General features: G+C 38.0%; 50 protein-coding genes and 4 tRNA genes (2 of these 54 only partly in view). 33 read left to right on the forward strand and 21 right to left on the reverse strand.

Annotated features, from left to right (window positions below):
* The 3 genes from lptF to DV417_RS04980 form a co-directional block, all read left to right on the forward strand.
* Window positions 1-215, forward strand: partial view of an LPS export ABC transporter permease LptF gene (gene lptF / locus DV417_RS04970; RefSeq protein WP_118878913.1) — the 3' end only. It extends 880 nt beyond the left edge of the window; 215 of the gene's 1,095 nt are visible here — the last part of the coding sequence; the start codon falls outside the window, past its left edge; the stop codon is at window positions 213-215.
* A gap of 5 nt (window positions 216-220) precedes the next feature.
* The gene (gene lptG, locus DV417_RS04975; RefSeq protein WP_118878915.1) at window positions 221-1,297 is read left to right on the forward strand and encodes an LPS export ABC transporter permease LptG; all 1,077 of its coding nucleotides are present in this window, start codon (window positions 221-223) and stop codon (window positions 1,295-1,297) included.
* A gap of 86 nt (window positions 1,298-1,383) precedes the next feature.
* A complete protein-coding gene (locus DV417_RS04980) occupies window positions 1,384-2,226 on the forward strand; it encodes a patatin-like phospholipase family protein (protein WP_118879072.1) in 843 nt (280 codons plus the stop codon).
* 43 nt (window positions 2,227-2,269) lie between these two features.
* Here the strand turns inward: DV417_RS04980 and DV417_RS04985 are convergent, their stop codons facing one another.
* Window positions 2,270-4,912, reverse strand: coding sequence for a PqiB family protein (locus tag DV417_RS04985; protein ID WP_118878917.1), 2,643 nt, complete (start codon window positions 4,910-4,912; stop codon window positions 2,270-2,272).
* A complete protein-coding gene (locus DV417_RS04990; protein WP_118878919.1) occupies window positions 4,896-6,146 on the reverse strand; it encodes a PqiA/YebS family transporter subunit in 1,251 nt (416 codons plus the stop codon). Before DV417_RS04990 ends, DV417_RS04985 begins: the two co-directional genes overlap by 17 nt.
* A gap of 179 nt (window positions 6,147-6,325) precedes the next feature.
* Between DV417_RS04990 and proQ the strand changes: the two genes are divergently transcribed.
* The 13 genes from proQ to odhB all read left to right on the forward strand — a co-directional run bounded on the left by proQ (window position 6,326) and on the right by odhB (window position 19,740).
* Window positions 6,326-6,964 (forward strand): RNA chaperone ProQ, encoded by a 639-nt coding sequence (proQ, locus tag DV417_RS04995; RefSeq protein ID WP_009500999.1) that lies wholly within the window; start codon window positions 6,326-6,328, stop codon window positions 6,962-6,964.
* A 26-nt stretch (window positions 6,965-6,990) separates the two neighbouring features.
* Window positions 6,991-9,066, forward strand: coding sequence for a carboxy terminal-processing peptidase (prc, locus tag DV417_RS05000; RefSeq protein ID WP_118878922.1), 2,076 nt, complete (start codon window positions 6,991-6,993; stop codon window positions 9,064-9,066).
* Window positions 9,067-9,155: 89 nt separating this feature from the next.
* Window positions 9,156-10,616, forward strand: coding sequence for a L,D-transpeptidase family protein (locus tag DV417_RS05005; protein WP_478292513.1), 1,461 nt, complete (start codon window positions 9,156-9,158; stop codon window positions 10,614-10,616).
* 27 nt (window positions 10,617-10,643) lie between these two features.
* Window positions 10,644-11,204 carry a peptidoglycan L,D-endopeptidase MepK gene (gene mepK, locus DV417_RS05010; RefSeq protein ID WP_118878925.1) on the forward strand — a complete coding sequence of 187 codons (561 nt, stop codon included), beginning with the start codon at window positions 10,644-10,646 and terminating at the stop codon, window positions 11,202-11,204.
* Between the two features lie 52 nt (window positions 11,205-11,256).
* A complete protein-coding gene (locus DV417_RS05015; RefSeq protein WP_118878928.1) occupies window positions 11,257-12,012 on the forward strand; it encodes a TatD family hydrolase in 756 nt (251 codons plus the stop codon).
* A 9-nt stretch (window positions 12,013-12,021) separates the two neighbouring features.
* Entirely contained in the window at window positions 12,022-12,660 is a 639-nt protein-coding gene (locus DV417_RS05020; RefSeq protein WP_118878930.1) for an MBL fold metallo-hydrolase, read from the forward strand.
* A 161-nt stretch (window positions 12,661-12,821) separates the two neighbouring features.
* Entirely contained in the window at window positions 12,822-13,130 is a 309-nt protein-coding gene (locus DV417_RS05025) for a WYL domain-containing protein (RefSeq protein ID WP_239990476.1), read from the forward strand.
* Window positions 13,131-13,282: 152 nt separating this feature from the next.
* Window positions 13,283-13,555, forward strand: a complete 273-nt coding sequence (locus tag DV417_RS05030) for a hypothetical protein (RefSeq protein WP_065249682.1) — start codon at window positions 13,283-13,285, stop codon at window positions 13,553-13,555.
* Window positions 13,556-13,568: 13 nt separating this feature from the next.
* A complete protein-coding gene (locus tag DV417_RS05035; RefSeq protein WP_118878931.1) occupies window positions 13,569-14,411 on the forward strand; it encodes a DUF5358 family protein in 843 nt (280 codons plus the stop codon).
* Between the two features lie 13 nt (window positions 14,412-14,424).
* Complete coding sequence (locus DV417_RS05040; RefSeq protein ID WP_065249680.1) at window positions 14,425-14,844, forward strand: hypothetical protein; 420 nt, start codon at window positions 14,425-14,427, stop codon at window positions 14,842-14,844.
* 13 nt (window positions 14,845-14,857) lie between these two features.
* Window positions 14,858-15,358, forward strand: coding sequence for a tetratricopeptide repeat protein (locus DV417_RS05045; protein WP_118878933.1), 501 nt, complete (start codon window positions 14,858-14,860; stop codon window positions 15,356-15,358).
* 223 nt (window positions 15,359-15,581) lie between these two features.
* A complete protein-coding gene (sucA, locus tag DV417_RS05050) occupies window positions 15,582-18,389 on the forward strand; it encodes a 2-oxoglutarate dehydrogenase E1 component (protein ID WP_118878935.1) in 2,808 nt (935 codons plus the stop codon).
* Window positions 18,390-18,510: 121 nt separating this feature from the next.
* Window positions 18,511-19,740 carry a 2-oxoglutarate dehydrogenase complex dihydrolipoyllysine-residue succinyltransferase gene (gene odhB, locus DV417_RS05055; protein WP_118878937.1) on the forward strand — a complete coding sequence of 410 codons (1,230 nt, stop codon included), beginning with the start codon at window positions 18,511-18,513 and terminating at the stop codon, window positions 19,738-19,740.
* Window positions 19,741-19,855: 115 nt separating this feature from the next.
* Here odhB and nrdB read toward each other — a convergent pair whose 3' ends face one another.
* From nrdB to DV417_RS05085, 6 genes are all read right to left on the reverse strand, one after another.
* Window positions 19,856-20,986: a class Ia ribonucleoside-diphosphate reductase subunit beta gene (gene nrdB, locus DV417_RS05060; protein ID WP_118878939.1), complete on the reverse strand. Its 1,131-nt coding sequence runs from the start codon at window positions 20,984-20,986 to the stop codon at window positions 19,856-19,858.
* Between the two features lie 97 nt (window positions 20,987-21,083).
* The gene (gene nrdA, locus DV417_RS05065; RefSeq protein WP_118878941.1) at window positions 21,084-23,354 is read right to left on the reverse strand and encodes a class 1a ribonucleoside-diphosphate reductase subunit alpha; all 2,271 of its coding nucleotides are present in this window, start codon (window positions 23,352-23,354) and stop codon (window positions 21,084-21,086) included.
* Between the two features lie 245 nt (window positions 23,355-23,599).
* Entirely contained in the window at window positions 23,600-24,181 is a 582-nt protein-coding gene (gene dolP, locus DV417_RS05070) for a division/outer membrane stress-associated lipid-binding lipoprotein (RefSeq protein WP_118878943.1), read from the reverse strand.
* Window positions 24,182-24,237: 56 nt separating this feature from the next.
* Window positions 24,238-24,822, reverse strand: a complete 585-nt coding sequence (locus DV417_RS05075) for a D-sedoheptulose-7-phosphate isomerase (protein WP_046939212.1) — start codon at window positions 24,820-24,822, stop codon at window positions 24,238-24,240.
* Between the two features lie 12 nt (window positions 24,823-24,834).
* Entirely contained in the window at window positions 24,835-25,194 is a 360-nt protein-coding gene (locus DV417_RS05080) for a YraN family protein (RefSeq protein ID WP_046939213.1), read from the reverse strand.
* Entirely contained in the window at window positions 25,194-26,921 is a 1,728-nt protein-coding gene (locus DV417_RS05085) for a penicillin-binding protein activator (RefSeq protein WP_118878945.1), read from the reverse strand. Before DV417_RS05085 ends, DV417_RS05080 begins: the two co-directional genes overlap by 1 nt.
* A 71-nt stretch (window positions 26,922-26,992) precedes the next feature.
* On the opposite strand from DV417_RS05085, the gene rsmI reads away from it, so the two are divergent.
* The 3 genes from rsmI to DV417_RS05100 all read left to right on the forward strand — a co-directional run bounded on the left by rsmI (window position 26,993) and on the right by DV417_RS05100 (window position 30,068).
* The gene (rsmI, locus tag DV417_RS05090; RefSeq protein ID WP_118878947.1) at window positions 26,993-27,844 is read left to right on the forward strand and encodes a 16S rRNA (cytidine(1402)-2'-O)-methyltransferase; all 852 of its coding nucleotides are present in this window, start codon (window positions 26,993-26,995) and stop codon (window positions 27,842-27,844) included.
* Between the two features lie 102 nt (window positions 27,845-27,946).
* Window positions 27,947-29,395 (forward strand): metalloprotease TldD, encoded by a 1,449-nt coding sequence (gene tldD, locus DV417_RS05095; RefSeq protein WP_114891807.1) that lies wholly within the window; start codon window positions 27,947-27,949, stop codon window positions 29,393-29,395.
* Window positions 29,396-29,516: 121 nt separating this feature from the next.
* Window positions 29,517-30,068 carry an NlpC/P60 family protein gene (locus tag DV417_RS05100; RefSeq protein ID WP_065246734.1) on the forward strand — a complete coding sequence of 184 codons (552 nt, stop codon included), beginning with the start codon at window positions 29,517-29,519 and terminating at the stop codon, window positions 30,066-30,068.
* 83 nt (window positions 30,069-30,151) lie between these two features.
* Here the strand turns inward: DV417_RS05100 and fbp are convergent, their stop codons facing one another.
* Window positions 30,152-31,156 carry a class 1 fructose-bisphosphatase gene (gene fbp, locus DV417_RS05105; protein ID WP_118878949.1) on the reverse strand — a complete coding sequence of 335 codons (1,005 nt, stop codon included), beginning with the start codon at window positions 31,154-31,156 and terminating at the stop codon, window positions 30,152-30,154.
* A gap of 234 nt (window positions 31,157-31,390) precedes the next feature.
* On the opposite strand from fbp, the gene truA reads away from it, so the two are divergent.
* Window positions 31,391-32,200 (forward strand): tRNA pseudouridine(38-40) synthase TruA, encoded by an 810-nt coding sequence (truA, locus tag DV417_RS05110; RefSeq protein ID WP_118878951.1) that lies wholly within the window; start codon window positions 31,391-31,393, stop codon window positions 32,198-32,200.
* Between the two features lie 92 nt (window positions 32,201-32,292).
* Here truA and DV417_RS05115 read toward each other — a convergent pair whose 3' ends face one another.
* The 6 genes from DV417_RS05115 to DV417_RS05140 are packed head-to-tail and all read right to left on the reverse strand — an operon-like array spanning window position 32,293 to window position 38,719.
* Window positions 32,293-33,309 (reverse strand): YeiH family protein, encoded by a 1,017-nt coding sequence (locus DV417_RS05115; RefSeq protein WP_118878953.1) that lies wholly within the window; start codon window positions 33,307-33,309, stop codon window positions 32,293-32,295.
* A gap of 11 nt (window positions 33,310-33,320) precedes the next feature.
* Window positions 33,321-34,130, reverse strand: a complete 810-nt coding sequence (locus DV417_RS05120) for a peptide ABC transporter ATP-binding protein (protein WP_118808421.1) — start codon at window positions 34,128-34,130, stop codon at window positions 33,321-33,323.
* The gene (locus DV417_RS05125) at window positions 34,130-35,179 is read right to left on the reverse strand and encodes a peptide ABC transporter ATP-binding protein (RefSeq protein WP_118878955.1); all 1,050 of its coding nucleotides are present in this window, start codon (window positions 35,177-35,179) and stop codon (window positions 34,130-34,132) included. The genes DV417_RS05120 and DV417_RS05125 overlap by 1 nt, the downstream gene beginning before the upstream one ends.
* A 3-nt stretch (window positions 35,180-35,182) precedes the next feature.
* Window positions 35,183-36,070 carry an ABC transporter permease subunit gene (locus tag DV417_RS05130; RefSeq protein ID WP_118808423.1) on the reverse strand — a complete coding sequence of 296 codons (888 nt, stop codon included), beginning with the start codon at window positions 36,068-36,070 and terminating at the stop codon, window positions 35,183-35,185.
* Entirely contained in the window at window positions 36,060-37,025 is a 966-nt protein-coding gene (locus DV417_RS05135) for an ABC transporter permease (protein ID WP_005637081.1), read from the reverse strand. The genes DV417_RS05130 and DV417_RS05135 overlap by 11 nt, the downstream gene beginning before the upstream one ends.
* Entirely contained in the window at window positions 37,025-38,719 is a 1,695-nt protein-coding gene (locus DV417_RS05140; protein WP_118878957.1) for an ABC transporter substrate-binding protein, read from the reverse strand. Before DV417_RS05140 ends, DV417_RS05135 begins: the two co-directional genes overlap by 1 nt.
* A 69-nt stretch (window positions 38,720-38,788) precedes the next feature.
* Here DV417_RS05140 and DV417_RS05145 point away from each other — a divergent pair, with 69 nt between their 5' ends.
* Window positions 38,789-40,201, forward strand: a complete 1,413-nt coding sequence (locus tag DV417_RS05145) for a YcjX family GTP-binding protein (RefSeq protein WP_118878959.1) — start codon at window positions 38,789-38,791, stop codon at window positions 40,199-40,201.
* 37 nt (window positions 40,202-40,238) lie between these two features.
* Here DV417_RS05145 and ppc read toward each other — a convergent pair whose 3' ends face one another.
* Complete coding sequence (gene ppc, locus DV417_RS05150; protein ID WP_118878961.1) at window positions 40,239-42,878, reverse strand: phosphoenolpyruvate carboxylase; 2,640 nt, start codon at window positions 42,876-42,878, stop codon at window positions 40,239-40,241.
* Between the two features lie 183 nt (window positions 42,879-43,061).
* Entirely contained in the window at window positions 43,062-44,072 is a 1,011-nt protein-coding gene (gene purR / locus DV417_RS05155; RefSeq protein ID WP_118878963.1) for an HTH-type transcriptional repressor PurR, read from the reverse strand.
* Window positions 44,073-44,425: 353 nt separating this feature from the next.
* On the opposite strand from purR, the gene dapD reads away from it, so the two are divergent.
* The gene (gene dapD / locus DV417_RS05160; RefSeq protein WP_118878965.1) at window positions 44,426-45,253 is read left to right on the forward strand and encodes a 2,3,4,5-tetrahydropyridine-2,6-dicarboxylate N-succinyltransferase; all 828 of its coding nucleotides are present in this window, start codon (window positions 44,426-44,428) and stop codon (window positions 45,251-45,253) included.
* Between the two features lie 57 nt (window positions 45,254-45,310).
* Here dapD and purA read toward each other — a convergent pair whose 3' ends face one another.
* Both purA and lysC read right to left on the reverse strand, forming a co-directional pair.
* Window positions 45,311-46,609, reverse strand: a complete 1,299-nt coding sequence (purA, locus tag DV417_RS05165) for an adenylosuccinate synthase (protein WP_118878967.1) — start codon at window positions 46,607-46,609, stop codon at window positions 45,311-45,313.
* Between the two features lie 129 nt (window positions 46,610-46,738).
* Window positions 46,739-48,091 carry a lysine-sensitive aspartokinase 3 gene (gene lysC, locus DV417_RS05170; RefSeq protein WP_118878969.1) on the reverse strand — a complete coding sequence of 451 codons (1,353 nt, stop codon included), beginning with the start codon at window positions 48,089-48,091 and terminating at the stop codon, window positions 46,739-46,741.
* 303 nt (window positions 48,092-48,394) lie between these two features.
* On the opposite strand from lysC, the gene DV417_RS05175 reads away from it, so the two are divergent.
* From DV417_RS05175 to DV417_RS05195, 5 genes are all read left to right on the forward strand, one after another.
* Window positions 48,395-48,471 (forward strand) — tRNA-Met (locus tag DV417_RS05175).
* A 5-nt stretch (window positions 48,472-48,476) separates the two neighbouring features.
* Window positions 48,477-48,561, forward strand: a tRNA-Leu gene (locus DV417_RS05180).
* Window positions 48,562-48,589: 28 nt separating this feature from the next.
* Window positions 48,590-48,664: transfer RNA gene (locus DV417_RS05185), tRNA-Gln, on the forward strand.
* Window positions 48,665-48,710: 46 nt separating this feature from the next.
* Window positions 48,711-48,785, forward strand: a tRNA-Gln gene (locus DV417_RS05190).
* Between the two features lie 151 nt (window positions 48,786-48,936).
* Window positions 48,937-49,509, forward strand: a complete 573-nt coding sequence (locus DV417_RS05195) for a DUF2726 domain-containing protein (protein WP_118878971.1) — start codon at window positions 48,937-48,939, stop codon at window positions 49,507-49,509.
* A 93-nt stretch (window positions 49,510-49,602) separates the two neighbouring features.
* On the opposite strand, the gene rplY is transcribed toward DV417_RS05195, so the two are convergent.
* Window positions 49,603-49,890 carry a 50S ribosomal protein L25 gene (rplY, locus tag DV417_RS05200; RefSeq protein ID WP_005633680.1) on the reverse strand — a complete coding sequence of 96 codons (288 nt, stop codon included), beginning with the start codon at window positions 49,888-49,890 and terminating at the stop codon, window positions 49,603-49,605.
* Between the two features lie 223 nt (window positions 49,891-50,113).
* Between rplY and DV417_RS05205 the strand changes: the two genes are divergently transcribed.
* Complete coding sequence (locus tag DV417_RS05205; RefSeq protein ID WP_046943171.1) at window positions 50,114-50,710, forward strand: DedA family protein; 597 nt, start codon at window positions 50,114-50,116, stop codon at window positions 50,708-50,710.
* A 70-nt stretch (window positions 50,711-50,780) separates the two neighbouring features.
* On the opposite strand, the gene DV417_RS05210 is transcribed toward DV417_RS05205, so the two are convergent.
* The gene (locus tag DV417_RS05210) at window positions 50,781-51,395 is read right to left on the reverse strand and encodes a riboflavin synthase subunit alpha (protein WP_118878973.1); all 615 of its coding nucleotides are present in this window, start codon (window positions 51,393-51,395) and stop codon (window positions 50,781-50,783) included.
* Between the two features lie 42 nt (window positions 51,396-51,437).
* Here DV417_RS05210 and hmrM point away from each other — a divergent pair, with 42 nt between their 5' ends.
* The 5 genes from hmrM to DV417_RS05235 all read left to right on the forward strand — a co-directional run.
* A complete protein-coding gene (hmrM, locus tag DV417_RS05215; protein ID WP_118878975.1) occupies window positions 51,438-52,832 on the forward strand; it encodes a sodium-coupled multidrug efflux MATE transporter HmrM in 1,395 nt (464 codons plus the stop codon).
* A gap of 8 nt (window positions 52,833-52,840) precedes the next feature.
* Complete coding sequence (gene sfsA, locus DV417_RS05220) at window positions 52,841-53,557, forward strand: DNA/RNA nuclease SfsA (protein ID WP_118878976.1); 717 nt, start codon at window positions 52,841-52,843, stop codon at window positions 53,555-53,557.
* A gap of 199 nt (window positions 53,558-53,756) precedes the next feature.
* Entirely contained in the window at window positions 53,757-54,944 is a 1,188-nt protein-coding gene (gene tyrS, locus DV417_RS05225) for a tyrosine--tRNA ligase (protein ID WP_005668340.1), read from the forward strand.
* 511 nt (window positions 54,945-55,455) lie between these two features.
* Window positions 55,456-55,698, forward strand: coding sequence for a hypothetical protein (locus DV417_RS05230; RefSeq protein WP_118878977.1), 243 nt, complete (start codon window positions 55,456-55,458; stop codon window positions 55,696-55,698).
* 257 nt (window positions 55,699-55,955) lie between these two features.
* On the forward strand, window positions 55,956-57,671 hold the 5' portion of the coding sequence (locus DV417_RS05235; RefSeq protein WP_118878978.1) for an autotransporter outer membrane beta-barrel domain-containing protein. The gene runs 1,011 nt beyond the window's last position; only the first 1,716 of its 2,727 coding nucleotides appear in the window; it begins with the start codon at window positions 55,956-55,958; the stop codon falls past the right edge of the window.

The raw sequence follows: 57,671 nt of genomic DNA on the forward strand, positions 1-57,671 counted from the left end.
GTAGATTTGCCAAAATTTTACCCGCACTTTTACTCTATTTAATTTATTTTTTATTACAAAGTTCCTTTAAATCTGCGGGGGCAGCAGGAAAATTAGATGCTGCTATTTTTATGCCTCTTGTTAATATTGGCTTTTTGTTGCTTGGTATCGTGTTAAACGGCTGGGATAGCGCTGCGATGTATAAATTCCGCCATTTATTCAGTAGAAAAGGATAAGCAAAATGATGAATACCCTCGATCGTTATATTGGAAAAAGTATTCTTGGCTCAATTTTTGCCACTTTGCTTACATTGGTTGGGCTCTCTGCCATTATTAAATTTGTGGAACAATTTCGTAGCGTAGGTAAAGGTACTTATGATATTTGGCAAGCGGTGGCTTTTACTGGCTTAACCATTCCAAAAGATATTGAAACTTTCTTTCCTATGGCAGCATTGCTTGGTGCGCTAATGGCTTTGGGCAACCTTGCGAGTCGAAGCGAACTCGTTGTGATGCAAGCCGCCGGATTTTCTCGTTTTAAAATCGGTATGGCAGTGATGAAAACCGCATTACCGTTAGTTTTACTAACGATGGCGATTGGAGAGTGGGGGATTCCGCAAACTGAACAGTTCGCACGTGATATGCGTGCTCGAGCGCTTTCTGGTGGTTCAATGCTTTCCATGAAAAATGGGGTTTGGGCAAAAGATGGTAATAATTTTGTGTTTGTTCGACGTGTTACTGATGACGCAAAATTAAACGATATTTATATTTATACCTTTGATCAGAATCGTAATTTGACGGAGTTGAAACATGCTAACCAAGCAAGTTATTCGCAAGATGAAAGTAAATGGACTTTACGTCAAGTGAACCATTCTATGATTAGCAAAGATGAAATCACGACAAGTAATCGCTTATCGGAAAAATGGGAAACAAATTTAACGCCAGATAAATTAGGCGCTGTTTCTTTACGACCAACATCACTGTCTATTTCAGGTTTGTATAATTACATTTCATTTTTACGTGAAACAGGTCAGGATGTTAGTCGCTTTGAGCTCACATTCTGGCGGAAAGTTTTTCAACCAGTGTCTGTTGGCGTAATGATGTTATTGGCGTTATCGTTTATTTTTGGATCGCTACGCAGTGTGACCGCGGGAGCTAGAATTGTAACGGGCATCTGTTTTGGCTTTTTGTTCTATGTAGTAAATGAAATCTTCGGGCAAATGAGCGTTGTTTATAACATGCCTGCTGTTTTCGGTGCGCTAATGCCAAGTTTGCTATTTATTGTGATGATTTGGTGTCTGCTGAGTCGGAAACGGGATTAATCCAGATTGTTTAAATAATTGCGTGTTCAGAAATGGCACGCAATATTTTTATGTGTAGTTTTTAAATGGAAGAAGTTAAAAAATCAATGAAAATTGGCTTAGTATTAGAAGGTGGGGCGATGCGAGGCATGTACACGGCGGGTGTACTAGATACCTTCTTAGATAAAGATTTTTGGGTTGATGGTATCATTTCTGTTTCTGCAGGTGCATTGTTTGGGGTTAATTATCCTTCTCGGCAAAAAGGGCGGGCAATTCGTTATAACAAGAAATTTATATCAGATAATCGTTATATCAGTTTTAAAAGTTTGGTGAGTACGGGCAATATCGTGAATAAAGATTTTGCTTTTTATGAAGTACCTTTCAAATATGATGTGTTTGATAATAAAACGTTTAAAGAATCAGATATCGATTTTTATGTGGCTGTGACTAATTTACAAACCGCCCAAGCGGAATATGTCAAATTAATAGATCCTTTGGCGCAAATGGAGGTGCTGCGAGCCACTTCCGCTATGCCTTATGTTTCTCGTCCGGTTGAGATAGATGGTATTCCTTATTTGGATGGTGCCATTGCGGATTCTATTCCTGTCGAACAAATGCAGAAGTTAGGGTACGATAAAATCATTGTCATTCTTACCCGCACTTTAGATTATAGAAAATCTAAGCCAATGACTTGGGTTGCTAAATGGTTTTATCGACGTTATCCACATTTTGCAGATGCCGTAAATCAGCGTTATGCCATGTATAATCGACAAGTTGAAAATGTGATTAAGCTAGCAGAAAAAGGCGATATTTTCGTTATTCGACCTTCTGTTGATTTGAAGATTAAGCGCATTGAAAAAGATCCGAATAAATTGCAGGCAATGTATGAACTTGGTATGAAAGATATGCAATTACAGTGGAAAAATTTATTGGATTATTTAAATCGATAATAAAAAATGGATTAAACCTTTTACCGTTTAATCCATTTTTTATTTATTGTGGTAACGCGCCGCTTCCCCAAGTTTTTACTTCTTCAGGGCGTTTTATTTGAAGTAAGAAACGTTTGTTTGGCTGCGCCTGTGGTTGAATTTCTTTTTCTGCTGGTGTAGAGAAAGAAATACCACCTTTTAGCAACTGTTGAACACTTCCTGTATTAAATGCCGCACCTTTCCAGCCTAAAGTAAAGTCATAGCCTGATGCAATCCAAAACTCTGTATTTTGTCGAACAAGATGACTATATTTCGGCATGATTGCGATATGAACTAAGACGCGATCACCAAGACTGTTAAGCTCAAATTTTTTCACGGTACCCACTTCTACGCCTCGATAAAGAATTGGTGATCCTTCACTTAAATTCATTGCATCGCGTGTTTCTAAAATAAATGGCGTACCATTACTAAATTTATTACGTTGTGGAGCTGTTTGAGCTAAATTGAATTGTGTTTTTGGTTTACCATTCCCAACTTCAATATCGATATAAGGCTGTAATAAGCTATCAAGGTTATCTATTCCACTGGCTGAAATTTGTGGTGAGATAATCGTAAAGTTAGAACCTTCTTTTGCAATCATATTCATATAATTCGGGTTTATTAATGCTTTTGCAGTGATGCGTTTAGATTTTGCATCAAGCTGAATACTGTCAATCTGCCCCATATCTAACCCCAAATAGCGCAGACTCATCCCTTTGCTCAGATTGGTTGCATCATCTGCCGTTAAGGTGATTGCAAGTCCGATGGATTTGGCATAACTTTCATTTGCGTAAAGTGTTCGATTATTGCCCGAACCACTATTATCAAAGCTAATCGCACCTTTTAACGAACGCGCAAGTGGCGTTGCTTGAATGCTAATTCCTTTAGGTGTGATATCAATTTTTGCCGCACTTTCTACCCAAAAACGGCTTTTATCGGTCAACAAATGTTGATAGGAGGGATAAATATAAACCTCTACATCAAAGCTATTAGTTTTAGGTTTGATATTTAAAATTTTTCCCACTTCAAATTGGCGATATAGTACGAGAGAACCTTTATCAATGCTTGGTAACGTTTGGGTGTGTAAGGTTATCGTTGGCGTAAGAATATTTCCTATAATCCCATGTTCAGCATTGCTAATATTTTGATAAAGCGGATAGCTATCTTTAGCTTTTCCTTGACCTTGTTTCGTTAATACCCGTACGCCACCTTGCAACCATTTTTCTGGTGTTGCTGATTCAAAACGCAATCCGTCTAGTCCAACGCTGATATCAAAGTTGGTTGCTGCGACAAATTGTGTATTTTCGTGAATTAAATTGCGATATTCGGATGCAATTGCTGCCTTAAATTGCACACCATTTACGTCGACTTTTTGTGAAACAATTTGTCCGATTGGCATGTTGTTATAAAACACATTTTGACCTTCACTTACACCGTAATTTTCTGGTGCGGTGAGTGTTAAAACTAATGTATTAGGTGCATTGAGTAATAATTCATTTTCTTTAATGACATCAAATTGGTGCTTAGTTTCACCATCTCCAGCAATGACATCAAAATATTCGCCACGAAAGAATTTTTTTGGATCTGCTAAATTACCAAGATCCGTTTTTTTATTGCGAAGTACGATTTTGCTATTCGCTTTAAATAAAGAGGCTTGGTTTGGATCTATCAATAAACTGCCTTCTAAAATTTCATCGTTATTTTCAACCGCACTTATTTTAGAAAGAATCCCGATAGGATTATCTTGAGAATAAACTTCGGTCTGTCCCGCAACGAGACCAGCAGATGCGGGGATATTTACATTGACTTCAATCCCACGTTTTGCGGCTTTTAAATTGGTATAGAGCGTGAAATGACTATTTTCATCTGCCTTTGGGCTGTCAGCTGGAGAGTCAAAAGAAACGGCACCTTGTACAACCGCATTTAAACTTTCTACATTTAGATTTAGGCCCGACGGACTAATGTTAGCGTTAATGCCACTGATGTTCCAAAAACGTGAATCTTTTTTCACAAACTGTGCATAGGCTTTATCAATCACAACATCTATTTGCACTTTATTGTCTTTATTAATGCGATAATCGTAAATTTTTCCTACAGGTAGTTTTTTAAAATAGACGGACGCACCGATAGAAATTGAGCCTAAATCATCAGAAATTAAGTGAATCAATAAATCTCCAGGCGAAACTTGGGCAATGGGGCCTTGTTCTTCCGCAATAAATTCATCTTCGCGATCGCCATCACCCGGTTGAAGAGTGATGTAATTGCCTGATACGAGAGAATCTAAACCTGAAATTCCTGCAAGTGAAACATTTGGTTGAACAAGCCAGAATTTTGTATTTTCACGCAAAATACTTGATGCTTCAGGATTGATATTGGCAACAACTTCCACTTTTTGCATGTTATCTGTGAAATTTACTTTTTTCACCACACCAATTTGTAATCCTTGGTAGCGAACTTGTGTTTTATCTGCAACGATACCAGAACCATTGGTAAAGGTAATCGTGATGCTTGTGCCACGTTCCTTAACAATTTGGAAGAATAAAATTGCCCCAATACATAATGCAATAAAGGGAAGTAACCAAAATGGAGAAATACGACGAGTTTTTCGTACTGCCGCTGTCATTTCTGTATGTTGATCTTTCATTGAAGAACTATTTTTCTCTGTCATAAATTTTCCAAATTAATCGACTATCAAATTGTGAGGTTGAAATCATGCTGCAAAATACGGCAGCGCCGAAGTAAAATGCGCCAGGACCAACGGTAAAATTAATAATTTCACCGCGAGTTACGAGCGACATCATTAAGGCTAACACAAATAAATCGAGCATCGACCAGCGCCCAACGAAATGCACAATATGCAATAAACGTATTTGCCATTTTATAGAATGTCGCCATTTAAAATGAACACAACTTAGTAAATAAAGTAAAATTACAGCTTTACTGATTGGGACAAAAATACTCGCAAAGAATACCACGAAAGCAACAAAATAACTGCCCATGTTAACAAAAGAAATCACACCAGATATTAATGTATCTTCAGAGAGCGAACCTGTTAAATAAATGCCTGATATGGGTAATAAATTTGCTGGGAAGAGCATAATAATCCCTGCAATTAAACTTGCCCAAGTGCGTTGTAACTTAATATTATCTGAAATATGAACAGGCGATAAACAGCGCGGACATCGTGGGTTGTTCTTCTTATCGTAATGAATCCCATTTTTTGAAAATGTATAGTTACAAGCATCACATAATTCAATATTGTTTGCATCATAAGCTGCTTCATTTTCTGGATAAAACTCTTTCCACAATGCTTTAAGGTTTAATTTGATAAAAAGTAAGGTTGTCAAAAGTGCAGTGAAAATAAAGGGAATTAAATAAACATTAATTTCCAGTGTTGCATATTCACGCACTTTGAACATCGTCACGCCTAGCGCAATTAAATAAACATCAAACATCACCCAAGGTTTTATATAACCTAAAAAAAGCAAAACACTGCGAGGTTTAATATGCAAAATTTTTGCAATCCAGAGCATGATGACTAAAATTGCAAAGGTAATTGGCATCACAACGGCACAGATAAACACCATAAAGGCAGTGTATTCATAGCCAGCTACTGACATTTTCCAAATACCTTCCCAAATAGATGCGTCAATTTTGACACCTAATAGATGAAGACTTAATAGGGGATACCCCAAGGCAAATGGCATCAAAATAAGGATCGATAAAGCGACCATTGCACAACGATGAACAGACCAACGCCCACCTGTCGCTAAATGATGATGGCAACGTGGACATTCAGCTTGTTCATCTTTATTTAATATTAAAGGTGTTTCTACGCTAGCATCACATTCTTCGCATTTTATAATTTGAAATGATTTTGGTGTGAGGTTTGATTCTTGCACGAAAGATTATCTTTTATTCGGTTGTTAAAAACGGGCCATTTTAGCCTTGTTTAAGTATATATGGGAAGTGAGCTTGACTATTTTTGTGTAAAATTTATTCACAATGTTTTGATTCATTGTAAATTTTGTAAAAAGTGCGATAAACTAGGTCGGTTTATATTTACCCTAGGATAACTAACATGACTGATTCTCAATCTGGCGTTCAGACCACTGATGCGCAAGTAAATTCACAAAAACTAACCAATACAAAAGATATTATTGCGTATTTGGCTGAAAAATTTCCTCTTTGCTTTATTTTAGAAGGCGAAGCAAAACCATTAAAAATTGGTCTGTTCCAAGATTTAGCGGAAGCATTACAAGATGATGAGCGTGTAAGCAAAACTCAGTTGCGTCAGGCTCTTCGTCAATACACATCAAATTGGCGTTATTTACATGGTTGTCGCGAAGGCGCGGTGCGCGTAGATTTACAAGGTAATCCAGCCGGAGTATTAGAAGCGGAACATGTAACTCATGCAGCTCAACAGCTTGCAGATGCTAAAGCGCGTGTTGCTGAAAAACGTAAAGCCGAAGCTGCAGCGAAAAAAGCACAACAAAAACAACGCCCACGTAAACCTGCAAATAAAAATGCTAAACACTTCAATAAGCCGTCACTAAGTGCGGTTGATTTTTCACAAATTTCTGTTGGTTCTGTGGTGAAAGTGAAAGCTGGTGATCATGCGAAAAAAGCAACAGTAGTGGAAGTGCTAAAAGATTCTGCACGTGTTGAACTTGAAAACGGTTTGGTTATGAGCGTAGCTGCAGATCGTTTATTTGCATAATGATTTAATTCTACTCGGGAAAGGTTATGAGATCTAATATTTCAAAAAATGTGATTACTAGCGCATTGTTATCGGCATTGTTAATCGGCTCTATGCCTGCTTTGGCTGTGCAGCCTAAATTAAAACTGAGCGATATTACTATTCCAACAGCAAGCGAAGAGAATCAGTTGGCGACTAAGCGTGCAACGACTCGATTAACCCAATCGCATTATCGAAAGATCTCATTAGATGATGCTTTTTCTGAGAAGATTTTTGATCGTTATATTAAAAATATTGATTTTAGCCATAACACCTTTTTGCAATCTGATGTAGATGAACTTCGTCAAAAATATGGCGCTAAGTTGGATGACCAGTTAAATCAAGGTGATCTTTCTGCTGCTTTTGATATTTATGATGTAATGATGAAGCGTCGTTATGAACGTTATGCTTATGCGTTGTCTTTATTAGATAAAGAGCCTAATTTGAATGGTCAGGATCAAATTGAAATTGATCGTGAAAAAGCGGCATTTCCGAAAAACGAAGAGGAAGCCAACAAACTTTGGGAAGAACGAGTAAAAAATGACATTATCAATCTTAAATTAAAAGATAAAAAATGGTCAGAAATTAAAACAAAACTCACCAAACGTTATAATTTGGCAATTCGTCGTTTAACTCAAACTAAGGCAGATGACATTCTTCAAACTTATTTAAATGCATTTGCTCGCGAAATTGATCCGCATACAAGCTATCTTGCACCAAGAACAGCGAAAAGTTTTAACGAAAGCATGAATCTTTCTCTTGAGGGGATTGGGGCAACTTTACAATCAGAAGATGATGAAACAAGCATCAAGTCACTTGTTCCTGGCGCACCAGCTGAAAAAAGTAAAAAATTGCACCCAGGAGATAAGATTATTGGTGTGGGTCAAGCAACAGGTGAAATTGAAGATATCGTAGGCTGGCGTTTAGAAGATATTGTTGAGAAAATCAAAGGTAAAAAAGGCACAAAAGTGCGGTTAGAAATTGAACCGTCTAAAGGTGGAAAATCCCGCATTATTACTTTAGTTCGAGATAAAGTTCGTATTGAAGATCAAGCCGCAAAATTAACCATGGATAAAGCAGATGGTAAAAATATTGCGGTAATCAAAGTGCCAAGTTTCTATATTGGTTTAACTGATGATGTTAAAAAATTATTGGTTAAAGCAGAGAAACAAAAAGCCGATGCGTTAATTATTGATTTGCGTGAGAACGGTGGTGGCGCATTAACAGAAGCGGTTGCTTTAAGTGGTTTGTTTATTACTAATGGTCCTGTTGTGCAAGTACGTGATGCTTACCAACGAATTCGTGTACATGAAGATGATGATGCCGAGCAACAATATAAAGGCCCTTTGTTTGTCATGATTAACCGTTATAGTGCTTCGGCATCAGAGATTTTTGCAGCAGCAATGCAAGATTATAATCGCGGTATTGTTATTGGTCAAAATACTTATGGTAAAGGTACCGTTCAGCAAAGTCGTCCTTTAAATTTTGTGTATGATTTGGATCAGACGCCGTTAGGTTTATTGCAATATACTATCCAAAAATTCTATCGAATTAATGGTGGATCAACTCAGTTAAAAGGTGTGGCGGCAGATATTAATTTCCCTGAAATTATCGATACTAAAGAGTATGGCGAAGATAAAGAAGATAATGCATTACCGTGGGATAAAATTCCATCTGCAACTTATAAAGAAGTTGGCAATGCGCGTAAAGATGTTGATGTATTAAATAAAAAACATCTTGAGCGTATTGCCAAAGATCCTGAATTTGTTGCATTGAATGAAGATCTAAAAATTCGTAATGAGCGCCGTGATCGCAAATTCTTATCGTTGAATTATCAAACACGTAAAGCTGAAAACGATAAAGATGATGCAAGACGTTTAAAAGATATTAATGAGCGTTTTAAACGAGAAGGTAAAAAAGCATTAAATGATATTGATGATTTACCGAAAGATTATGAAGCGCCAGATTTCTTCTTAAAAGAAGCAGAAAAAATGGCTGCGGATTTTGTCATGTTGAATTCAAGTGCGCAAGATGTTGGTAAAGAAGCTCAGAAACCAACAGAAAAAGTAGAAGAGAAAAAGTAGAAGAGAAAAAATAAAATTATTTTAACCGAACTTTGTTTTAGAACTTAGATAAAGTGTGGTTGTTTTTAGGAAATGTTTAAGGAATGGCTATGTTTAAAAGCACTGCAAAGCTCTCAGTATTTGTGTTGTCATTGTCAATGATGACATCAGGATGCGCTTTAGCAGATTTTGCAAACAATGGGAAGTCTGCGCAAATTCATGGAATTGATGTTTCTCATTTATCTCCAGAAGAAAAACAAAAGCTCGAAGAAGAAATTAAATTAGATCAAGCGCGCTTATCACAGGAAAAGCAATCGATTTTAGAGATGTCGCTAACCCATGAAATAGGCGAGCATGCTTTACAGTTTAAGCCTTTGTTAGCTCGTTTATATGCAGAACGTAAATATGCACCATTATGGAAAGATAATACTGCGGCTCGCCAATTATTACAGGATTACGCAGCAATGGTGGCTAGCGGTATTTCTAAACGTTCAGCAAAATCCTTAGAATCCTTTGAATTGATCGAGCAACAAGGCGGGTTAGCTTATGATGTTTTATTGAGCGATATATTGCTAGATTATTTGTATTATACTCAAAATGTAGGCGTACAAGCTCAACGCTGGCTTTATTCATCTAGCACTTATCAAGTTCAACAACCTGCAGATGAGCATATTCAACGTTGGTTAAGTGCGGTAGAAAATGGCCAACTTTTAGGTTTTGTACAAAGTTTATCGGGCGATAATCACTTATATCATCAAACTGTTAAAGCGTTATCATCAATGGTATCTGCATCAGGCTTATCAGAGATTGGGCAGAAACTTGCAATTAATGCACAGCGTTTGCGAGTAATTCCTGATTTTCATAATGGTATCTTTGTAAATATTCCAAGTTATAAATTACAGTATTATCGGGATGGTGAGCTGATTTTAGAATCTCGGGTGATTGTTGGAAAAAATTCGCGCAGAACACCAGTAATGTATAGTAAATTAAGCAATGTAGTAGTTAATCCCCCTTGGAATGCGCCAACTCGTTTAATCAATGAAGATTTATTGCCAAAAATGAAAGCGGATCCAAATTATATTGCGGAGCATAATTATTCAATTTTAGATAGTCAGGGAAATGTCGTTGATCCAGCTTCTATTGATTGGGAATCTATTAGTAATAAATTCCCTTATCGTGTTCGACAAGCCGCTGGCGATAGTGCATTGGGTAATTATAAATTTAATATGCCAAGCTCAGATGCGATTTATTTACATGACACACCAAATCATGGGCTGTTTAGTCGTAAAGATCGCGCATTAAGTTCTGGTTGCGTGCGTGTGGAAAAGTCCGATCAACTTGCTAGTATTTTATTGAAAGAAGCAGGGTGGTCTGATGAACGTAAAAAGAATGTTTTAGAAAGTAAAAAAACGGTTTCTGCCCCAATTCGTTCAGAAAACCCAGTATTTATATACTATGTGACATCTTGGGTTGAGAATGGAAATATTCAGGCATTGCCAGATATTTATAAATATGATGGATTGATGAATTTCAGTGGAATTAACTGGAATGTCGTCAAAAAATATCTCTAATAATCCATCAAAAAATAGAAAGGAGAGATGATGAAGGTTGATAAACAGAAACGTAAATGGCTGTCGCTCGGTGGCATTGTTTTAGGCGCATCAGTTTTACCAAATTCTGTATTAGCAATGGTTTCAACACCTAAGCCTCGTATTTTGACTTTCCGTAACATTAATACGGGAGAGCGATTAAGTGGTGAATTTTCTGCACACAAAGGTTTCTCGAGCGCAATATTAAAGAGATTGGACCATTTTATGCGCGATAAACGAACAAACCAAGTTCATAGAATGGATCCAAATTTATTCCACAAGTTTTATAACATTCAAAGAAATTTAGGGTTACGCAATGCTGAAATTGAAGTAATTTGTGGGTATCGTTCTGCTGCAACTAATGCAATGCGTCATCGTCAAAGTAGCGGAGTAGCAAGTAATAGTTATCATATTAAAGGAAAGGCCATTGATTTCCGTATTGCTGGCATACCTTTGACTAAAGTAAAAGCTGTTGCAGAAAATTTGAGTAATGGTGGAGTAGGATATTATCCGACAAGTAATTTTATTCATGTGGATACTGGCCCTGTTAGAACCTGGAAAGGGGTATAAAATAAATTTAAAATTGACCGCACTTTTGTGCGGTTTTTCATTGGAAAATACTATGCTATTTGACAGTCATCTTCATTTGGATCAACTCTCTGATGAGAATATTCAGAAAACACTTGGTGATTCAAAGATTACAGGTATGCTTGCAGTAAGTACGAATCTAAAAAGTGCTAAAAAACTATTGAATTTAAAACAGGCTTATCCCAAGAAACTTTATATTGCAGTTGGTTTTCATCCTGAACAGCCCTTGCTGAATTTAGAAGAGCAAGATGAATTATTTCAATGGATTGATGAACATCATTCATCGATTTCTGCGATTGGCGAGGTGGGGTTGCCACATTATTCTAAACGTGAAAATGCAAATTTGGATTACGCACCTTACATTGAATTACTGGAACGATTTATTCTGATAGCGAAAAAATGGGATTTGTCGTTAAATTTACATATTGTGCACAATGATGTGGATATTGCGCTTGAATTACTGCAAAAACATAATATCCAACGAGCCCATTTTCATTGGTTTAAGACAGATGAAAAATCTTTTCAGAAATTTTTATCTACACCATATTTCGCTAGTCTCACGCCTGATATCTCATGGAATCCTAAAACGCAATATGTTGCTCAACATTTATCGTTGAACCGTTTGATGATTGAAACAGATAGCCCTTGGCCACACGAAGGATTGGAAAGTGCGGTAATTTCCGAGCAATTATTCGCAGTAGTGAAGAAAGTAGCTGAATTAAGATCTTTGCCATTACATTATGTTCAAGAGCAAATACTTTTGAATACTCAACAATTTTATCGATTATAAGGAGAAAACATGAATATCGAAATTATCCCAGTCACCGCATTTCAACAAAACTGTTCTTTGATTTGGGATGACGACAAAAATGCAGCAATTATTGACCCAGGTGGCGAAGCTGAACGCCTAATTCAACGTATTGAAGAACTGGATTTAAATCTTAAAGTGATTTTGCTTACCCATGGTCATTTAGATCATGTTGGTGCAGCGATGCAATTAAAACAACATTTTGGTGTTGAAATTTGGGGTTCTCATGAAGAAGATAAATTTTTATTTGAGAGTTTGCCAGAACAAGCCCAACGCTTTGGTTTACCAAATATTGAAGCCTTTTTACCTGACCGTTGGTTTAATCAAGAAGGCGAAATCTTAAAATTAGATAGCTTTAATTTCGAGATTTTACATTTACCAGGGCATACACCAGGGCATATTGGTTTTATTGAACATGAGAAAAAAGTAGCATTTACAGGCGATGTATTATTTCAAGGTGGCATTGGTCGCACCGATTTTCCTCGTGGCGACTATGAAACATTGATATCTTCAATTCGAACAAAATTATTACCGCTGAACGAAGATATTATTATTATCGCTGGGCATGGACCTTATACAACCATTGGCCGAGAAAAACAGACAAACCCATTTTTAAATTCTAAATCCTAAGTTTTAATACAAGTAAAAATAACCGCACTTTGTTTAAGAGATGAAGTACGGTTTTTTATTGATTTTATGCGAAAAAGGGCGAGATTATGTCACAACCTCATTCTACTATTCAGTTACTTCTCGAAATCTTGCGTTTCATTACTAAAAAAGGGTAATCCCTGTTGAGCAAATATCGCTTTCTCAATGCTACTGCAACCACGTTCACTTTTGAACGCTCAAAATTCAACCTAAAACATTATCTCGCTGAACAACATTTTGGCTTTGGTAACGGCAAGAAAATCCGTCTGACTTTTCGCATTGGTAAGCCTTATGGTTTCCATTTAACCGAAACGCCGTTGTCCACAGATCAAGAAATCACAGACGAAGGCGAAACTTATTTAGTTCGTGCGACGGTGGTGGAAAGTGAGATACTGAATTGGTGGATGCGAAGTTTGGAGAGGAGATTGAGGAGGTTGGGCGAGAATATATAAATAGAATAATTTTTAATCCCTTTCATTGAAAAATGAAAGGGATTTTTTGTGTGTTTTTTCATCGATTTCTCAATGAGTATACTCATTGTTGTTTTAGCTTTACAGCTAAAACAAACAAATCTGATTAAACATTTATTTATAGGAGATCTATTATGAAAAAGAATGTTCGTATTGGCGTATATATCTCTTTTTCATCTGAAACCCCAAAATCTGATATTGAGAATATTTTTAGAAATTTGGGATATGAGTTTGTTCAAGGAATTTTTCTTTCTGAAAGGGAATGTAATTTTATTAAAGATATTGAAATAGATATAGATAAAGTAAATTCTGAATTGAAAGCTTTAGAATTGAGAGCAAGAAATACTCTTGAAAAATGTGGGGTCAAAGCGATTCAATTAAAATTTTTTGGTGAATATAGTAATTAGTATAGGGTGAGTTATGTTTAAAAAAACGTTGTCAGTTTTTTCGATTTTTGTTTTAACCGCATGTGGTAGTAGTTATCAATTTATTCCACAACAACCAAAATATAAAATATCAGATGAGGATATGAAGGAAGTTGTGTCTGTTATTAATAAATTAGAACATTGTATCCACCCTGAATTAAAAGGTCTAACATTGGAGGATGCGGATAGAAAGGTCTATAGAAAATATTCTCAAGAAGAAAGAATTCTTTGGAATAATGCTCAGCTGAACACCATTGTTAAAGTAATAGGAGAACGAGATTCAAGAATAATAGCAAACGATCCTGCTTCACAAGCTTATTTTTCTGAACAGCATAAAAAATTTAATAACAATATAGCAAATGTTGACGTAAATGAATGTAAGGCATTCAAAAGAGACTATAACAATGCAATTTCAGAATTAAGAAAACAAATTCAAGAACAGAAAAAACAAGCTATTGCTAAACAAAAAGCAGCAGAGCAGCAGCGTAAAGCTCAGCAAATTCAAGCCGAAAAAGAGCGTAAAGCCCGCGAAGCATATTTAAAAACACCACAAGGTCAAGCCGAATTAGCTCGTCAGCAGCAAGCTGAATATCAGCGCCAAATGTTAGCTCAGCAACGTGAATATCAACAGCAAATGTTAGAGATGCAAAGACAAGCTGCTCAGCAAGCTGCATTTCAAGAATTCTCTAACTCTATTAGTTCAGGATTTCGAAATATGAATCAGCAAATCCAACAGGGCACACAATTTATGAATCAAATGAATCAGAATATGCGTTCTTCCTGTCAATCTATTGGAAATGGTTGGGGAACTGGCGGTTGGACAAATGTTTGTAATTAAGGAGAAATCTTAAATGAAATTTAAAATAGCATTAATTCTATTATCTGCTTTTTCATTAACGGGTTGCATTACAGCATATATGATTTCTGATGAAGAAGCATTTAAAATAGGAAAAGAAGAGAAAATGACAATGGAATGTTTGTCTCGATATAGTAATATATCTGACTTGAAAAATATATCGAATTTACCTGATGTAGGAATTGGTGAAAGATTAAAATTTGCAGCCAAAGAAACTATAGGTAGTACAGTTTTTGGACAAGGTAGATATAATTTTATAAAAAGAGATTATATATTCCATAAGTCAGTTGAAAATCATATGGATATTATTAATAAGGCACGTAGTATAAATATTCAACCTAATTTTCAAGAGTGTAAATTATATGTTGATCACTATGAAAATATTTATCGCACTTTAAAATATCAAGGGTTTTAATAAGCAAATAAATATGAAACATTCAATTAAAATTTTAGCAATACCATTTTTAGTGTCAGCTTTTTCACAATCAGTATCAGCTAATTTGCCTGCAAATATTTCTCGTACACAGCTGATTCAAAAAGCAGAGCAAGGCAATGAAGACGCACAATTAATGTTGGCAGCTCGTTATGGTAAGGGCTATAGCGATGTGCCAAAAGATTGTTCTCAATCTATTTATTGGTTTACTAGAGCGGCAGAACAAGGAAGTGCATTAGGACAATTTTCTTTAGCTATGGCATACGAGCAGGGAGATTGTGTGCAGCAAAGCCATAATCAAGCTGTTAAATGGTTTAAGACTGCGGCACAACAAAATATTCCTATTGCTCAAGCGATGCTTGCACAGAAATATTATCGTGGTCAAGGCGTAAGACAGAATCGAGCTGAAGCAAAAGAATGGACTGGAAGAGCTTGTGATAATGGTATAGAAGATGCCTGCCATAATTATCGGCTGATGAATGAAGGTAAGTATTAATAAAAATCAATGATTCTTACCAAGATTCGTTTTCTTTTTTAAAATCCCTTTCACCATCAGATGAAAGGGATTTTTTATTGTTTGAAATTCAAAGAGTTTGAACTAGATCACAAATTTGTAACAATTTCTGATAAGAGACTTATTTCCTTTTCAATCCCATGTATAATGGATAAAAAATGGAGCGAAAAATATCGTTCCAAATAATCATAATTAAGAGGTAATTATGCAGCAAAACAAGGCATTTGATGATTGGTTAGCTAGCACAGCATTAGGCGGTGCAAATCAATCTTATATAGAAGAACTTTATGAAAGCTATTTGAGTGATCCGCAGTCGGTGGAGGAAAGCTGGCGAGCCACTTTTGATTCTTTACCAAAAATGACGGCACTTGAACAGCCTCATACACCAGTGCGAGATTATTTTCGTCGTTTGGCGCGAGAAAATCATAATGAAGCGGTGACAGTGATAGATCCTGCTGCTGGTGCAAAATTGGTGAAAGTTCTACAATTTATCAATGCCTATCGTTTTCGTGGCCATTTAGAGGCTAATCTCGATCCCCTCAATTATTATCGTTGGAAAGTATCTTCCGTCCCTGAATTAGATTATCGTCATCACGGTTTTACTGAACAAGATCTCAACGAAACCTTCAATATTAATCATTACGTTTACAAACGCGATACCATTAAGCTTGGTGAGTTAGCTCAAATGTTGAAAGAGACATATTGTGGCTCAATTGGCTTAGAGTTTATGCATGTGCAAGATATGGCACAGAAAACTTGGCTTCAGAGCAAAATGGAAAGTGTGTTAGATAAACCGCTTTTTACATCTGAAGAACGTGTTAATTTTCTTCGTGAACTGACGGCAGCAGACGGTTTAGAACGTTATCTCGGTGCAAAATTCCCAGGGGCGAAACGCTTTTCCTTAGAAGGAAGTGATGCGTTTATTCCATTGATGAAAGAAATTATTCGTCATGCTAGTCGCCAAGGTGTAAATGATGTGGTAATGGGAATGGCACACCGTGGGCGTTTGAATATGCTCGTGAATGTATTAGGTAAAAAGCCTGAGGATTTATTTGATGAATTTGCAGGTAAACATTCGAGTGAACGTACGGGAGATGTGAAATATCATCAAGGTTTTTCTTCTGATTTTGCAGTGGATGATAAGCGAGTTCACTTAACGTTGGCATTCAATCCATCTCATTTGGAAATTGTAAGCCCAGTAGTGGTGGGTTCTGTACGTTCAAGACAGACCCGTATTAATGATACAACGCGTAGTCAAGTTTTAGCGATTACAGTACATGGTGATTCCGCAGTAGCAGGGCAAGGCGTTGTTCAAGAAACATTGAATATGTCAAATGCTCGCGGTTACAGTGTGGGCGGCACGATTCGTATTGTTATTAATAATCAAATTGGTTTTACGACATCTAATCCGAATGATACTCGTTCTACAGAGTATTGCACCGATATAGCGAAAATGATTCAAGCGCCGATTATTCACGTTAATGGTGATGATCCTGAAGCGGTTGCTTTTGCTGCGCGTATGGCGGTGGAATATCGTAATTTATTCAAACGAGATATCTTTATCGATTTAATTTCTTATCGCCGTCATGGTCATAATGAAGCCGATGAGCCATTAGCTACTCAACCAATGATGTATAGCATCATTAAAAAACATCCTACCCCTCGTAAAGTTTATGCAGATCGCTTAGTTTCAGAAGGCGTGATGAGTGAAGAACAAGTCACCGAGATGGCGAATGATTATCGCGATGCGCTAGATAATGGTGATCGTGTCGTATCAGAATGGCGAGAAATGGATACGGCAAAAATGGATTGGTTGCAATATCTTAACTATGATTGGACTGCGCCGTATGAAAGCAAATTTTCACAGGAACGTTTTTTAACTCTTGCTAAACGTGTATGTGAATATCCAGAAAGTTTACGTGCTCATCCTCGTGTAGAAAAAATCTATAATGATCGTAAAGCAATGTATCAAGGCGAGAAATTGCTCGACTGGGGTATGGCTGAAACCATGGCTTATGCAACCTTACTTGATGAAGGTGTTAATGTCCGTTTATCAGGTGAAGATGCGGGGCGGGGAACCTTTTTCCATCGTCATGCCGTGGTGCATAATCAAAATGATGGTACGGGGTATGTACCATTAACACATTTGCATGCTAACCAAGGTCGTTTTGAAGTATGGGATTCTGTACTTTCAGAAGAGTCTGTACTTGCTTTTGAATATGGTTATGCAACAACAGATCCAAAAACTTTAACCATTTGGGAAGCGCAATTTGGTGATTTTGCTAATGGTGCACAAATTGTTATCGACCAATTTATTAGCTCTGGTGAACAAAAATGGGGCAGAATGTGTGGTTTAGTTATGCTATTGCCTCATGGCTATGAGGGACAAGGTCCAGAACATTCTTCTGCTCGCCTTGAACGTTATTTGCAACTTTGTGCTGAACAAAATATGCAGGTCTGCGTGCCGTCAACGCCAGCACAGGTGTATCACATGTTGCGCCGTCAGTCGTTACGTAAAATGCGCCGTCCATTGATTGCCATTTCTCCAAAATCTTTGTTACGCCATCCATTGGCTGTATCCAGTTTAGATGAGTTGATTAATGGAGCTTTCCAAACTGTAATTGGAGAAATTGATGAGCTTGATCCTAAAGATGTAAAACGTGTGGTCATGTGTTCAGGTAAAGTTTATTACGATTTACTTGAACAACGCCGTGCGAATAACCAGAAAAATGTAGCGATTATCCGCATTGAGCAGCTTTATCCATTCCCGCATGAGGATGTGAAGAAAGCGCTTGAGCCTTATGCACATATCAGGGATTATGTGTGGTGCCAAGAAGAACCACTTAACCAAGGAGCTTGGTATTGCAGTAAACATAATTTTGAATCAGCAATTCCAGAATCCGTTAAACTTAAATATGCAGGGCGTCCAGCTTCAGCTTCGCCTGCTGTGGGTTATATGTCGCTTCACACTAAACAACAAAAACAATTAGTGGAAGATGCGTTAACCCTATAAAGTGCGGTTGAAAATTAAGATATTTTTATAAATTTACAGGTGTACTTGTTGCATCCTGGATAAAAAGTAAAAGAGTAATTTAGTGCAATAAGTTGCACTTTAAGAGATAAGGAAAAATAAAATGACCATTGAAATTCTTGTTCCAGACCTACCTGAATCAGTTGCGGATGCAATCGTTGTTACTTGGCATAAAAAAGTAGGTGATACTGTTAAACGTGATGAAGTTATTGTAGAAATTGAAACGGATAAAGTTGTGCTAGAAGTACCAGCACTTTCTGATGGCGTACTGGCAGAAGTTGTTCAAGCTGAGGGCGAAACTGTGGTGAGTAAACAGTTGCTAGGAAAAATTTCTACGGCTCAAGAGGGGGATGTCAGTTCTGCAACGTTAAAAGTAACGAATGAACCTACACCATCTGATCGTCAACATGCAGCGATTGAAAATAGTCATAATCATAATGCGGATCAAGGCCCTGCGATTCGTCGTTTATTAGCAGAACATGATTTACAAGCAGATCAAATTCAAGGTTCGGGCGTGGGCGGCCGTTTAACACGTGAAGATATTGAACGTGAAATCGCAAAACGACAAGCACTGCAAGCGAAACAAGACGTTGCCACTGAGCAAAATACAATTAGTACGGTAGCTTATAGTGCACGTTCTGAAAAACGTGTGCCAATGACCCGTTTGCGTAAACGTATTGCTGAACGTTTACTGGAAGCCAAAAATAGTACAGCAATGCTTACTACTTTCAATGAAGTGGATATGCAGCCGATAATGACTTTGCGCAAAACCTACGGCGAAAAATTTGAAAAACAGCATGGTGTCCGTTTAGGCTTTATGTCTTTTTATATCAAAGCGGTGGTGGAAGCATTAAAACGTTATCCTGAAGTGAATGCTTCTATCGATGGGGATGATGTTGTTTATCATAACTATTTTGATATTAGTATTGCGGTTTCGACTCCTCGTGGATTAGTCACACCAGTGCTTCGAGATTGCGATAAGCTCAGTATGGCAGAGATCGAAAAACAAATTAAAGCATTAGCTGAAAAAGGTCGTGATGGTAAATTGACAGTAAAAGAACTTACTGGTGGCAATTTTACTATTACAAATGGCGGAGTATTTGGTTCTCTTATGTCTACTCCAATTATCAATCCGCCACAAAGTGCAATTTTAGGGATGCATGCCATTAAAGAACGCCCGATTGCGCTTAATGGTCAAGTTGTGATTCGTCCAATGATGTATCTTGCCTTATCTTACGATCATCGCCTAATTGATGGCCGTGAATCTGTTGGTTTCTTGGTAACGATTAAAGAATTATTGGAAGACCCAACAAGATTATTATTGGAAATCTAAGAAATAAAAGGCTTTCTGTGTTAGAAAGCCTTTTAAAATAAACAAAAAATTAACCGCACTTTAAATATTTAAAAAGAATATTCAAAAGTGCGGTTATTTTATTGTGTGTTTTTAATTAGAGATCGAAATCCCCAAAATCATTCGTATCAACTTTTGAGTCAATTTGACCTACAAGGTAAGAACTCACTTCCACTTCTTGTGGTGCCACTTGTACGTTGTCAGAAACAAGCCATGCGTTAATCCATGGAATTGGGTTAGAACGTGCACCAAATGGCAATGGAAGACCAACGGCTTGCATACGGATATTGGTGATGTATTCCACGTATTGCACCAAAATATCTTTGTTTAAACCAATCATTGAACCGTCTTTAAACAAATAATCTGCCCAGTCTTTTTCTTGTTCCGCAGCGGCTAAGAATAGATCATAGGCTTCTTGTTTACATTCTTCTGCAATTTCTGCCATTTCTGGGTCATCTTGACCTGCAGCCATGATGTTTAAAATATGCTGCGTACCAGTTAAGTGTAAGGCTTCATCACGAGCGATAAATTTAATAATTTTAGCATTACCTTCCATTAATTGACGTTCAGCAAAGGCAAAGGAACAAGCGAAAGATACGTAGAAACGAATTGCTTCAAGCGCATTCACACTCATCAAGCAAAGGTAAAGTTGTTTTTTCAAATTACGTAATGTCACAACACATTCTTTACCATCTATCGTGTAAGTACCTTCACCGTACAGGCTGTAAAGTTGGCTATCGCGAATTAAATCGTCGTAATAAGAAGAAATATCACGAGCACGTTTGATGATTTCTTCGTTCGTCACGATGTCGTCAAACACGATAGACGGATCGTTCACAATGTTACGAATAATGTGGGTGTAAGAACGAGAGTGGATGGTTTCGGAGAATGTCCAGGTTTCAATCCAAGTTTCTAATTCAGGAATAGACACTAAAGGCAATAGTGCTACGTTTGGGCTACGACCTTGAATAGAATCTAGTAAGGTTTGATATTTTAAGTTACTGATGAAAATGTGTTTTTCATGTTCAGGTAACGCGGCATAGTCGATACGGTCTTGCGACACATCCACTTCTTCTGGACGCCAGAAGAAAGAAAGTTGTTTTTCAATGAGCTTTTCAAAAGTCTCATACTTTTGTTGATCGTAACGTGCAACATTAACGTTTTGACCAAAGAACATCGGTTCTTTTAATTGGTCGTTTTTGTTTTGTGAGAAAGTAGTGTATGCCATATATTATTCCCCGTTTTGGCAACCTTAATTTTGCCAATAGTAATTAATAGGTTACAAGTAGCGGGCTAAAGCCCGCTTATAATTTGAAAGTAAATAGTTAGATTTTACAAGCTCCACCAGCACAGCCATCATCAAGATCTTCTTGAGCATCTTCAGCGCCGTCGCGAGTGTTTTGATAGTAAAGGGTTTTTAAACCATATTTATAAGCGGTTAAAAGATCTTTTAACAACACTTTCATTGGTACTTTACCGTCTTCAAAACGTTTTGGATCATAGTTGGTGTTGGCCGAGATCGCTTGGTCTACGAATTTTTGCATAATACCGACTAAATGTAAGTAGCCGTCATTGCTTGGAATATCCCAAAGTAATTCGTAGTTGTCGCTTAAGTTTTCGTACTCAGGTACAACTTGTTTTAGGATGCCATCTTTTGAGGCTTTAATACTTACATGACCACGCGGTGGCTCGATACCATTAGTCGCATTGGAAATTTGCGATGATGTTTCCGATGGCATTAAGGCGGTTAGTGTTGAGTTACGTAAACCAAATTCTTGAATATCTTTACGCAAACTTTCCCAATCATAATGTAATGGCTCTTGTGTTAAGGCATCTAAATCTTTCTTATAGGTATCAATAGGTAAAATGCCTTTTGCATAAGTGGTTTCATTGAAGTATTCGCAAGCACCTTGCTCTTTTGCTAAGTTCATAGAGGCTTTCAATAAATAATATTGAATGGCTTCAAAAGTGCGGTGAGTTAAATCATTAGCTGAACCATCAGAATAACGAACACCATTTTTCGCAAGGTAATAAGCATAGTTAATGACACCGATACCTAATGCACGACGAGCAAGTGAACTACGTTTTGCCGCTACAACAGGGTAATCTTGATAATCTAATAATGCATCAAGCGAGCGCACAGCAAGATCGGCAAGTTCTTCCAATTCATCTAAGTTTTCAATCTTACCTAAGTTAAATGCGGAAAGGGTACAAAGTGCGATTTCTCCATTTTCATCATTAATGTGCTGAAGTGGTTTCGTTGGTAACGCGATTTCTAAACATAAGTTAGATTGGCGAACTGGTGCCACTTGTGGATCAAACGGAGAGTGAGTATTACAGTGGTCTACGTTTTGAATGTAGATTCGGCCTGTTGATGCACGTTCTTGCATTAATAAAGAGAAAATCTCAACGGCTTTGACGGTGCGTTTACGGATAGTTGGATCTTGTTCGTATTTTACGTAAAGTTCTTCAAATTTGTCTTGATCCGCAAAGAATGCTTCATAAAGTCCAGGTACATCTGATGGACTGAATAAAGTAATCTCGCCACCTTTAATTAAGCGTTGATACATTAATTTGTTTAATTGGACGCCATAATCCATATGACGAACGCGGTTGTCTTCTACACCACGGTTATTTTTTAATACAAGTAAGCTTTCTGCTTCTAAGTGCCAAATTGGGTAATAAAGTGTCGCAGCACCGCCACGAACGCCACCTTGTGAGCAAGATTTTACCGCGGTTTGGAAATATTTATAGAATGGAATACAACCCGTATGGAATGCTTCACCGCCACGAATCTCACTACCTAATGCACGAATTGCACCAGCATTGATACCAATCCCTGCACGTTGTGAAACATATTTCACAATAGCTGATGCAGTTGCATTGATTGAATCTAAGCTGTCATCACATTCAATTAATACGCAAGAGCTGAACTGACGAGTCGGTGTGCGCACCCCCGCCATAATTGGCGTTGGTAAGGAGATTTTGAAGGTAGATGTTGCATCGTAGAAACGTTTCACATAGTCCAAACGTGTTTCTTTTGGATATTTAGAGAATAAACTTGCGGCAACAAGTAAATAGAGGAATTGTGCTGATTCGTAGATTTCTCCCGTCACACGGTTTTGTACTAAATACTTACCTTCTAATTGTTTTACGGCAGCATAAGAGAATGTCATATCACGCCAATGGTCGATGAAATTGTCCATTTCATCCCATTCTTCGCGGGTATAATCATCCAATAAGGCATGATCGTATTTTCCCATGCGCACTAATTTTTTGACGTGATCGTATAAACGAGGGGGATCAAAATGACCGTAGGCTTTTTTACGTAAATGGAAAATCGCTAAGCGAGCAGCTAAAAATTGATAATCAGGCGTATCTTTGCTGATTAAATCTGCGGCTGCTTTAATAATGGTTTCGTGAATGTCTGAAGTGCGAATGCCTTCATAAAATTGAATGTGTGAGCGAAGCTCAACTTGGGAAACAGACACATTGTCCAGACCTTCTGCTGCCCATGTAATAACACGGTGGATTTTATCAAGATTGATTTGTTCCTGCGTGCCATCACGCTTGGTTACCATTAAGCTTTTATTCATTGTACGACCCTTGTTATTATGGCGATGTTAAACACAAGATATAGTGTTTATAATAAAATTACGCACAAGGTAATGTGTTTTTTGCTTGAGATCAAGCAATAAATTTTTTGCTTGAATTATTGACAATAGGTAACTTATTTAAAAATAAATGTTTTTTTCGAAAGAGCAAAAAAATCAAATTTTTTACTTGTAAAAATGAGAAAAGTGCGGTTGAAATTCGTTGAATTTTGACCGCACTTTGAAGATTAGTTGAGATATTTGAAAACTTTAATTACTTTTTGCACGCCACTGATTTTGCTCGCAATATCTGCAGCTGCATCAGCTTGAGCGTGAGTCACTGTACCGAGTAGGAAAACTTCTCCATTTTCGCTAATAACTTTTACATCTGTCGCTTTAACTCGACCATCGACTAACATTTTTGATTTGACCTGAGTGGTAATCCAACTGTCTTTGCTAATTTGTGCAAAAGAGATTTTCGGGCCAATAGTCAGTTCGTTATAAATATCATTGACACCTTCAACGCCTTTTGCAAGATCTGCGGCTGTTTCTCTTACGCCACTATTGGGAACTTGACCGATTAAAAGTACTCGACCATTGTAAGACACTGCATTTACACGACCTTCAGTTTTGATTTGAGCATCTTTTTCAACGGCATTTTCGACTTTGAATTCGAGTGTTTCGTCATCAACTTGTGTGCCAGCTGTTCGAGGATCGGTACCAACTTTAGCTGCTGCGGCGCCACCACCAAGAGCGGCAACGATACAGCCTTGCAAAAAGAATGTTGTGCTAAGCACGATAGCCAGTTTTTTTAACGGGGATAATGTCATAATTAACTCCTTTTGAGATTAAATTACCGCTAGTTTGAAATTGATTTATTTTGCTGTCAAGCACTTGGGAACAAGGTGTGGTCAACTAATTCACAAAGGGCATTGATAACAAAAAGATGGTTTTCTAAGACTCGACTTTCTTTCGTTGCTGGAATCGATATTTCTAAATCACTATCGGCTAAAATTCCTTGAATTGCATCGTTACTAGAGCCAGTTAGTGCAATGACATTAACTTCTTTATTTACTGCATGAGAAATAATGTTTAGTACGATCTTCTCTGTTCCCAAAGGCGCAAAAGCGATAAGTAAGTCACCTGGTTTGGCAACGGCATTAAATTGGTGACAATACAATTCCTCAGGCGAGTGTTCAAAAACAAGAGAAGAACCCACCGCACTTTCTAAACTTAAGAGCACAGAGGGAAAACTCGGTCTTGCTAAATCATATCGATTAAGCAAGTTAGATACGAGAAACTGTGCATTGGCATAAGAACGCGAGACGCCACAAGCGATCACTTTATTGCCGCCTAGCAAACATTGCATCACCATTTGGGTAGCGTTAGCAATATTTTCCGAAAGCATGCTAGACGCAGCAATTTGAATTTGAATACTTTCGCTATAAATATCTTTTACTTTTTGTAACATCATAAAAAGCCATTAATCGAGAAAATTAGGAATCCATTGAATATCTTGGGGCGTTTTGCCAAAGGCGATTAAATCAAAACGACAATCGGCATCTTCTAAACTCATATTTTGTTTCATTAGCCATAAATTTGCAGCATCCAACCATTTTTGTTGTTTTTGCCAATCTACACTTTCTATTGCCGAGCCAAAGGCATGATTAGAACGTTGGCGAACTTCAACAAAAACGATGGTTCCTTTGTCACTCATAATAAGATCAAGTTCACCACATTTGAAATTTTGATTAGCCGCAATAAATTTTAAGCCTTTTGATTCTAAAAAAAGGCGAGCTTGATGCTCAAAGCTCGCCCCTTGTTGACGTTTTAAAGAAAACATTAGTTTGCGACCGGTACAATTGCACCATCTTGATATTGATACCAAGTCATATCACGTTCAACATTACAATTTGTACCTGCACTTAAAACACCAGTTAAACCACTTAAGCGATATCCTGGCACTTGGCGCAATTCATTAAATTGATTGATGAGTAACCAAGCATCCGCACCCATTGCGTATAAACGCATTAATTGATATTCACCGCCAGTTGTTTTGGCGAGTTTTTGATATTGTGGTGAATTGGTTTCTTTAAAAAATGGAATATCACTAAATTGAACACCATTCATTTGAGCGACAAACTCAGGGTTGTTGCTTGCAGCATTGGAGCTTGAGCGTGAGCTTGCATAAATACGTAAATTTGGTGCGCTATTCGTTAAATAGCCTTTCATTTCAACTAACTCATCTGGATTGGCGACCACGTAAAGTGCGGTTGAATTTGAACCATTTTCTTGAAGGAAATAAGTGACATCCGCCGGTAAATTATAGTAACGAATATTCGCATCTGTGCCCGCTAATTGTTGCCAACGTACATTAAAGGCATTACCTACGCGTTGCCCTAAATCATTTTGCGGCATGGCAACCAGTGGACTACGAATTCCATCGTTCCACATTTTATTGGCTGCTGACTCTGCTTCATCTTCTGGTGAAAGTCCATAATAGCAAAGTTGACCAATTGCACGAGAATTTGGTGTGGAATTTAATGTAAGCACATCCATACCTTGAATTTGTGCAGGATCCGCTAAAATCACATCAAGATTTTGTTTTAGTAATGGACCCACTAAGGTTTTAATCCCCGCTTGTTTTGCTTGTGCAATGATATCTTGTACAGAATTCATTGAGGTATCAAATACTTGCACTGGAATGGTTGAGTTACCTTTCGCGTCGTTGAAACCCGATTGAATGGTTGTACCAAGAATTTGTCCGTCACCACTTAATGGCAATAGTAAACCAATTTGTGACACATTCGTTTGTTGGAAATTAAGCAATGTAAGCAATTCTTTTGGGAATAACGTTGCGGCTGCATGATTTGGGTAAGCATTTTTCCAACTTTGCAATGCTTGGCTTAATTGAACGGGTTGACGAATATAATCATTGTAGGTTTTGATTAAGTTTAACCAACCGCCTAAAGCCGCGTTGCCTTCATCTGAAGCATTATTGATTACACCAGTATTTGCTGAACGTAACAATGCCCAAGTTTTATCAACATTATCTTGGCGACGTTGTACATCCGTTAAATTCTCATCAATTTTTACCCGCGCTTTTACGGCTTCAATGATGTCTTTACGGTTTTCAGCAACAATAGCTAAGGTTTCGTAATAACGAGATTTTTGTGACGGACTTAATTTATTTAAATCCAATGTACGTAATTGATTTTGCGCGACGTCATTGGCATTTTTTGCAGCAGAAATTCTCGCTTCAATTAATGCACGATCTAATTTTTGCGCATCATTTAATTCACCTAACTCACTTAATAACGCTTCTGATTGTTCAACTTTATTTTCACTGATTAACACGCGAGCTGCGAGCAATTTATAGGTTTGTTGATCTTCAAGTTCTTGTGCTTGTCCTAATTTATTCATATAAAATTCAGAACTTGCATTCGCATCTTGTTGTAAAGTTTGCGTAAAACTGCTGCCAAGTAGGTTTGAACAGCCAGCTAAGGCCATTGACAATAAAATTGGCATTAAACGTTTTTTAAAACGTCCGCCTTGTAATAGAATAGACATTCTTGCTCCATCATAAACAGACAATAGTTGTGGCAGATCTTACTTATCTCATAACTTAAAAGCAAACAAAAATGACTGATTTAACCGGAATTTTATACATTGTTGCCACACCGATTGGCAATTTACAGGATATTACCCAGCGTGCTTTAGATACTTTTGCTCAAGTGGATTTAATTGCAGCAGAAGATACCCGTCATAGTGGCCTTTTATTAAGCCATTACGGTATCAAAAAGCCCTTTTTTGCTTTGCATGATCACAATGAACAAGAAAAAGCCCATATTTTGGTGGAAAAACTCAAGCAAGGTAGCCATATTGCTTTGATTTCTGATGCGGGGACGCCATTAATTAGTGATCCTGGTTTTCATTTAGTGCGCCAATGCCGTGAGGCAAACATTCGTGTTGTTCCTTTACCAGGAGCCTGTGCGGCAATTACCGCACTTTGCGCATCGGGGATTGCTTCTGATAGATTTTGTTTTGAAGGCTTTTTACCTGCGAAAAGTAAAGCGCGCAAAGATAAATTAGAAAATATCGCAGAAGAAGACCGCACTTTGATTTTTTATGAATCCACTCACCGTATTTTAGATACGCTAGAAGATATGCAATCGGTGTTAGGGGAAGAACGATATATTGTGTTAGCCCGTGAAATTACTAAAACTTGGGAAACGATTACGGGTAATACGATTAAAAATTTACGAGAATGGCTTTTAGAAGATCCCAATCGTACAAAAGGCGAGATGGTTTTGATTGTTGAAGGCAAACCAAAGTCTGACAATAACGATGAAATTTCTCCACAAGCGGTGAAAGCGCTTGAATTAATTGCAGAGGAATTACCGCTAAAAAAAGCGGCTGCTATTGTTGCTGAGTTGTATGGTTATAAGAAGAATGCTTTGTATCAATTTGGATTAGCGCATTTGGAAAAATAACCTTAAAATTAACCGCACTTTATTCATCCAATTTTAATCTGTGCTGTTGCACCAAACGGACACAAGTTCTTACAAGATATTTACTTTTAGACTGGAAAAAATATGTTAAACCAAGTTTCAAATACACTACTGACACCAAGTAATCTTTCAACTAAAGCATTGCTCAATATTTTCGACATGATGTCGCATCGCAATATTGACTATGCTGATTTGTATTTTCAACTTAGCCAAGATGAAAGTTGGGTATTGGAAGATGGCATTATAAAAGAAGGCGGTTTTCATATTGATCGTGGTGTTGGCGTGCGGGCAGTTTCTGGTGAGAAAACAGGCTTTGCTTATGCCGATCAAATTAATCTTGCTTCTTTGCAGCAATGTGCGGAGGCGGTAAAGGGAATTGCGCAAGTAAAACAGGGGAATTTGATTTCGCCATCCGCTTTTAATGTTGTAAATCCTATTGCTCGTTATGCAGCGATTAATCCTTTGGAAAGTTTGACTAAAGAGAAAAAAATTGAGCTATTACATTTAGTTGATCGTACAGCACGAGCGGAAGACCATCGCGTAACCCGCGTATCAGCAAGTCTTAGTTCTGTTTATGAAGAAGTATTAGTCATGGCGACGGATGGTACGCTAGCCGCAGATATTCGTCCTTTAGTTCGCTTATCTATTTCTGTGTTAGTAGAGGAAAATGGCAAACGTGAACGAGGCAGTTGTGGTTCTGGTGGGCGTTTCGGTTTAGATTGGTTCTTTGAAGTGATTGATGGCGATATTAGAGCAGTACTTTTTGCTAAAGAAGCGGTTCGTCAAGCCTTAGTAAACCTTAGTGCAGTTGCAGCACCAGCAGGATTAATGCCAGTGGTATTAGGCGCAGGTTGGCCAGGCGTGTTGTTACACGAGGCGGTAGGGCATGGTTTAGAAGGGGATTTTAACCGTAAAGAAAGTTCGCTTTTCACAGGCAAGATTGGCGAGCAAGTGACTTCACCGTTATGTACGATTGTGGATGATGGCACGATTGAGAATCGTCGAGGTTCATTAACTATTGATGATGAAGGTGTGCCAAGCCAGTGCAATGTACTCATCAAAGAAGGGATTTTGCAAGGTTACATGCAAGATAAAATGAATGCCCGTTTGATGGGTGTGGCTCCAACGGGAAATGGACGACGTGAGTCTTATGCCCATTTACCAATGCCTAGAATGACTAACACCTATATGCTTGCAGGACAAAGTCAGTTTGATGATTTGATTGCTTCTGTAGAACAGGGGATTTATGCACCGCACTTTGGTGGTGGTCAAGTGGATATTACGTCTGGTAAATTTGTATTTTCCACTTCAGAAGCTTATTTAATTGAAAAAGGAAAAATTACGAAACCAGTTAAGGGCGCAACTTTAATTGGCAGTGGCATTGAAGTGATGCAAAAGATTTCTATGGTTGCAGATAAATCAGAACTTGATTTAGGTATCGGGGTTTGTGGCAAAGAGGGGCAAAGTGTGCCAGTCGGCGTTGGACAGCCCGCACTAAAAATTGATGAAATTACTGTTGGTGGTACAAATTAAACCAAAATTGTGCAAAAGATCACAAAAATCCCATTAAAATTGGATTTTTACTGGCAATCTTATTCAAATTTTGATAGTCTCAGGCAGGACTTTATTTTATATCTTTTAATTATTTTAAATTATGTTAAAAAGAATTTTAGTTATTATTGGTTTAGCGACACTCGCAACCGCTTGTTCTAATGGCCCACGAACGGCAAATCATCAGGCTATTTCTGAAAGTGATGATGCTCAATTAACGGGTTTGATTAGTAGTTTAGAAAAAGGTAATCGTTCAGGGATTTTCCATAAAGTGAGAACAAACCGTTCATCAGCTTTAATGGGGGATAAGGCTTTAGCTGGTGTGTATAATGAATGGGTGGGAACCGCTTATCGTATGGGCGGTACAACCAAACGTGGTATTGATTGTTCTGCATTTATGCAAACGACTTTTTCTGAAGCATTTGGCATTGAGTTGCCGCGTTCTACTGCTGAACAACGTTATTTAGGTAAACAAATTAGTAAATCAGAGTTGAAAAAAGGCGATTTAGTATTCTTCCGTAAAAATAACCATGTTGGTGTTTATATTGGTAACAACCAATTTATGCATGCAAGTACAGGGCAAGGTGTGACGATAAGTTCCCTTGATGAAGAATACTGGGCTAGAACTTACACTCAATCGCGCCGTATCATGTAATGAAAAAGAAAACCGAACATTAAGTTCGGTTTTTTTGATCAGCTTATGATAAAAATCTCCTCTTTTAATCGAGGAGATTTTTATTATTCTTCTTTAAATTCTTCCATCATTTCTTGTGCTTTTTTCACCATATCCTCTGAACCAACAAATAGTGGAACACGTTCATGAAGTGCGGTTGGTTCGATATCTAAAATTCGACGATAACCATCTGTTGCGACACCGCCCGCTTGCTCCGCTAAAAATGCAATTGGATTGCCTTCATATAATAAACGAAGTTTTCCATTTGGATAGTTGGTTGCACTTGGGTAAATATAAATGCCGCCTTTTAATAAGTTGCGGTGGAAGTCTGCTACAAGTGAACCAATATAGCGAGAGGCGTAAGGACGATGAGTCGCGTTATCTTCTTCTTGGCAATATTTAATATATTTTTTCACCCCTTGTGGGAATTTGAGGTATTGTCCTTCATTGATGGAATAAATGCGGCCAGTTTTTGGCATTTGCATATTTTCGTGTGATAGACAGAATGTACCGATTGATGGATCATAAGTAAATCCATTAACCCCATTACCAGTGGTATATACCAACATAGTTGATGAACCGTAAACAATATAACCTGCGGCAACTTGTTTATTCCCTGGTTGTAAGAAATCTTCTAAGGTGACAGGTGTGCCAATTGGAGATACGCGACGGTAAATGGAGAAAATTGTACCGACGGATACGTTTACATCAATATTTGAAGAACCATCAAGGGGATCCGTTAAAATAATGTATTTTGCATTGCGTCCACGTTCTGTATCAAATGCGATAAAACTTTCTTCTTCTTCAGATGCAAAACCAGCCACTTCTTCACGCGCCATTAATGCCGCTTTCATCGTGTTATGGGCGAATAAATCAAGTTTCATCTGACTTTCGCCTTGTACGTTTTCAACACCTGATTGACCGAGAATATTTGTTAATCCCGCTTTATTAATATCTCGGTGAATAATTTTCGCTAAAAGACGAATTGATGACAAAATACCACTCAATTCCCCTTTTGCATTTGGGTATTCTGCTTGGCGTTCAACGATAAATTCACTCAATGTTTTCATAATTTTCCTTTTAGTTTTTCATAATACGTTGATTAATTATAGGGAATTTGGAGTGTAAACTCTAATGATAGATTATCAGAATGAGATCTTTATCACAAAAATGTCACATTTATTGCTGTAATTTTTGGAAGCTATCACTTATTTGTTAACAAATTCTGGAGCGATTTTGTGAATTTGCGCTCCAAATAAACTTGAGCTACCATAACCGCACTTTATTAAGCCAAAAGGTAAAAAATGAAAATCGCATTAGGCATTGAGTATAACGGACAAAATTATTATGGTTGGCAGAGACAAGAAAAAGTCCGTAGTGTACAAGAAGAATTAGAAAAGGCGCTTTCTTGTATTGCGAATGAAAAAATTGAAATATTTTGTGCTGGCAGAACGGATTCTGGTGTGAGTGGAACGGGGCAGGTTGTTCATTTTGAAACGAATTCGGTTCGTCCAGAGAAGGCTTGGGCTTTTGGTACGAATGCTCATTTACCTGATGACATTGCAGTGAGTTGGGCAAAACAAGTCGATGATGAATTCCATGCGAGATTTTCCGCAACAGCACGCCGTTACCGCTATATTCTTTATTGTAATAAATTACGCTCTGCGATTTTAGCGGGAGGAATGACCCATTGTCATTTAGATTTAGATGCCGAAAAAATGCATCAGGCTGGGCAATGTTTATTAGGGGAGCATGATTTTTCCTCTTTCCGCGCTGCACAATGTCAATCTCATACGCCTTGGCGTAATGTGCATCATTTGAATGTGTCTCGTATCGGAAAATATATTATTGTTGATATTCAGGCAAATGCTTTTGTGCATCATATGGTTCGCAATATTGTGGGAAGTTTGATTGAGGTCGGTGCGGGAAATCAGCCGATTGAATGGATGCAATGGCTACTTGAGCAGAAAAATCGTCAGCTTGCCGCACCAACAGCAAAACCCGATGGATTGTATTTGGTGGATGTGATTTATCCACAAAAGTTTGATATTCCTAAATGCCCAATTGGTCCTTTATTTTTAGAGGATGGTTTATTAAATCGTACATTGAAATAAAGCGTAATTTCATGTTTTAAATCACCATATCTGAAAATATTCTTCATAAAAAAAGACCGCACTTTAAAAGTGCGGTCAATCTTAAGTGAATTTTATATTAATTTTGATATTCCATAATTTACTAAAAATCCACCAACCACTAGCCATAAATAAATCAGTATCCCTAAAATCAGCGGTTCTACTCCCGCTTTCTTGATTGAGCTTGCTTGCGTAGTTAAGCCAAGCGCAGCCATCGCTGAAATTAATAAGAAAGAATCGATTTCAACTAATAATTTCACGAGTTCTTTTGGTAATAAATCAAAAGAATTAAAAATGGCAACGCCAATAAAAAGTACAGCAAACCAAGGAATTGTAATTTTGTGTGATGTATTTTCTGATACTCCATTACTACGTGTTAATAACCAAGAAAGCATTAATAAAAATGGTGCAAGCATCATCACTCGGATCATTTTTGTAATGACGGCGGTATTCGCCACGATAGGATCAATATTTCCCCCAATCGCATAAACTTGAGCCACTTCATGCACGCTAGAACCAACATAAATACCGAATTGATGAGCATTAATTAAATCTTGTGACCAAGTGTAGAAAAATGGATAAGTAAAAATAGAAAGCGTCCCGAAAATGACCACTACGGCAATCGCCACTGAAACTTTATGAGATTCTGCTTTGGTAACAGGCTCTGCCGCCATAACCGCTGCCGCACCACAAATACTACATCCAGCCCCAGTGAGATAAACCAAGTGTTTATCCATTTTTAGATAACGAATGCCCAAAAGTGCGGTAAGAAAAAAGGTTGAAATCAGCATGATTGCATCAGTGACAACAGCATTTAAGCCAACATCGGCGATATCGCCAAAGGTGAGGCGAAAACCATACAGCACAATGCCAGTGCGAAGAAGAGGACCTTTCGCAAATAACACACCGTTTTCCACTTGTGTAGAAAATTGAGGATAAATGGTATTGCCGATTGCCATTCCCAGCAAAATGGCAATAATTAAGGCACTGATATGATAGTGATGAGAAAAGTCGGTACTCCCTAAGTAGCTAGCAAGTACAGCGATAATCGCGATAAATATAAGTCCGAAATAAAAGGGACGAGTATTCATTTTTTATTTCCTTAGTTAGTATGAGTTTCCTTTACCCAGGCACTTTCATCCAAAATTTTTCCAAAATAACTTTCCACTAAACGGCCAGTTACATCTGTTTGTGGATCGGTAAATAGCATTTTAGGCGTACCGCTCTTTATCATTTTCCCTTTATCCATCACGATTACGGTGTCTGCAATATGTTTAATCACACCGAGGTCTTGGCCTACATAAATGTAAGAGATACCTAAACGTTGCTGCAAATCAAGGGTTAAATTGAGTAGTTGAATGCGCACTGAAGCATCCAGATTGCCAAGTGCATCATCTATAATAATTATTTCAGGTTCTAAAATCAGCGCGCGTGCCAAAGCGACACGCTGTTTTTGGCTGATAGAAAGATTTTTGATTTTTAGATTAGTGTAATCAGGGTAAAGCCCTACAAGTAACAGTGTTTCAAAGATTTTCTGATTGCGACGTTCTTCATCCCAATCTGTTGCTAAACGTAGCGGAGCATCTAATGCCTCACCGATATTTAAGCGAGGATTAAACGCTGAATTCGCATCTTGGAACACCATTCGAATATGTTGCGCGCGGTATTGAAAATCCTCGAATTGCAATTCATGATCGTTAAATAAAATTCTGCCAGAAGTGGGCTGAGTAATGCCCGCGATCATTTTTACTAACGTTGATTTCCCCGAACCATTTTTGCCGATAATTGCTAAGGTTTGTTGGCGCTCAAGAGAAAAACTTACATTTTCTACCGCATTAAAGTCACTCGTACCAAATAAACGCTTGCGGCCTTTGAAGGTTTTAGTCAAATCTTCTACTTGTAATAACGGCATTATTCATTTCCTTTGCTTGCAAGTGTTAATGGCGCACTCATTGCTTTTTCTTTGAAGGTTTTCTCGCGTAAATTAATTGGATAATGGCAAGAAAATTCATGTTGTTTTATTTTGAATCGAGTTGGTTTTTCAATACATTTTTTCTGTGCAAAAGGACAACGAGGGCCAAGACGGCAACCAATAGGCATTTGTTCTAAAATTGGCACGGTACCTTCTAAGGTACTTAGTTTAGTTTTAAATCCCAAAGGCTGCGTAAAATCAGGCATGGCATTAATTAATGCTTGCGTGTAAGGATGATGAGGACTTTCAAGCAATATTTGCGTTGGGCCTGATTCCGTATTTTGCCCGCAATAGAGTACAGAAATCTGATCGCACCATTCACTAATACTTCTGATGTCATTACTAGCCAATAAAACGGTTGTGCCTTGGTTTTGGTTCATACTAGAAAGTAATCGAAATACCTGTAATGCTGTTGTTGCTTCTAGTGCATTAGTCGGCTCATCGGCAATCAGCAAGCGGGGCTGATTTGCCACTGCGATAGCAATCATGACTTTTTGTCCTTCGCCTTCCGTTAATTCATTAGGATAGCTTGCCATGATATCTTTGTGTTCTTTTATCCCTACACGATGCAATAATTCAATGGCACGGCGTTTTTTCCAACCAAACCATTGCCACCATTTTCCTTTAAATGTCCAATTCGGGATATTTTGGATTAATTGTTTACCAATTTTCCGACTTGGATCAAGACAAGAAAGGGGATCTTGGAAAATCATGGATATTTCTTTGCCGACCAGTTTTCGGCGTTTATTGGGACTGAGTTTTAGTAACTCTACATCATGAAAGCGAAAGCGATCTGCGGTAATAATCCAGTTTTCTTTGATGGCATTACAAATTACTTTGGCGATTAAACTTTTACCAGAACCTGATTCGCCAACAAGCCCACAAATTTCCCCTTCATTGATCGATAAGTTTACACCGTCCACAATCTTAACGAGGCCGTTTGAGGTTTGTATTTCGATATTTAGGTTACGGATGTCTAGTAGTGCCATAAATTATTCGTAATATTGGTTGATAGCTTTAGTTAAGCCATTGCTAAAAATAATGCTTAATAAAATGGTAAAAATAATTGCAAAGCCTGGGAGTAATACCGTCCAAGGTGCAAGATAGAGTAGTTCTAAAGAATCTCGAATCATAGCGCCCCATTCTGGGGTTGGTCGTTGTGCGCCAAGGGAAATAAAACTCAAGGCGCTAATATCCAATATGGCGACAACAAATGCTCGTGCAATTTCTTGAACATAGATTACGGTGATATTAGGCAAAATGGTACTTTTTAATAATTTCCAGTTAGAAATGCCCTCAAGTTTTAACATGAGGACGTAATCTTTTTTCAATTCTTGTTGAATTGCTCGATAAATTGCATGGATGAAATAGGGCAATATCGCTAAAAGTGTTGCGAACATTGCATTCAATAAACTCGGTTCCATCAGTGTGGAAATCACGATAGCAATGAGCAAAATAGGGAGCGATAAAAAGGCATCAAAAATATGGCCGACAAAACGCGCTTTTAAGCCCTTCAACATACCAGCAACAATGCCAAGGGTTCCACCAATTAAGGCAACTGCAAGTACGACTAGCAATGATGACCCAATAGTGTAACTTGTGCCCATAATTAGTCGGCTTAGCACATCACGGCCTAAATCATCAGTACCAAAGAAAAAAGCAATTTGCCCTTTTTCTACCCAAGATGGCGGCATTAATTCTTGCCCAACAAACTGCATATTATGAGCATAAGGTGCGATCCAACTGCTGAAAAGTGCGGTTAGAATTAACAACGTTAATAAATAAAAGCTGAATAACGCAATGGTATTTTTGCGAAATAGTAGCCATATTTGGAATATTGAGGTATTTTCTCGAAATTCTTCAGGTTCTTTATCTTGCATACCAACCTTTCTTTTTAAATGGATCGAGCACGAAAGTAAGCGCTTTAATGAATGTGTCGATCAAAATAATGCAAACGCCAATGACAACTACACCCGCTGAAATACTATTGTAATCTTGTTGCGTTACGGCATCGATCAGCCAGCGACCAATTCCAGGCCAACCTAAAGCCGTTTCTACCAACATACATTGAGTTAATACTAGGGTAAACACGCGCGGTACTTGTGGAATAAGCAAAGGAAACGTATTACGGAATACATATTGATGGAGAATTTTCCATTTTGACCACCCCCGTGTTGTGGCAACTTTGGCAAAATTTTGGTTCAAAACATATTCTGCGCGTTGTTGAATAATTCGGATAATTTCCATTGTTGGCAAAATGCAAAGTACCAGTGTCGGTAAGGCTAAATGTTGCAAAACATTTTGTACAATTTTGGTACGATAAGGCACATCTATAAACCAAACATCAATGACTGGGAAACCAGTAATCGGTTTTATTTCATAGAGTAAATTGTATTGCCCAATAGATGCAATTTCCCAATGATTTACCGCTGCGACATAAAGCAAAATCGGCGCGAGCCAAAATATTGGGATCGACAAACCAACATAAGATAAACTTTTTAAGCTCTTTGCAAAAATATGTTGAGAATTTACCGCACTTATAATGCCAAGTGGCACGCCGAGAATGAATGCCAATAAAAGTGCGGTAAAACAAAGCTCTAATGTGGGTGGAAGTACCGTTAGAATTAGATCTATCAGAGATTTTCCACCGTTATAAGTAATCCCAAAATCACCATGTAATAAGGTGCTTAAATAATTAAAATAACTGGTGTAAATATTGTGCGTGACGAGATCAGCATTAAGCGGATCTCGTAATAAAATCACGAAACTTAGCAAAGATAACACGAGCAGGAGCAACGTTACCCAAAGGGTATGGCGAATAACAGACCACAACATTAGGGTTTCTCCTTGTGTAAGCGTAAGTCAGAAAAGTTAAGACTACCAAAAGGTGTCATTTCCACGCCTTTTACTTGGCTATTTGCCACCAAAATGCGTTTTACATTCGCGATAGGGATAATTGGCAATTCCTGTAGAATTAGTTCTTGAGCATCATTATAAGCACGCGCCCGTTCAGATAAATTAGATGTGGCAATCGCGCGATCCATTAAATTATTAAATTCTTCGTTACACCAGTTAGATAAATTTGTGATTTCATTTTGCGTATTACAGCTCAATATAGGGCGCATAAATCCGTCAGGATCAAGATTTCCTGCTAACCATCCCGCTAAAATTAAATCGTAATTTTCTGATTTATTGCGAAGTTGCTCACTCAAAAATGTGCGTGTTACTGTCCGCACTTTCACTTTCACGCCCACTTGCTCCAAATCGGATTTAATCATTTCCGCCATTTTAAAAGGGGCTGGGTTATACATTTGTTCTTCATTAATCACCCATAAATTGAGCGAAAGATGTTTATTTTCTAATTTTTTCTCCGCGACTTTTGGACTGTAATCAAAGTCAAATTCTGGCGTGTTTACGCTAGAAGCCCAAGATACTTCAGGAATAATGTTATTCGCCACTGTCGCAGTATTGTGATAGATGTTGTGAATAATGCGTGCGCGGTTCAAACTTTGTGAAATGGCTTCTCGAATACTACGATCCTGCATCAATGGTTTTTCAAAATTGAAAGCAAGATATGCCAAATTCATTCCGTCAGTGGATTGCATATAGTAGTGCTTATCATCGCTCTTTAATAAGCCAATTTGGCTCACTTCAGGATAAGAGGCTATTTGACATTCATTATTGAAAAATTTGACGAGTCGCCCATTTCTATCGGTAGATAAATCTACGATAATATTTTCAATTTTTGCTTCTTTTTTCCAATAGTTTTCATTACGCACTAAGCGAACATATTGGTTATACACATAATCCTTTACTTGATAAGGCCCAGTGCCCACGGGGTGAGTATCTAATTGAGTGAGATTATCGTCAGCACTTAATTGATAGGCATATTCTTGTGAAAAAATAATGGCATATTGGCTGGCAAGATGCGACAAGATCGATGAATCTGGTTCAAACAATTCAATTTTCACTTGGTAAGGCGAAAGTGCGGTCACTGATTTAATTTTTTCATTAAGCTTAATGCTATCAAAATAAGGAAAGCGAACTTTTCTTGCTTGCTCGTGAAACACTTTATATTGTGGGTTTTTATAGGTAATTGCTGTTTCTGCTAAGGTTGGCAAGTAAGTATCATGACCCAACACACGATTAATTGAAAACACCACATCTTCCGCATTAAAATCGCGTGTTGGGGTAAACCATGGCGTTTGGTGAAATTTAACACCACGACGCAAATTGATTAATATTTCTTTTCCATCAGGTGAAATAGTATAAGACTGAGCAAGAACAGGCGTAACATTCGCGCTATGGTTTTTTATTTCAAAAAGTTTGTTATAAATTTGCTCTGTTACGACATTCATACTTGTGCCAGCGTCAGCAGTTTGAGGATTAAAAGAAAATCCAGAGGCATTAGTACAATAAGTTAGTCCGTTTTCTGTTAGGTGTTCTGGTACGCGTGGAGCCGCTTGAAGTTGGGTGTTCAAGCCAATACCAAATAGAAAACAGAAAAACGTAAGATTTTTGCGTAACATAACAAATGCATTGTGATAAATTATGTGCCAAATTGTAAGGCATATTAGTAAAAATGGCTAGGATATTGAATGTTTAATAGGGTTCAAAACGAAATCAATCAAATCATTAATCGTGGTTTTGACCGCACTTTGCGCTTGGCGGTGACGGGGTTAAGTCGGAGTGGAAAAACGGCGTTTATTACAAGTTTAATCAATCAACTTCTCTCCATTAATCAAAATTCATCACAGCATTTGCCATTATTTGAAGCGGCTAGAAATGGTGCGATCTTGGCGGTGAAACGAGTATCTCAACAAGATCTTAGCGTGCCACGTTTTGATTATGAAAGTAATTTAAATGATTTGTCACAAAATCCGCCTCAATGGTTTCAGTCTACTCGTGGTGTGAGTGAAACACGTTTAGCAATTCGTTTTCAACGTCAATCTGGCTTGCTACGCCATTTAAAAGAACGCGGCACGCTTTATCTGGATATTTTTGATTATCCGGGTGAATGGCTGCTTGATTTGCCGCTGTTAAATCTAGATTTTCAACAATGGTCACAAGAGCAAATCAAGGTTACCACTGGCATTCGAGAAGAATTGGCGCAGAATTGGCTTTCCGTGTTGCTGAATTTGGATTTAAGTGCGGTCGCAAATGAAGATGTTTTAGCTAAGATAGCGAAAAGTTATACGGATTATTTACACCAATGTAAGTCGCAAGGCATGCAATTTATTCAGCCTGGGCGATTTGTATTGCCAAGTGATTTAGAGGGGGCGCCCGCATTACAATTTTTTCCATTAATTCATCTTTCGGAAGAGCAGTGGCAAACCTTGAAAAAAACTGCCAAATCGAATAGCTATTTTGCCGTGCTGACAAAACGTTATGATTATTATCGCAATAAAATTGTGAAAGGTTTTTACGAAAATTATTTTTCTACCTTTGATCGTCAAGTTATTTTGGTGGATTGTTTAACTCCTTTAAATCACAGTCAGCAAGCCTTTTTAGATATGAAAATGGGGTTAAACCAGTTATTTAATAATTTCCATTATGGCAGCAGAAATTTTCTTCATCGTTTGTTTTCTCCACGAATTGATCGATTAATGTTTGTTGCGACCAAGGCGGATCATATTACTCGGGATCAAATTCCTAATTTAGTGAGTTTAATGCGCCAAATTGTGCAAGAGGGGGGGCGACATGTGGAATTTGAAGGAATCGATACGGAATACACTGCCATTGCGGCTGTTCGTACCACAAAGCAAGTGATTGTGAATCAGCAAGGAAAAGAAATGAAAGCAATTCAAGGGATTCGCTCTATTGATAAACAACCGATTACGCTTTATCCAGGAACGGTGCCAAGTAAATTACCAAGAACAGAATTTTGGCAAAAACAACCGCACTTTGATTTCGATAGTTTTGAACCTCAGCCTTTAGAACAAGGGGAGAGTATTCCTCATTTGAGGATGGATGCAGTTTTACAATTTTTATTAAGTGATCGATTTGAATAAAAAAGTGCGGAAAATTTTCCGCACTTTTTTCATCTTTCTAGCCCGTATTGCGCATCCCAGCCGCGATACCTGTAATGGTAATCATCAATGCTTGTTCCACATCGGGATTGACTTGCTCTGGATTTTCACGGAAACGGTGAAGCAATTCCACTTGCAGTAGATTGAGTGGATCCGTGTAGATATTACGCAATGCAATTGAATCTGCAATCCAAGGTAAATCAGACATCAGTTCACTTTGGTGAGAAAGTGAAAGCACAGTTTGAATATCATCTTTAAGTTGCTTACGTAAATTTTCGCCTAAATACCAAAGTTCTTTTTTCACTAATCGTTGATCATATTGTTGGGAAAGCCAGGTATCTGATTTACTAAAGACCATTTCCAACATACCAATTCGAGTTGAAAAGAATGGCCAGTTTTCGCACATTTCATGAATGATATCGCCTTTGCCTTGTTCAATAATCTGACGGATAGAGGCACCTGCACCTAACCAAGCGGGTAGCATTAAGCGATTTTGCATCCACGCAAAAATCCAAGGAATGGCACGTAAACTTTCCACGCCGCCATTTGGGTTGCGTTTTGCAGGGCGAGAACCAAGTGGCAATTTGGAGAGTTCCTGTTCTGGCGTCGCACTGCGGAAATAAGGAACGAAATCTTTATCACCACGAACCACGCCACGATAAATGTCGCAAGAGATAGTGGAAAGCTCGTCCATTATAGTGCGCCATTCTGGTTTCGGTTCTGGTGGCGGTAAAAGATTTGCTTCTAAAATGGCGCTGGCGTAGAGATCAAAGGTTTCTACCGCTACAGCTGGTAAACCCAGTTTAAAACGAATCATTTCGCCTTGTTCTGTCACACGTAAACCATTTTTTAGTGAACGAGGCGGTTGAGAAAGTAATGCCGCATGTGCTGGCGCACCCCCACGACCAATGGTGCCACCACGTCCGTGGAATAAAGTGAGTTCAATGCCAAGTTTTTCTGTTAAATTCACTAAGGCTTCTTGTGCACGGTATTGCGCCCAAGAGGCAGCCATCATTCCAGCATCTTTTGCCGAATCCGAATAGCCAATCATCACCATTTGACGATTATTGATAACACCACGATACCAACCCACATTGAAAAGTTGAGTCATCACTTTTTCAGCTGCATCTAAATCGTCTAAGGTTTCAAATAGCGGCACAACAGGAATATGATATGGCACGCCTGCTTCTTTTAAGAGCAAATGAACGGCTAAAACATCAGAGGCACTGCGTGCCATCGAAATAACATAACACGCAATGACACCTTGTTTTTGTTGAGCAATGACTTTGCAAGTATCTAAAATTTCTTTGGTTTCAGGCGATGGCGTCCAGTTTTGCGGAATTAATGGACGGCGTGAGCTTAATTCGCGAATTAAGAAAGCCTGTTTATCGTCTTCTGTCCATTGAGAGTAATCGCCTAAACCAATATAGCGCGTGATTTCAGCAATGGCATCGGTGTGACGTGTGCTTTCTTGGCGAATATCCATTTGAGAAAGCGTTACGCCAAAACAACTAATACGGTGCAAAATATTCAACAATGAACCATTGGCAATAATGCGCATACCGCATTGGATTAAAGATTGATAACAATCGTAAAGCGGCTCCCAAAGTTGATTATCTTCTAAAATAATCTCGCTTTCGGATACGCGCGGTGTGCGATCTGATAGATGATCATCAAAATAAGCTAATGTTGCCGTAAGCTGATTGCGTAAATTTTTCACCACGAAGCGATAGGGTTCTAAATGCTCGCCGTATTTAGCACGAAATTCATCACTACATTTCACCATTGAAAGTTCATCGGCTAATTTACTGATGTCTTGTAAGAATAAATCCGCCGCTTTCCAACGGGCAAAATAAAGCACTTTTTTGGTGATTTGTGCGGTGACAAATGGGTTTCCATCACGGTCGCCACCCATCCAAGAGGAAATACGCACTGGTTTTAATCCCACCGGCAAATCGTAACCTAAAAATTCACGGGCGGTTTCGTTGAGTTGGCGTAAAAATTCTGGCACAGCTTGCCATAAGCTGTTTTCTAACATCGCAAAGCCCCATTTAGCCTCATCAAATGGTGTTGGACGAACAGTACGAATTTCGTTGGTATGCCATGCTTCTGCGATTAAGCGAAGCAATAGACGCTCGATAATATTACGTTCTTTTTCAGTTAAATCATGATGTTCTAGCTTGCTTAAACATTTATTGATTTCAATGTGTTTATGAATGAGTGAACGACGTGTTGTTTCTGTTGGATGTGCGGTCAAAACAAGCTCAATTAATAATTTTTCGACGGTTTTATGCACGTCTTCCACTGAGGCATTTTGTTCTTTTAAGCGTTTGAAAAGTTCGCTTAAGGATTGAGAAGAACTTTGTGCTAGAGAATGTTCACGCGAAATTGTTTGATATTGTTCAGCTATATTAGTGAGGTTTAAAAATTGGCTGAAAGCACGTGCGACAGGAATAATATTTTCATTAGAAATACTACCGAGTGTATCGAGCAATTCTTGTCTTGCTTTATCATCACCAGCACGAGAATTACGAGAAAGTTTACGAATGTTTTCGATTAACTCAAGAATATCGGCGCCTTGGGCATCATTGATTGTTTCTCCGAGAAAACGCCCTAACATACTAATGCTATTGCGCAGAGTGCGGTACTCTTGTGTCATATGAACTCCTAAAAGTAAAAAATAAAATTCGTAAGTTGGCGATAGATATAGCTAAAAACGGAAGATTGGGCAAATGCTATTCATAGAAACATTGAAAATAATCAAGAAAAGCTAAAAAATAGATAAAAAAGAACCGCACTTTTTATGGATTGTCTAAAAAGTGCGGTTTATTTTTAATAAGTTTTATAAAATTGATTTAACAGATTTTCGAATAATAAGCTCAGGGCCAATGTCAATACGGCTATATTGCTGAACGCCTTGATCTTTTTGACTGATTCGTTCTAATAAAATATTCACAGCCTGTCTGCCTAATCGTAGCTTCGATTGGTGAATGGTGGTTAATGGTGGTGCATAGAAACGTGAAGCATGGATATCATCATAGCCGATAATAGACATATCATCTGGCACGCGTAACCCTTTTTCTGTCAGTGCAGAAATTGCACCAAGCGCCATCACATCGTTACAACAGAATAGGGCGGTTGGTAATTCCTCTTGAGCCAGTAAACGATTCATACATTCATAACCATCTTCAGGCTCAAATGCACCTTCCAGTACCCAAGATGGATTGATTGTTAATTTAGCTTCTTCCATTGCTTTTACAAAGCCTTCATAACGAGTTCTTGCAGTAGTTTTATTGAGTTCACCGCAGATAATACCGATTTTTTTATGACCGCAATCAATGAGGTGTTTGGTTGCTAAATAACCCCCATCAAAACTATGATCATAAATAATATCTGTATTGGCATTTGGGCCCCAATCCATCACAACCATTGGAATACTGGAAAATGACGAAAGCAAATCCAATGAGTCTTGCGTATATTCAGAACACATCACCAGCAAACCATCTACACGTTTTTTTGTTAGCATTTCTAGATGGTTTTTTACTTTTTCAGAATCATTTTGTGTATTACATAAGAAAAGAGAATAACCTTGACGATAACAATGTTCTTCGACGGAATGAATGATTTCAGCAAAGTAGGGGGCTTCACTAGTGGTGACAATCATGCCGATCGATTTGGTTGTATTCACTTTTAAACTTCTTGCAACAGCACTTGGTGAATAATTTAATTGTTTAATTGCAAGTAATACAGATTCTTCTGTTTCTTTTGCAACAAAACGCGTTTTATTTATTACATGTGATACTGTCGTGGTAGATACGCCAGCCATTTTTGCGACATCTTTAATTGTTGCCATACATTGACCCCTAGAAAATTTTTCCTATTATAAAGGTTTATAGAATATTTCGTTACTTTTATTATAATTTTTTTGTAAAAGAGATGATTTTTTCTAATAAATATTGCTAGAATGTACGCAAATTTTTTATTTAGGAGAAAAAGATGAGTGATTTTGGTTACGCCATGATAATGGTTGTTTTTAGTATGACTGTTGTTGTAGGGCTAGCACTATCAATTTTTTAATTGTGTTTATTTTATGAATTACCGCGCTTTGTTAGAAAACAAAGGGCGGTATTTTTTTAGGTTTTTGCTTGAGACACAAAAGTATGGTAAAAATAATAACGTTTTATTCATTAACTAATAGGAATTATCATGTCAAATTTACAACAAATTATTGAAGTTGCATTTGAGAAACGTGCAGAAATTACACCAAAAACCGTTGATGCAGAAACGCATGCGGCAATTGAGGAAGTGATCGAAGGATTAGATTCGGGTAAATACCGTGTTGCAGAAAAAATTGATGGCGAGTGGGTAACACATCAATGGTTAAAAAAAGCTGTTTTACTTTCATTCCGTATTAATGACAACCAAATCATTGACGGCGCAGAAACAAAATATTACGACAAAGTGGCATTAAAATTTGCGGATTACACCGAAGAACGTTTTGCTCAAGAAGGTTTCCGTGTTGTGCCTTCTGCAACGGTGCGTAAAGGTGCATACATTTCTAAAAACTGCGTATTAATGCCATCTTATGTAAATATTGGTGCTTACGTTGGCGAAGGCACCATGGTAGATACTTGGGCAACGGTAGGTTCATGTGCACAAATTGGTAAAAACGTTCACTTATCTGGTGGTGTAGGCATCGGCGGCGTATTAGAACCATTACAAGCTAACCCAACTATTATCGGCGATAACTGCTTTATCGGTGCACGTTCAGAAGTGGTAGAAGGCGTTATTGTAGAAGATGGCTGTGTTATTTCAATGGGCGTATTCATCGGTCAATCAACCAAAATTTATGATCGTGAAACCGGTGAAATTCACTACGGCCGTGTACCAGCAGGTTCTGTAGTGGTATCTGGTAGCCTTCCGTCAAAATGTGGAAAATACAGCCTATATTGCGCCGTAATCGTGAAAAAAGTGGATGCAAAAACTTTAGGTAAAGTCGGCATCAACGAATTATTACGTTCTATTGAAGAATAGTAAAAAAATCATAAAAAAGACCGCACTTTTAAAGTGCGGTCTGAAAATCAAAAGAAATTAAGCTGCGAACGGATCACATAAAATCATGGTTTCTACACGATCAGGGCCTGTTGAAAGAATATCAATTGGTACGCCAGTTACTTCTTCAATACGTTTAATATAGTTAATGCAGTTTTGTGGTAATTTATTTACATCTGTGACGCGGAAAGTATTTTCTTTCCAACCAGGCAATGTTTCATAAATTGGTTCTACACCTTCCCAGTCTTTCGCTGCTAATGGTGCATATTCAACGATTTCGCCATTTGGCATTTTGTATGCGACACAGATTTTTACTTCATCAAAACCATCTAATACGTCTAATTTGGTCATGCAGAAGCCAGAAATAGAGTTAAGTTGGATTGCACGACGAATGGCGACGGCATCGAACCAACCACAACGACGTGGACGGCCTGTTACTGCGCCAAATTCATTACCTTTACGCGCAATTTCAGCACCCACATCATCAAATAATTCCGTTGTGAATGGGCCTCCACCTACACGAGTACAGTAAGCTTTGATGATACCAAGTACATAATCAAGATTACGCGGGCCAAAACCAGAACCTGTTGCAACACCACCAGCCGTTGTGTTTGAGCTGGTTACATACGGATAAGTACCGTGGTCGATATCTAACATGGTACCTTGCGCACCTTCAAATAAAATGTGCTCACCATTTTTGCGCGCTGTATCAAGAATTGTAGTGATATCTGCCACCATGCCCGTGATCACATCGGCAATTGCCATTACATCATCTAAGATTTTTTGATAATCGACAGGTTCAACTTTGTAGTAGTTCACCAATTGGAAATTATAGTATTCAAGGATATTTTTGAGTTTTTCGGCAAAGGCTTCTTTATTGAATAAATCGCCTACGCGTAAACCACGACGAGCCACTTTATCTTCATAAGCTGGGCCAATACCACGACCCGTTGTGCCAATAGCTTTTTTGCCGAGAGTTGCTTCACGGGCGTGATCCATCGCCACATGATAAGGCAAGATTAAAGGACAAGCTTCAGAAATTAATAAACGTTCACGAACTTTAATACCTCGGCTTTCAAGTTCGCCCATTTCTTTCATTAATGCTTCAGGTGAAACCACAACGCCATTACCAATTAAGCAAGTTACGTTTGGATGTAACATACCAGATGGAATTAAACGTAATACGGTTTTTTCTCCATTGATGATAAGTGTATGGCCTGCGTTGTGACCGCCTTGGTAACGAACTACGTATTTTACGCGATCCGTTAGAAGATCGACGATTTTCCCTTTACCTTCATCGCCCCATTGAGCGCCTAAGATAACAACACTTTTTCCCATAATTTCCGCCTTTTATTCGGTTAAATTAGTCAAATAAACAGTCGCTTACTTTACTCTTTTTCAGCTTTAATCTCAATGATATAAAAGAAAAAGTGCGGTGATTTTTCACCGCACTTTAGGCTTTCTACTTTATTCAAATAAAGATTTGTGTAATGAACGAACGACTTCGTCAGCATGTTCACTTTGCACGAGCATACAAATATTGTTGGTGCTTGCGCCATAACTAATCATGCGCACGTTGTAAGATTGAAGCGTATCAAAAATACGTTTTGCGACACCAGAAGCGATATGTAAGTCGTTACCGATTAATGCAACTAATGACAATCCAGTATCTACTTTTACTGAACAATATTGACGGAGTTCATCTAATAATTCAGCTGAAAGTAATTCCGCCCCTGAAGATGCAGAGCCTGTTTTATCTAAGGTTAGTGCAACGCTCACTTCTGATGTGGTGATAGTATCCACTGAAATTTTGTATTTAGCCAAAATATTAAATACATTCGCTAAGAAACCTTGCGCATGTAGCATACTTAAGCTAGAAAGAGTAAGTAAAGTTTGATCTCGGCGTAATGCAATTGCACGGAAAGTTGGACGAGGTTGAGGATCGCGAGTAACCCAAGTTCCGCCCGCTTCAGGTGCTTTACTTGAACCCACATAAACGGGGATATTGCTGCGAACTGCGGGGAGTAATGTGGCTGGGTGTAGCACTTTTGCGCCAAAGGTTGCCATTTCAGCGGCTTCAGCAAAGCTCATTGTATCGATGCGTTGTGCAGCAGGAACAATGCGTGGATCGGTTGTGTAAATACCGGCGACATCAGTCCAAATTAAAACGTCTTTTGCATTTAATACTTCGGCTAACAAAGCAGCAGAGTAGTCGCTACCGCCACGGCCTAATGTGGTTGTTTTACCGCTTGGTTCACGACCGATAAAACCTTGTGTAATGACTAATTCGCCTCGGTCTATTAATGGTTTTAAAATGCTATCGCTGTTTAATTGGGTTTGTTCATCATTCGGTGCGGCTTTACCAAAATGGTTATTGGTTGCAACAATTGTACGTACATCAACCCAAGTGCCCGATGCGTTTTGTTCACGTAAAATCTCAATAAAGATTTGAGTTGACATCATTTCACCGTGGCTGATGAGTTCATCGGTTAATGCGGGAGAGGTTGCAAGACTAGCTGCTTCAGAAAGTGCGGTAATATTTTCAAGATATTTTTCAATAATTGGACGAACATGGCTGTCGTCTTTTAATTCATTCAAAATATTCTCTTGAATTTGACGGATTTCACCGATTAATTTTTCACGTTCTGTCGCTTCTACACCATTTGCTAAAGCGACTAATAAATTCGTCACCCCAGCTGATGCAGAAAGCACGACTACGCGTGTATTGGGATCGGCTATCACAATTTTTGCACAAGCCGTCATCGCTGCATGATTGGCTACAGATGTTCCGCCAAATTTGGCGACAGAGAGATGGGACATAAGGTACTCCTTGATGTTGTGTTTTTAGAATAATGAACATTAGAAATAACGATTTAGGCATTTTTTGTCAAATAAATTTTAATTAAAAATAAATAGATGAGCGAGTAAAAGAGAAATAGCGATTAAAGTGCTAAAAAAGCCAATATGATATTGTAGAAATGTATAAAAAATAATTGATGTGTTTTATTAATAATCAAATGAAAGGGAAAATCCAAATATTTTAAAAAAAGTATTTGACGAGTATCACCAAAATCAGCATAATACGCCCCGCAAAGCCGATATGGTTAGGCAAATTAAGGTAATGGCTACATAGCTCAGTTGGTTAGAGCACAACACTCATAATGTTGGGGTCGCAAGTTCGAATCTCGCTGTAGCCACCAAATTTGCGGGACTGGCGAAATTGGTAGACGCACCAGATTTAGGTTCTGGCGCCGAGAGGTGTGTGGGTTCAAGTCCCTCGTCCCGCACCATTTATCGCTTTGTAAGTCAAATAGTAGTTGGGGTATCGCCAAGCGGTAAGGCACCGGGTTTTGATCTCGGCATCCCTAGGTTCGAATCCTAGTACCCCAGCCATACTATCAAATAAATCTTCTTTATATCTAATCAAAGATTTCTCTGTTGGGGTATCGCCAAGCGGTAAGGCACCGGGTTTTGATCTCGGCATCCCTAGGTTCGAATCCTAGTACCCCAGCCATATTTTTTAAATTCTCATAGTTCTAATAAAAGCTAGTTTTTTTGCCTTATTTAAGGTTTTTTGCAATCCATATCCCAAACACGTTTATTTGTAATATAAAGTAATATTCTATTAATGCTATCTTGTTTTCCTGTTCATTTAGGAGAGCAATATGGAATTTTCTTTGCAATACATCATTATTTTCATTTTTGTTATTTTATTTGTAATTGGCTTATTTTCATCTAAATCAAGATCAACTCGTCGTAATGCAAAGAAGAGTCGTCTTTATCTTTCGACAGAAAACAAAATTAATATTGTGAATAAAAATGATCATCTTGGTGTCGTTATATTGAGTAAGTATAAAAGAAAAGCCTTGATGAATAAGAGTGAATATCAACTTTTTCTTCGTTTAGAAAAGTTGTTATCTAAAGGTTATCAAGAGTTCCGTTTATTTACTCAGGTTTCAATGGGAGAGTTTTTAGAATCAATAGATAAAGAAGCCCATTTTGCGATAAATAGTAAACGAGTAGATTTTTTGATTGTAGATAAGAAAGGCTATGCAGTAATAGTAATTGAATATCAAGGGCAGGGACATTATCAGGATAGTGCGGCGAAGCGTGATGCAGTGAAACGGGAGGCTTGTCGAAAGGCTGGGGTGATTTTTTTAGAATTTCAGCCAAACTATGGAAAAGCAGAATTAGAATTTGTTGTTGAAAATTTAAAACGTTATTTGATAAAAAATTAAAGTTTAGGTATTTATTAAGAAATAATTAAAATACTCAGAACAAAAAAGCTAAGACTGATATCTTAGCTTTTTTACTTTGTTCAAACTTGTAAATTACGCGCGTTTGAAGTCAATGTGAACCAATTTTGGCTTGAATGGGTGACGTTGCATTGCTTGTACTTTAACTGCAACTTCTTTGCCACCGATCACTAAAGTAATAACTTCAGAATAGAAAGATTCATGTGCTTGCGCGTTGTTTAATTCATCATGGTTTAAGATGATTGAAACTGGCTCTTCGCTGCCACCATAAACGATTGCAGGAATTTGACCATTGTGACGCAGGCGGCGGCTCGCACCCTTACCTTGCGCTGTACGAACTTCAGCGTTAAATTTAAATGCCATTTTAATGTTCTCTTTAAATTAATGTTAAAAGAAAGAAAATTGCAGGCGACCCAGCAATTTCCAAATATTGTTCTCAAAGACAAGCACTGGACACGCTTTGAGAGGGCGAATTATAGAATATCCCTCTTTTCAAAGCAAACTTTTTCTAGGTTTTTTACCCTGAAAAGATTAGAATGCTTAGCAGTTTTTTACGATATTTATAAAAAAATAAAGTAGGAAGATTATGGAATTTCTGATTGGATTTTTTACTGATTACGGCTATTGGGCTGTTCTTTTTGTTTTAATTATTTGTGGATTTGGTGTGCCGATTCCGGAAGATATCACGTTAGTTTCTGGCGGTGTCATTGCTGGGCTTTATCCAGAAAGCGTTAATTCACATTTGATGTTGCTAGTCAGTATGATTGGTGTACTTGCGGGCGATTCTAGTATGTATTGGCTTGGTCGTATTTATGGCACAAAAATTTTACGTTTCCGCCCAATGCGTAAAATCGTGACATTACAACGTTTAAGAATGGTGCGTGAAAAATTCAGCCAATATGGTAATCGGGTGTTATTTGTCGCACGTTTTTTACCCGGCTTGCGTGCCCCAATTTATATGGTCTCTGGCATTACTCGCCGTGTTAGTTACACACGCTTTGTTTTAATTGATTTCTGTGCTGCCATTATTTCTGTGCCAATTTGGGTTTATTTAGGGGAACTTGGCGCAAAAAATTTAGACTGGTTACATGCTCAAATTCAAAAAGGTCAAATGGTGATTTATGTGCTTATCGCTTTACTTGCCCTATTCCTTTTCTGGAAATGGAAAAAATCGAAAAAATAAGCGAAGTTATCAAACAAAAGAGCGGTTAAAAAATCCAGTGTTTTTTAGCCGCTCTTCTTATTTTAATATGCTATAAATTTCTTGCTTTCAGATAATTTTCCACTGTATCCACAATGGCTTGTGTTTGAGGATCAATTTCAATATTCACAATATCACCCACTTTGCGTTGCCCCATTAAGGTTCGTTGCAAAGTTTCAGGAATTAAATTCACACAGAATTGCGTGCCTTTTACTTCGCCAATAGTCAGACTGATTCCATCTACCGCAACAAATCCTTTCGTTAAAATATATTTCATCACATCCGCACTTGGCAATTCGAGCCAAATTTGTTGGTTATTTTCACTGGCAATAATATCTGAAATGGTTGCGGTGCAATACACATGACCAGATAACAAATGCCCGCCGATTTCTGTTCCCATTTGCATGGCTCGTTCTATATTTACATTATCACCTACTTTCAACAAGCCAAGATTCGTAATTCTTAAGGTTTCTTGCATGAGATCAAAGCTAACAAGCTCGCCGTTAATTTCAGTCACGGTTAAACATACACCATTATTTGCCACCGATGCGCCAATTTCTAGGTCTTTACGCATTTCAGGTGGTAATTTTACCACTTGTGTTCTAAAATTAGCCTTTTCTGTAATTGAATGAATAGGCGCAGTGCCTTGTACAATTCCAGTAAACATATTTTCTCCTTTTCTAAAAATTTTTCTTAGTATATCAAATTTATGAATTTTCGTCTTTTATCCCAATATCACGCTGATATTAAAAAATTAATTAAAATCTCTTTACCTATTTTGTTAGCGCAAATCGCACAAAACTCAATGGGATTAGCGGATACCATTATGGCTGGCCGAGTGAGTTCTACTGATATGGCTGCCATTTCTGTTGGCGCATCTATTTGGATGCCATTAGTGCTTTTCGGTCAAGGCTTATTATTAGCACTGCCTCCAACCATTTCTTATTTAAACGGTTCAGGCCAACGACATCGCATTGCCCATCAAGTTCGCCAAGGCATTTGGCTTGTGTTAGGCGTGAGTCTTCCTTTAGGTTTGCTGATTTATTTCTGTGAAATTCCGCTGCAATATATGCAAATGGAAAGCAAAATGTCAGATTTAGCACGCGATTATTTACATGCGATGTTGTGGGGATTGCCTGCTTATTTGATGCTGATTAATTTTCGTTGTTTAAATGATGGGATTGCTAAAACCAAGCCTGCAATGGTCATTACCTTTTTAGGTTTACTGCTGAATATTCCGCTTAATTACATTTTTATTTATGGAAAATTTGGTATGCCTGCTTTTGGTGCGGTGGGCTGTGGTATTGCGACAGCTATTGTGAACTGGGCAATGTGCTTAATGATGATGTTCTATTCCTACACGAATGCTCAAGAGCGCTCGCTAAAAGTATTTAGTCAATTAATCGAAATGCCGAATCCTAAAACCCTAAAAAAATTATTGCGTTTAGGCTTGCCCATTGCTATTGCACTTTGTTGTGAAGTGGCGTTATTTGCCCTCACTTCGCTAATGCTTTCTCCGCTGGGCTCAACTATTGTGGCGAGCCATCAAATTACATTGAATACCAGCTCTTTCATTTTTATGTTCCCCCTGTCAATTGGTATGGCAACAACGATTTTAGTCGGACAAGCATTGGGCTCTGGCTCTCCACAAAATGCGAAAAAAACGAGCTATGCCGCCTTATTATTAGGGCTGATGGTGACAATCATTACCGCATTAATTACGATTTTCTTCCGTTATGAAATTGCCTCTATTTTCGTAACCGATGAAATTGTCATCGCCATGGCGGCAAATTTATTATTATTTGCCGCACTTTATCAATTTTCAGATACCGTCCAAATGGTGGTTGGCGGCATTTTACGGGGCTATAAAGATACTAAAGTCATTTTATATATTACCCTTTTCTCTTATTGGGTAATTGGTGTGCCACTTGGTTATACGCTCGGTCGTACAGATTGGCTTGTGCCACACATTGATGCGAAAGGTTTCTGGATTGCCTTTGTGGTCTCACTCACTTTCGCCGCAATCTTGCTTGCTTTGAGAATGAAAAAAATGCAAGCCATGAGCGATAACGCCATTTTACAACGTTTAGAAAAACTCAAATAAGGAACTTTATGCAACTTCCAGCTTTACAATCTGCAAAACTCATTCGCCGTTACAAACGCTTTCTTGCGGATATTGAACTACCAACTGGTGATGTGATGACAATTCATTGCGCAAATACAGGTGCGATGACGGGGTGCGGTGAAAAAGGTGACATAATTTGGTATTCACATTCCGATAGTCAAACCCGCAAATATCCTCATTCTTGGGAGCTTACTCAACTCGCAAATGGACAGCTTTGCTGTATCAATACGCATCGTTCTAATCAGCTTGTCTTTGAAGCACTGCAAAATAAGCAAATCAAAGAATTAGCAATGTACGACGAAATTCATCCTGAAGTGAAATACGGCGAAGAAAATAGCCGAATTGATTTCTTACTGAAAGGTGAAGGCTTACCCGATTGTTATGTAGAAGTGAAATCCATCACCTTAGTGAAAGGAAATTTAGGTATGTTTCCTGATGCGGTTACTACGCGTGGACAAAAACATGTCCGTGAATTACTCGCAATGAAAAAACAAGGTCATCGTGCAGTAGTATTATTTGCTGGGTTACATAATGGTTTTGATCGTTTCAAAATCGCAGAATATATCGATCCCAAATACGATCGCTTATTAAAAGAAGCAATGGAACAAGGCGTTGAAGCCTATGCTTATGCGGGACAATTTGAAATTTCTAATGGAATTCCTACCGCACTTTCCTTAACAGAATCGGTGCCTTATATAAAATAATATTTTTTTGAGAATTATTTTCATTTACCTATTGACAAGGTTATTGATAACAATTATCATCTAACCATTCCAACAACAATATTAGATAATCACTCCAACATTCCCGCCTATTTCCCCACAAATAGGCGTTTTTTTTATTCACAAATCGCCAAGAATCCCTATAATAAAACCTTTCAAAAAACATAATTAGGAAATAATAATGACTGACATTAATACCGTTCTCGCGGAACTAAAGCGCGGTACTGATGAAATCCTTTCAGAAGCGGATTTAATCGAAAAACTGAAAGAAAATCGCCCATTAAAAGTAAAATTAGGCGCCGATCCAACCGCACCAGATATTCATTTAGGGCATACCGTTGTATTAAACAAATTACGTCAATTTCAACAACTCGGTCATGAAGTCTATTTCTTAATTGGTGATTTCACTGGAATGGTGGGGGATCCATCGGGCAAAAACGCCACGCGTCCTCCACTCAGCCGTGAAGATGTATTGCGCAATGCGGAAACCTATAAAGAGCAAATTTATAAAATTCTCGATCCACAAAAAACCAAAATCGTCTTCAACTCTGAATGGTTAAGCAAACTTGGTACGGAAGGTATGATTCGTCTTGCAAGCAACTACACCGTTGCGCGTATGCTTGAACGTGACGACTTCAAAAAACGCTTTGGCAACAATCAACCTATTGCCATCCATGAATTTATTTATCCATTACTGCAAGGCTATGATTCTGTTGCATTGGATGCAGATGTGGAACTAGGTGGTACAGACCAAAAATTCAACTTACTTGTTGGTCGTGAATTACAAAAATCAGCAGGCAAAAAACCACAGGTTGCGATTACACTTCCATTGCTCGTTGGCTTAGATGGCGAGAAAAAAATGTCTAAATCACTTGGTAACTATATCGGCGTAACAGAAGCACCAAGCGATATGTTTGGTAAAGTGATGTCCATTTCTGATGAACTGATGTGGGATTGGTATAACCTTCTTTCATTCCGTCCATTAAGTGAAATTGCACAGTTAAAATCGGAAGTGGAAAACGGCAAAAATCCACGTGATGTAAAAATCTTATTAGCAAAAGAATTAATAGCCCGTTTCCACAACGAAGAGGCAGCAAACGCCGCAGAACAAGAATTCATTAATCGCTTCCAAAAAGGCGCAATGCCTGATGAAATGCCTGAATTTACGTTCTCTGGCGAAATGGGTTTAGCCACTTTATTAAAAGAAGCAGGTCTTGTTCCTTCCACTTCAGAAGCAATTCGCTCTGCTCAACAAGGCGGCGTGAAAATCAACGGCGAAAAAGTCGATAACGTAAAAGACAATGCACCGAAAGGCACAAATGTTTACCAAGTGGGTAAACGAAAATTTGCTCGTGTAACGGTTGAATAAAGTAGATACAGCTAAATAAAGTAAATAAAACAATACCGCACTTTGGCAATAAAAGTGCGGTATTTTTTATTGAAATTTAACTTAGTTAAACATCGCAGAAATAGATTCTTCGTTGCTAATGCGACGAATAGCTTCTGCTAGCATGGAAGAAAGTGTTAATACACAAACTACCTAGAGCATCTTAAAATTCATTAAATATCAATATCTTAACTTCTTATCTTTACCTCCTATCTTTAGTGCAAATTTTAAACGGTCGCGAGGGAGTATACTCCCTCTTGTTCTCTCTTTACAGAGAGAACAAAACACCTTGGAGAAGAAATTTTTTCTCCAAAGTGCCTATATCTGGGATACTAAAGTTTATGTACTCATTAGAGGTAGGAAATAGTTGGTCGTAAGCCACAAAATATATTGTAGCTTGTGAAGTTTATTTTTAACTTAGAGGAGGATATTCTCATGAATAAACAATATACGTGTAGAGAGTTATTAACAAAAGTAATGAGAGGTAAACTCTATGAAAAGAAAGGAGAAAAATCGTTCTACACGTAAAGTAGAAAAATCAAAAACTGCATTTTCTAAAGAAAATGGTTCATTCGTTCTATGTGGCTTTAATGGTTTCTTCTTTTACAACAGAAAAGGAAAATCATTCCCTCTAGTTCTTTATTGTATCATTAAATATGCAGTCGGTTTTATAGGTTTTATTGGTGCAGCGAAAATTCTAGATTTATATCAGGTTTTCAGCTTATGCCCAATATAGCAAGAGAACCTAAGGAGTAAATAATCATATATTGCAATTATTTTAATTTTATCAAAAATGCAAAACGATCCTTGAGCCTGTATTTAGACACCTTGTCTAACTATTTAAGCCTGCGTTTTGTATCTAACGAAGCTGAAATTACTCACACTTAGACTAATTCTTTAACAAATTAGGAATGGTCTCAGAGACCGTAATTTCAGCTTTTTTACACTTAAATATCTTTATTAAATTAATCCAACATTACGCAGGCAACTCAAATGAACAAAATCTTTAAAACTAAATATAATTATCTCACTAAAAATTCTGTCGTTACATCAGAATTAGCCAAAAACAGAGGGAAATCTGGTTTGGTGAAAACCGCCTTAGCGATTGCTGCGTTGTCAACTTCCCAGTTGGCAACAGCTGTAGACTATGATCAAATCAGTGGCGATTTGCATAAAAATGCAGATGGTACATTAATTTATTCAAAAGGTGAAAAGATGTACACTTTTTATCATCTTGAAAAATTAGCTATTACAGCAGTTAATCCAAATACCACAGCATTGGCATTAGATTTAGATGCAATTGGATTCACGCGTTATTTTGGTACAGCTATTTATACGGGTAATATTATGCGAGGTGGAGTAGTTATTCCGGAATATGGTTTTAATCTTGTCCTAAACAAATATAGTTCCATTAAAGCCACAGGTGAAAATGGCACAGCGATAAAAGTGTTGGATGAGTTTAGAAAGGATAGACATGACCCTGCATTTTTAGCCTTATCTGATGAAGAGAAAGCCAAAAAAATTAAGGGACTTTATCCAAGGCTCTATGCCGATATTAGGATAAACAATTACGGTGCAATATCTTCCGAAAATGGCGATGCCATTGATTTCTCTGCCTTCAATCGTAAAGATTTATTTGGTGAAGTGGTTGAAAAGATTAACCGTAATCGCGGTGAAAAAGTAGGCTCATATGTAGATATTTACGGTGTGATTTCTGCTCCAGAAGATAAGGCAGCATTTATTGGTTCAGATCATGAAGATCGGCTTAGTTTGGAGCTAGGTAGTAAAATTGAAGGCAATATTTACTTAGGTAAAGGTGATGATGAACTTCATTTACGGGGTGGTGATATATCTAAAGTAAAAGTATTAGAGGGCTCTTATAAAAATAACCCTGATGCTTTAGATTATACGGAGGATAATTATCTTGATCTTAGGCAAGAATTAACGGGAAGCAGTGAAAGTGTAGGCACTTACGAAGATAAAGCAATTCGTAATTTTGGAAGAATTAGAATTTGGGAGGAAGGTATTTTAAATTTAACCGGAAATATGACAAGTAATTCTGGTAAAGTTGATTATATTCATATTTATAAAAATGCAGAGTTAAATATTGCCCCTAAAAATACCTCTTCAAATATTCGACTTGATTATAATGTTGGAAACAATCAAGGCATAATTGATCTTTCTAAAAATAATTTGCCTAATGATACTTTAACAATTAGTGGTGATTATGGTAAACCTGAGTGGTATAGTGATGAAAACACTGGTGAACTTCGCGTTAACACCTTCTGGCAAAACCCCGATATCCAACAAACTGATAAACTGATTATTGAAGGCAATCACGAAGGTACCACCACCGTTAAAGCCTACTACCAAGGCAACGAGAGCATTTTCGGTGATGTTACCCGTTCGGATGTAGAGAAAAACGGTGGCTTATTAACCCCTGTGGTGGAAATTAAAGGCGAAGAAAAGGGCAAATTTGAAGGCACTGCCCCAACCACAAACGCAGGAGAAGCCCAATTAGTGCGACATGGCAATAAGTATTATTGGACGTTAACGGCATTAGAACAACCTGCACCGCAGCCTGAACCTATACAACCTGTTCCACAACCAGAACCTGTGCAGCCTGCACCACAACCTGAGCCTGTACAACCTGCACCGCAACCAGAGCCAGTGCAGCCTGCACCACAACCTGATCCTGTTCAGCCAGTG

The sequence above is a fragment of the Haemophilus haemolyticus genome (genome assembly GCF_003490935.1).
Taxonomy (GTDB): Bacteria; Pseudomonadota; Gammaproteobacteria; order Enterobacterales; family Pasteurellaceae; genus Haemophilus; species Haemophilus haemolyticus_M.

Excerpts from the sequence above, each read along its gene's own strand:
- lptG (WP_118878915.1), top strand. The coding sequence starts at position 221 with ATGATGAATACCCTCGATCGTTATATTGGAAAAAGTATTCTTGGCTCA.
- DV417_RS04980 (WP_118879072.1), top strand. The coding sequence starts at position 1,384 with ATGAAAATTGGCTTAGTATTAGAAGGTGGGGCGATGCGAGGCATGTAC.
- DV417_RS04985 (WP_118878917.1), bottom strand. The coding sequence starts at position 4,912 with ATGACAGAGAAAAATAGTTCTTCAATGAAAGATCAACATACAGAAATG.
- proQ (WP_009500999.1), top strand. The coding sequence starts at position 6,326 with ATGACTGATTCTCAATCTGGCGTTCAGACCACTGATGCGCAAGTAAAT.
- prc (WP_118878922.1), top strand. The coding sequence starts at position 6,991 with ATGAGATCTAATATTTCAAAAAATGTGATTACTAGCGCATTGTTATCG.
- DV417_RS05005 (WP_478292513.1), top strand. The coding sequence starts at position 9,156 with ATGTTTAAAAGCACTGCAAAGCTCTCAGTATTTGTGTTGTCATTGTCA.
- mepK (WP_118878925.1), top strand. The coding sequence starts at position 10,644 with ATGATGAAGGTTGATAAACAGAAACGTAAATGGCTGTCGCTCGGTGGC.
- DV417_RS05015 (WP_118878928.1), top strand. The coding sequence starts at position 11,257 with ATGCTATTTGACAGTCATCTTCATTTGGATCAACTCTCTGATGAGAAT.
- DV417_RS05020 (WP_118878930.1), top strand. The coding sequence starts at position 12,022 with ATGAATATCGAAATTATCCCAGTCACCGCATTTCAACAAAACTGTTCT.
- DV417_RS05030 (WP_065249682.1), top strand. The coding sequence starts at position 13,283 with ATGAAAAAGAATGTTCGTATTGGCGTATATATCTCTTTTTCATCTGAA.
- DV417_RS05035 (WP_118878931.1), top strand. The coding sequence starts at position 13,569 with ATGTTTAAAAAAACGTTGTCAGTTTTTTCGATTTTTGTTTTAACCGCA.
- DV417_RS05040 (WP_065249680.1), top strand. The coding sequence starts at position 14,425 with ATGAAATTTAAAATAGCATTAATTCTATTATCTGCTTTTTCATTAACG.
- DV417_RS05045 (WP_118878933.1), top strand. The coding sequence starts at position 14,858 with ATGAAACATTCAATTAAAATTTTAGCAATACCATTTTTAGTGTCAGCT.
- sucA (WP_118878935.1), top strand. The coding sequence starts at position 15,582 with ATGCAGCAAAACAAGGCATTTGATGATTGGTTAGCTAGCACAGCATTA.
- odhB (WP_118878937.1), top strand. The coding sequence starts at position 18,511 with ATGACCATTGAAATTCTTGTTCCAGACCTACCTGAATCAGTTGCGGAT.
- nrdB (WP_118878939.1), bottom strand. The coding sequence starts at position 20,986 with ATGGCATACACTACTTTCTCACAAAACAAAAACGACCAATTAAAAGAA.
- nrdA (WP_118878941.1), bottom strand. The coding sequence starts at position 23,354 with ATGAATAAAAGCTTAATGGTAACCAAGCGTGATGGCACGCAGGAACAA.
- dolP (WP_118878943.1), bottom strand. The coding sequence starts at position 24,181 with ATGACATTATCCCCGTTAAAAAAACTGGCTATCGTGCTTAGCACAACA.
- DV417_RS05075 (WP_046939212.1), bottom strand. The coding sequence starts at position 24,822 with ATGTTACAAAAAGTAAAAGATATTTATAGCGAAAGTATTCAAATTCAA.
- DV417_RS05080 (WP_046939213.1), bottom strand. The coding sequence starts at position 25,194 with ATGTTTTCTTTAAAACGTCAACAAGGGGCGAGCTTTGAGCATCAAGCT.
- DV417_RS05085 (WP_118878945.1), bottom strand. The coding sequence starts at position 26,921 with ATGTCTATTCTATTACAAGGCGGACGTTTTAAAAAACGTTTAATGCCA.
- rsmI (WP_118878947.1), top strand. The coding sequence starts at position 26,993 with ATGACTGATTTAACCGGAATTTTATACATTGTTGCCACACCGATTGGC.
- tldD (WP_114891807.1), top strand. The coding sequence starts at position 27,947 with ATGTTAAACCAAGTTTCAAATACACTACTGACACCAAGTAATCTTTCA.
- DV417_RS05100 (WP_065246734.1), top strand. The coding sequence starts at position 29,517 with ATGTTAAAAAGAATTTTAGTTATTATTGGTTTAGCGACACTCGCAACC.
- fbp (WP_118878949.1), bottom strand. The coding sequence starts at position 31,156 with ATGAAAACATTGAGTGAATTTATCGTTGAACGCCAAGCAGAATACCCA.
- truA (WP_118878951.1), top strand. The coding sequence starts at position 31,391 with ATGAAAATCGCATTAGGCATTGAGTATAACGGACAAAATTATTATGGT.
- DV417_RS05115 (WP_118878953.1), bottom strand. The coding sequence starts at position 33,309 with ATGAATACTCGTCCCTTTTATTTCGGACTTATATTTATCGCGATTATC.
- DV417_RS05120 (WP_118808421.1), bottom strand. The coding sequence starts at position 34,130 with ATGCCGTTATTACAAGTAGAAGATTTGACTAAAACCTTCAAAGGCCGC.
- DV417_RS05125 (WP_118878955.1), bottom strand. The coding sequence starts at position 35,179 with ATGGCACTACTAGACATCCGTAACCTAAATATCGAAATACAAACCTCA.
- DV417_RS05130 (WP_118808423.1), bottom strand. The coding sequence starts at position 36,070 with ATGCAAGATAAAGAACCTGAAGAATTTCGAGAAAATACCTCAATATTC.
- DV417_RS05135 (WP_005637081.1), bottom strand. The coding sequence starts at position 37,025 with ATGTTGTGGTCTGTTATTCGCCATACCCTTTGGGTAACGTTGCTCCTG.
- DV417_RS05140 (WP_118878957.1), bottom strand. The coding sequence starts at position 38,719 with ATGTTACGCAAAAATCTTACGTTTTTCTGTTTTCTATTTGGTATTGGC.
- DV417_RS05145 (WP_118878959.1), top strand. The coding sequence starts at position 38,789 with ATGTTTAATAGGGTTCAAAACGAAATCAATCAAATCATTAATCGTGGT.
- ppc (WP_118878961.1), bottom strand. The coding sequence starts at position 42,878 with ATGACACAAGAGTACCGCACTCTGCGCAATAGCATTAGTATGTTAGGG.
- purR (WP_118878963.1), bottom strand. The coding sequence starts at position 44,072 with ATGGCAACAATTAAAGATGTCGCAAAAATGGCTGGCGTATCTACCACG.
- dapD (WP_118878965.1), top strand. The coding sequence starts at position 44,426 with ATGTCAAATTTACAACAAATTATTGAAGTTGCATTTGAGAAACGTGCA.
- purA (WP_118878967.1), bottom strand. The coding sequence starts at position 46,609 with ATGGGAAAAAGTGTTGTTATCTTAGGCGCTCAATGGGGCGATGAAGGT.
- lysC (WP_118878969.1), bottom strand. The coding sequence starts at position 48,091 with ATGTCCCATCTCTCTGTCGCCAAATTTGGCGGAACATCTGTAGCCAAT.
- DV417_RS05195 (WP_118878971.1), top strand. The coding sequence starts at position 48,937 with ATGGAATTTTCTTTGCAATACATCATTATTTTCATTTTTGTTATTTTA.
- rplY (WP_005633680.1), bottom strand. The coding sequence starts at position 49,890 with ATGGCATTTAAATTTAACGCTGAAGTTCGTACAGCGCAAGGTAAGGGT.
- DV417_RS05205 (WP_046943171.1), top strand. The coding sequence starts at position 50,114 with ATGGAATTTCTGATTGGATTTTTTACTGATTACGGCTATTGGGCTGTT.
- DV417_RS05210 (WP_118878973.1), bottom strand. The coding sequence starts at position 51,395 with ATGTTTACTGGAATTGTACAAGGCACTGCGCCTATTCATTCAATTACA.
- hmrM (WP_118878975.1), top strand. The coding sequence starts at position 51,438 with ATGAATTTTCGTCTTTTATCCCAATATCACGCTGATATTAAAAAATTA.
- sfsA (WP_118878976.1), top strand. The coding sequence starts at position 52,841 with ATGCAACTTCCAGCTTTACAATCTGCAAAACTCATTCGCCGTTACAAA.
- tyrS (WP_005668340.1), top strand. The coding sequence starts at position 53,757 with ATGACTGACATTAATACCGTTCTCGCGGAACTAAAGCGCGGTACTGAT.
- DV417_RS05230 (WP_118878977.1), top strand. The coding sequence starts at position 55,456 with ATGAAAAGAAAGGAGAAAAATCGTTCTACACGTAAAGTAGAAAAATCA.